Source organism: Variovorax sp. YR750, assembly GCF_900109805.1.
GTDB classification, from domain to species: Bacteria; Pseudomonadota; Gammaproteobacteria; order Burkholderiales; family Burkholderiaceae_C; genus Variovorax; species Variovorax gossypii.
Map to the genome: position 1 here is coordinate 170855 of NZ_FOBJ01000004.1, position 54721 is coordinate 225575.

At 68.3% G+C, this 54721-nt stretch carries 54 protein-coding genes (2 of these 54 cut by a window edge); 22 read left to right on the forward strand and 32 right to left on the reverse strand.

Annotated features, from left to right (window positions below; all coding sequences use genetic code 11):
- The 9 genes from BMY35_RS09915 to BMY35_RS09955 form a co-directional block, all read right to left on the reverse strand.
- Positions 1-439: the 5' end (the start) of an efflux RND transporter periplasmic adaptor subunit gene (locus tag BMY35_RS09915; protein ID WP_093197625.1), read on the reverse strand. Its footprint begins 797 nt before the window's first position; only the first 439 of its 1236 coding nucleotides appear in the window; its start codon is at positions 437-439; its stop codon lies beyond the left edge, outside the window.
- A gap of 4 nt (positions 440-443) precedes the next feature.
- Positions 444-1919 carry an efflux transporter outer membrane subunit gene (locus tag BMY35_RS09920; RefSeq protein ID WP_093197629.1) on the reverse strand — a complete coding sequence of 492 codons (1476 nt, stop codon included), beginning with the start codon at positions 1917-1919 and terminating at the stop codon, positions 444-446.
- A gap of 294 nt (positions 1920-2213) precedes the next feature.
- Positions 2214-3224 (reverse strand): aldo/keto reductase, encoded by a 1011-nt coding sequence (locus BMY35_RS09925; RefSeq protein ID WP_093197630.1) that lies wholly within the window; start codon positions 3222-3224, stop codon positions 2214-2216.
- A 107-nt stretch (positions 3225-3331) separates the two neighbouring features.
- Positions 3332-4894, reverse strand: coding sequence for an alkaline phosphatase D family protein (locus BMY35_RS09930; protein ID WP_093197633.1), 1563 nt, complete (start codon positions 4892-4894; stop codon positions 3332-3334).
- Positions 4891-5652, reverse strand: a complete 762-nt coding sequence (locus BMY35_RS09935) for a glycerophosphodiester phosphodiesterase family protein (protein ID WP_093197636.1) — start codon at positions 5650-5652, stop codon at positions 4891-4893. Before BMY35_RS09935 ends, BMY35_RS09930 begins: the two co-directional genes overlap by 4 nt.
- Before the next feature lie 20 nt (positions 5653-5672).
- The gene (locus BMY35_RS09940) at positions 5673-6593 is read right to left on the reverse strand and encodes an ABC transporter permease subunit (protein ID WP_093197638.1); all 921 of its coding nucleotides are present in this window, start codon (positions 6591-6593) and stop codon (positions 5673-5675) included.
- 24 nt (positions 6594-6617) lie between these two features.
- Complete coding sequence (locus BMY35_RS09945; protein ID WP_093197641.1) at positions 6618-7523, reverse strand: ABC transporter permease subunit; 906 nt, start codon at positions 7521-7523, stop codon at positions 6618-6620.
- 25 nt (positions 7524-7548) lie between these two features.
- Positions 7549-8877 (reverse strand): extracellular solute-binding protein, encoded by a 1329-nt coding sequence (locus BMY35_RS09950; protein ID WP_093197644.1) that lies wholly within the window; start codon positions 8875-8877, stop codon positions 7549-7551.
- Positions 8878-8927: 50 nt separating this feature from the next.
- Positions 8928-10286 carry an iron-containing alcohol dehydrogenase gene (locus BMY35_RS09955; protein WP_093197646.1) on the reverse strand — a complete coding sequence of 453 codons (1359 nt, stop codon included), beginning with the start codon at positions 10284-10286 and terminating at the stop codon, positions 8928-8930.
- A gap of 137 nt (positions 10287-10423) precedes the next feature.
- Here BMY35_RS09955 and BMY35_RS09960 point away from each other — a divergent pair, with 137 nt between their 5' ends.
- On the forward strand, positions 10424-11383 hold the full coding sequence (locus BMY35_RS09960) for a sugar-binding transcriptional regulator (RefSeq protein ID WP_093197649.1): 960 nt from the start codon (positions 10424-10426) through the stop codon (positions 11381-11383).
- Here BMY35_RS09960 and BMY35_RS09965 read toward each other — a convergent pair.
- A complete protein-coding gene (locus BMY35_RS09965) occupies positions 11359-12654 on the reverse strand; it encodes a YVTN family beta-propeller repeat protein (protein WP_093197651.1) in 1296 nt (431 codons plus the stop codon). The two genes, BMY35_RS09960 and BMY35_RS09965, sit on opposite strands and share 25 nt — an antisense overlap.
- 152 nt (positions 12655-12806) lie before the next feature.
- Here BMY35_RS09965 and BMY35_RS09970 point away from each other — a divergent pair, with 152 nt between their 5' ends.
- Both BMY35_RS09970 and BMY35_RS09975 read left to right on the forward strand, forming a co-directional pair.
- A complete protein-coding gene (locus tag BMY35_RS09970; protein ID WP_093197654.1) occupies positions 12807-13382 on the forward strand; it encodes a sigma-70 family RNA polymerase sigma factor in 576 nt (191 codons plus the stop codon).
- Positions 13369-14034 carry an anti-sigma factor family protein gene (locus BMY35_RS09975; RefSeq protein ID WP_093197656.1) on the forward strand — a complete coding sequence of 222 codons (666 nt, stop codon included), beginning with the start codon at positions 13369-13371 and terminating at the stop codon, positions 14032-14034. Before BMY35_RS09970 ends, BMY35_RS09975 begins: the two co-directional genes overlap by 14 nt.
- A gap of 8 nt (positions 14035-14042) precedes the next feature.
- Here the strand turns inward: BMY35_RS09975 and BMY35_RS09980 are convergent, their stop codons facing one another.
- From BMY35_RS09980 to BMY35_RS10010, 7 genes are all read right to left on the reverse strand, one after another.
- The gene (locus tag BMY35_RS09980) at positions 14043-15293 is read right to left on the reverse strand and encodes an MFS transporter (protein WP_093197659.1); all 1251 of its coding nucleotides are present in this window, start codon (positions 15291-15293) and stop codon (positions 14043-14045) included.
- Between the two features lie 133 nt (positions 15294-15426).
- Positions 15427-16119 (reverse strand): urea ABC transporter ATP-binding subunit UrtE, encoded by a 693-nt coding sequence (gene urtE / locus BMY35_RS09985; RefSeq protein WP_093197661.1) that lies wholly within the window; start codon positions 16117-16119, stop codon positions 15427-15429.
- 13 nt (positions 16120-16132) lie between these two features.
- On the reverse strand, positions 16133-17011 hold the full coding sequence (gene urtD, locus BMY35_RS09990; RefSeq protein WP_093197664.1) for an urea ABC transporter ATP-binding protein UrtD: 879 nt from the start codon (positions 17009-17011) through the stop codon (positions 16133-16135).
- Positions 17008-18228 carry an urea ABC transporter permease subunit UrtC gene (gene urtC, locus BMY35_RS09995; RefSeq protein ID WP_093197667.1) on the reverse strand — a complete coding sequence of 407 codons (1221 nt, stop codon included), beginning with the start codon at positions 18226-18228 and terminating at the stop codon, positions 17008-17010. Before urtC ends, urtD begins: the two co-directional genes overlap by 4 nt.
- Positions 18225-19772: an urea ABC transporter permease subunit UrtB gene (urtB, locus tag BMY35_RS10000; RefSeq protein WP_093197669.1), complete on the reverse strand. Its 1548-nt coding sequence runs from the start codon at positions 19770-19772 to the stop codon at positions 18225-18227. Before urtB ends, urtC begins: the two co-directional genes overlap by 4 nt.
- Before the next feature lie 183 nt (positions 19773-19955).
- A complete protein-coding gene (gene urtA / locus BMY35_RS10005; RefSeq protein ID WP_019657838.1) occupies positions 19956-21224 on the reverse strand; it encodes an urea ABC transporter substrate-binding protein in 1269 nt (422 codons plus the stop codon).
- Positions 21225-21341: 117 nt separating this feature from the next.
- On the reverse strand, positions 21342-21674 hold the full coding sequence (locus BMY35_RS10010) for a nucleotide pyrophosphohydrolase (protein WP_093197672.1): 333 nt from the start codon (positions 21672-21674) through the stop codon (positions 21342-21344).
- On the opposite strand from BMY35_RS10010, the gene BMY35_RS10015 reads away from it, so the two are divergent.
- Positions 21657-22355, forward strand: coding sequence for a nucleotidyltransferase domain-containing protein (locus BMY35_RS10015; RefSeq protein ID WP_256228290.1), 699 nt, complete (start codon positions 21657-21659; stop codon positions 22353-22355). The two genes, BMY35_RS10010 and BMY35_RS10015, sit on opposite strands and share 18 nt — an antisense overlap.
- Positions 22339-22767: a hypothetical protein gene (locus BMY35_RS10020; protein WP_093197677.1), complete on the forward strand. Its 429-nt coding sequence runs from the start codon at positions 22339-22341 to the stop codon at positions 22765-22767. The genes BMY35_RS10015 and BMY35_RS10020 overlap by 17 nt, the downstream gene beginning before the upstream one ends.
- Here the strand turns inward: BMY35_RS10020 and BMY35_RS10025 are convergent.
- From BMY35_RS10025 to ppk2, 3 genes are all read right to left on the reverse strand, one after another.
- Positions 22764-24221: an MFS transporter gene (locus BMY35_RS10025; protein WP_093197679.1), complete on the reverse strand. Its 1458-nt coding sequence runs from the start codon at positions 24219-24221 to the stop codon at positions 22764-22766. The two genes, BMY35_RS10020 and BMY35_RS10025, sit on opposite strands and share 4 nt — an antisense overlap.
- A 95-nt stretch (positions 24222-24316) precedes the next feature.
- The gene (locus tag BMY35_RS10030; RefSeq protein WP_093197682.1) at positions 24317-25360 is read right to left on the reverse strand and encodes an extracellular catalytic domain type 1 short-chain-length polyhydroxyalkanoate depolymerase; all 1044 of its coding nucleotides are present in this window, start codon (positions 25358-25360) and stop codon (positions 24317-24319) included.
- Between the two features lie 72 nt (positions 25361-25432).
- Entirely contained in the window at positions 25433-26362 is a 930-nt protein-coding gene (gene ppk2, locus BMY35_RS10035) for a polyphosphate kinase 2 (protein WP_093197685.1), read from the reverse strand.
- 153 nt (positions 26363-26515) lie between these two features.
- Between ppk2 and BMY35_RS10040 the strand changes: the two genes are divergently transcribed.
- The 8 genes from BMY35_RS10040 (at position 26516) to BMY35_RS10075 (ending at position 34576) form a co-directional block, all read left to right on the forward strand.
- Positions 26516-28147, forward strand: a complete 1632-nt coding sequence (locus BMY35_RS10040) for an inorganic phosphate transporter (protein ID WP_093197688.1) — start codon at positions 26516-26518, stop codon at positions 28145-28147.
- An 18-nt stretch (positions 28148-28165) separates the two neighbouring features.
- Positions 28166-29251, forward strand: coding sequence for a transporter (locus BMY35_RS10045; protein WP_093197690.1), 1086 nt, complete (start codon positions 28166-28168; stop codon positions 29249-29251).
- A 97-nt stretch (positions 29252-29348) separates the two neighbouring features.
- The gene (locus tag BMY35_RS10050; RefSeq protein ID WP_093197693.1) at positions 29349-30206 is read left to right on the forward strand and encodes a 3',5'-nucleoside bisphosphate phosphatase; all 858 of its coding nucleotides are present in this window, start codon (positions 29349-29351) and stop codon (positions 30204-30206) included.
- Positions 30203-31180 (forward strand): DMT family transporter, encoded by a 978-nt coding sequence (locus BMY35_RS10055; RefSeq protein ID WP_093197695.1) that lies wholly within the window; start codon positions 30203-30205, stop codon positions 31178-31180. The genes BMY35_RS10050 and BMY35_RS10055 overlap by 4 nt, the downstream gene beginning before the upstream one ends.
- A gap of 19 nt (positions 31181-31199) precedes the next feature.
- Positions 31200-31835, forward strand: a complete 636-nt coding sequence (locus BMY35_RS10060) for an L-threonylcarbamoyladenylate synthase (protein ID WP_093197698.1) — start codon at positions 31200-31202, stop codon at positions 31833-31835.
- Positions 31836-31876: 41 nt separating this feature from the next.
- Complete coding sequence (locus BMY35_RS10065) at positions 31877-32548, forward strand: site-2 protease family protein (protein ID WP_093197700.1); 672 nt, start codon at positions 31877-31879, stop codon at positions 32546-32548.
- Between the two features lie 16 nt (positions 32549-32564).
- The gene (locus BMY35_RS10070) at positions 32565-33899 is read left to right on the forward strand and encodes a tryptophan--tRNA ligase (RefSeq protein WP_093197703.1); all 1335 of its coding nucleotides are present in this window, start codon (positions 32565-32567) and stop codon (positions 33897-33899) included.
- Positions 33900-33973: 74 nt separating this feature from the next.
- Entirely contained in the window at positions 33974-34576 is a 603-nt protein-coding gene (locus tag BMY35_RS10075) for a LuxR C-terminal-related transcriptional regulator (protein WP_093058637.1), read from the forward strand.
- Positions 34577-34727: 151 nt separating this feature from the next.
- Here BMY35_RS10075 and BMY35_RS10080 read toward each other — a convergent pair whose 3' ends face one another.
- The gene (locus tag BMY35_RS10080; RefSeq protein WP_240652189.1) at positions 34728-36119 is read right to left on the reverse strand and encodes a surface-behavior sensor histidine kinase ShkS; all 1392 of its coding nucleotides are present in this window, start codon (positions 36117-36119) and stop codon (positions 34728-34730) included.
- Positions 36120-36242: 123 nt separating this feature from the next.
- On the opposite strand from BMY35_RS10080, the gene BMY35_RS10085 reads away from it, so the two are divergent.
- Both BMY35_RS10085 and BMY35_RS10090 read left to right on the forward strand, forming a co-directional pair.
- Entirely contained in the window at positions 36243-36644 is a 402-nt protein-coding gene (locus BMY35_RS10085) for a VOC family protein (RefSeq protein ID WP_093197708.1), read from the forward strand.
- Entirely contained in the window at positions 36638-37039 is a 402-nt protein-coding gene (locus BMY35_RS10090) for a phage holin family protein (RefSeq protein WP_093197710.1), read from the forward strand. Before BMY35_RS10085 ends, BMY35_RS10090 begins: the two co-directional genes overlap by 7 nt.
- 4 nt (positions 37040-37043) lie before the next feature.
- On the opposite strand, the gene BMY35_RS10095 is transcribed toward BMY35_RS10090, so the two are convergent.
- Positions 37044-38357: an FAD-dependent oxidoreductase gene (locus BMY35_RS10095; RefSeq protein WP_093198438.1), complete on the reverse strand. Its 1314-nt coding sequence runs from the start codon at positions 38355-38357 to the stop codon at positions 37044-37046.
- Between the two features lie 7 nt (positions 38358-38364).
- Positions 38365-39387: a Bug family tripartite tricarboxylate transporter substrate binding protein gene (locus BMY35_RS10100; protein ID WP_093197712.1), complete on the reverse strand. Its 1023-nt coding sequence runs from the start codon at positions 39385-39387 to the stop codon at positions 38365-38367.
- A gap of 133 nt (positions 39388-39520) precedes the next feature.
- Here BMY35_RS10100 and BMY35_RS10105 point away from each other — a divergent pair, with 133 nt between their 5' ends.
- The 4 genes from BMY35_RS10105 to BMY35_RS10120 all read left to right on the forward strand — a co-directional run bounded on the left by BMY35_RS10105 (position 39521) and on the right by BMY35_RS10120 (position 43350).
- The gene (locus tag BMY35_RS10105) at positions 39521-40420 is read left to right on the forward strand and encodes a LysR family transcriptional regulator (protein ID WP_177213601.1); all 900 of its coding nucleotides are present in this window, start codon (positions 39521-39523) and stop codon (positions 40418-40420) included.
- 101 nt (positions 40421-40521) lie between these two features.
- Positions 40522-41466, forward strand: a complete 945-nt coding sequence (locus BMY35_RS10110; protein WP_093197718.1) for an alkaline phosphatase D family protein — start codon at positions 40522-40524, stop codon at positions 41464-41466.
- Positions 41463-42161: a DUF1353 domain-containing protein gene (locus BMY35_RS10115; protein WP_093197720.1), complete on the forward strand. Its 699-nt coding sequence runs from the start codon at positions 41463-41465 to the stop codon at positions 42159-42161. Before BMY35_RS10110 ends, BMY35_RS10115 begins: the two co-directional genes overlap by 4 nt.
- Before the next feature lie 178 nt (positions 42162-42339).
- Positions 42340-43350, forward strand: coding sequence for a LacI family DNA-binding transcriptional regulator (locus tag BMY35_RS10120; RefSeq protein ID WP_093197723.1), 1011 nt, complete (start codon positions 42340-42342; stop codon positions 43348-43350).
- A 9-nt stretch (positions 43351-43359) separates the two neighbouring features.
- On the opposite strand, the gene BMY35_RS10125 is transcribed toward BMY35_RS10120, so the two are convergent.
- Positions 43360-44856 (reverse strand): MocR-like pyridoxine biosynthesis transcription factor PdxR, encoded by a 1497-nt coding sequence (locus BMY35_RS10125; protein WP_093197726.1) that lies wholly within the window; start codon positions 44854-44856, stop codon positions 43360-43362.
- Positions 44857-44954: 98 nt separating this feature from the next.
- Between BMY35_RS10125 and BMY35_RS10130 the strand changes: the two genes are divergently transcribed.
- Positions 44955-45866, forward strand: coding sequence for a DMT family transporter (locus BMY35_RS10130; RefSeq protein WP_093197728.1), 912 nt, complete (start codon positions 44955-44957; stop codon positions 45864-45866).
- 15 nt (positions 45867-45881) lie between these two features.
- Here BMY35_RS10130 and BMY35_RS10135 read toward each other — a convergent pair whose 3' ends face one another.
- Together BMY35_RS10135 and BMY35_RS10140 are read right to left on the reverse strand one after the other, a co-directional pair.
- Positions 45882-46280 (reverse strand): DUF7668 domain-containing protein, encoded by a 399-nt coding sequence (locus BMY35_RS10135; RefSeq protein WP_206169344.1) that lies wholly within the window; start codon positions 46278-46280, stop codon positions 45882-45884.
- 76 nt (positions 46281-46356) lie between these two features.
- Positions 46357-47079: a class I SAM-dependent methyltransferase gene (locus BMY35_RS10140; RefSeq protein WP_240652192.1), complete on the reverse strand. Its 723-nt coding sequence runs from the start codon at positions 47077-47079 to the stop codon at positions 46357-46359.
- Between BMY35_RS10140 and BMY35_RS10145 the strand changes: the two genes are divergently transcribed.
- Entirely contained in the window at positions 47059-48060 is a 1002-nt protein-coding gene (locus BMY35_RS10145; protein ID WP_093197731.1) for a phosphotransferase enzyme family protein, read from the forward strand. The genes BMY35_RS10140 and BMY35_RS10145 overlap by 21 nt on opposite strands.
- A gap of 10 nt (positions 48061-48070) precedes the next feature.
- Here the strand turns inward: BMY35_RS10145 and BMY35_RS10150 are convergent, their stop codons facing one another.
- From BMY35_RS10150 to BMY35_RS10175, 6 genes are all read right to left on the reverse strand, one after another.
- Positions 48071-49135, reverse strand: coding sequence for a porin (locus BMY35_RS10150; RefSeq protein ID WP_093198445.1), 1065 nt, complete (start codon positions 49133-49135; stop codon positions 48071-48073).
- A gap of 143 nt (positions 49136-49278) precedes the next feature.
- On the reverse strand, positions 49279-50247 hold the full coding sequence (locus BMY35_RS10155; protein ID WP_093197733.1) for a Bug family tripartite tricarboxylate transporter substrate binding protein: 969 nt from the start codon (positions 50245-50247) through the stop codon (positions 49279-49281).
- Between the two features lie 80 nt (positions 50248-50327).
- Positions 50328-51518, reverse strand: coding sequence for a DUF5624 domain-containing protein (locus BMY35_RS10160; RefSeq protein ID WP_093197736.1), 1191 nt, complete (start codon positions 51516-51518; stop codon positions 50328-50330).
- Positions 51515-52627 carry a hypothetical protein gene (locus tag BMY35_RS10165; RefSeq protein ID WP_218152981.1) on the reverse strand — a complete coding sequence of 371 codons (1113 nt, stop codon included), beginning with the start codon at positions 52625-52627 and terminating at the stop codon, positions 51515-51517. Before BMY35_RS10165 ends, BMY35_RS10160 begins: the two co-directional genes overlap by 4 nt.
- Before the next feature lie 16 nt (positions 52628-52643).
- Positions 52644-53522, reverse strand: coding sequence for an amidohydrolase family protein (locus tag BMY35_RS10170; RefSeq protein WP_093197741.1), 879 nt, complete (start codon positions 53520-53522; stop codon positions 52644-52646).
- Positions 53523-53580: 58 nt separating this feature from the next.
- Complete coding sequence (locus BMY35_RS10175; RefSeq protein WP_093197743.1) at positions 53581-54444, reverse strand: HpcH/HpaI aldolase family protein; 864 nt, start codon at positions 54442-54444, stop codon at positions 53581-53583.
- A gap of 74 nt (positions 54445-54518) precedes the next feature.
- Between BMY35_RS10175 and BMY35_RS10180 the strand changes: the two genes are divergently transcribed.
- Positions 54519-54721 carry the 5' portion of a LysR substrate-binding domain-containing protein gene (locus BMY35_RS10180; RefSeq protein WP_093197746.1) on the forward strand. 721 nt of this gene lie beyond the right edge of the window, so the window shows 203 of its 924 coding nt (coding positions 1-203); its start codon is at positions 54519-54521; its stop codon lies beyond the right edge, outside the window.

Sequence of the window (54721 nt, forward strand, 5' to 3'; positions counted from 1 at the left end):
AGGTGGTGTAACGCTTGAGGTCGGCGCGGGCGTTCGTCAGCGTGGCCTGGTCCTTTGCCTTGGTGGCCTGTGCCTGCGCGAGCTGGGCTTGCAGCGTGCGCGGGTCGAGCTGGGCGAGCAGCTGGCCGGCCTTCACGTCCTGCCCCTCGACGAAGCCGACCTTGTCGAGCTGGCCGTCGATGCGCGCCTTGACGGTGACGGTGGCCATCGAGGCGACGGTGCCGATGCCGGAGCGGTAGACCTGCACGGTCTGGGTGGCGACGCGTGCGGTGGTCACCTGAACGGGCGGCGTCTTCGGTGCGTCGGGCTTGGCGGCGTTGGCTGCGTGGTGGGTGAGCGCCCAGGCGCCGCCGCCGAGCACGAGCACGAGCGCGGAGGCCGCGAGCCAGGTGGATCGGCGTTGGTACAGGGGGTGCGTGGTGGTGTCTGGGGTCGTCATGGCATCAATTCCCGGTAGTCGTTGTGGCGGCGTTCCAGCCGCCGCCCGTGGCCGCGATCAGCGAAACGCTGGCGGCCAACTGGCGGCCGAGCACCTGCGCGGCCGTGCGCTGGTTGGTGAGCGAGAGCGTCTGCGCCGTCACCACGCTGAGGTAGGTGGCGGTGCCGGCGCGGTACTGGCTCAACGCCATGCGCTCGGCGAGCTGCGCGGCGCGCACGGCATCGGCCTGCAGCGCGGATTCGTTGTCGAGCACGCGCAGGGTGGCGAGGTTGTCTTCGACCTGCTGGAAGCCCGCGAGCACGGTCTGCTTGTATTGCGCGACGGAGGCGTCGTAGGCGGCCACGGCCTGGTCGGTGTGGGCCTTGCGCAGGCCGCCGTCGAACACGGTCTGCGCCAGCGCAGCGCCCAGCGACCACACGCGGCTGGGCGTGTTGAACAGCGTGCCCAGGGTGGCCGCGCTGAAGCCGCCGCTGGCGCTGAGCACGATCTGCGGGTAGTAGGCGGCCTTGGCCACGCCGATGTTGGCGTTGGCCGCCTGCACGCGGCGCTCGGCGCCGGCGATGTCGGGGCGGCGCTCCAGCAGCTCCGAAGGCAGGCCGGCGGGCGTGACCGGCAGCTGCAGGTGCAGCGCGGCGGCGGATGAAAGCGATTCGGCCGTGGGCGGCTGCGACGAAGTCTCGAGCGGCGGCAGCGAGAACGACGCGGGCGCCTGCCCCGTCAGCACCGCGATGGCGTGCTCCAGCTGGCTGCGCTGCGCGTCGAGATCGACGGCCTGGGCCTGCGCGGTCTTGAGCTGGCTCTCGGCCAGCGCCACGTCGGAGCGCAGCACGGTGCCGGCCGCGTACTGGTGCTGCGTGAGTTCTAGCGCCTTGGCGTAGGCGGCGGTAGTGCTGGCGTACAGCTCACGCTGCAGGTCGATCACGCGGATCTGCAGATAGTCCTGCGCCAGCGTGGTCTGGATGCTGAGCCGCGCGCCGGCGAGGTCGTCGGCGCTGGCCTGCTGGCTCGCGTTGCCGGCCTCGACAGAGCGGCGCACCGCGCCCCAGATGTCGGGCTCCCAGCTCGCGGCCAGCCCGAGGGTGTCGGTAGTGCCGAGCTTGACGGTGCCGGTGCTGTTCGACTGCGCGCGGGTGGCGCCGGCATTGAGGCCGACGGTCGGGAAGAAGCCGGCACGCGCCGCCGCGGTGATGGCCTGCGCCTCGCGGTACTGGGCCTCGGCGACGCGGATGTTCTGGTTGGCCGCGTTGGCTTGAACAATCAGTGAGCTGAGCGTGCTGTCGCCGTAGACCTCCCACCAGGGATGGTCGGCGTCGATGGTCTGCGGGGCGGCGGTCTTCCAGGGGCCGCCGGTTTCCTTGAAGGCGGCGGGCACGTCCACCTGCGGGCGGACGTAGTCGGGACCGACGGCGCAGCCCGCGAGTAGCGCGACGGCCAGCGCCAGGGCCGTGCGCGAAAGAAGAGATGCGTCTGGTAGGGCCATGATGAAGGCACTCTAGGCACCCCCATCAAACCCCTCGCTGTCGGTTAACTGACAGTTCTGACAGTTTCGGCTCTCCCCCAGGCTGCGCGCACCTCGTGTCGCTTCGCCCACCCCCTTCCGGGGGCAACACCTGCGGCCCGGCGAAGCCGGTTCCACGGTGTTCCTGGTTTTCCTCCCTCCCCCGCTGGGGGAGGGTCGGGGTGGGGGCACGACGGCGCCAACTTGAGCACGGCGCTTGTTCGAAGGCCTGCCCCCATCCCGGCCTTCCCCCAGCGGGGGAAGGAGAAGAGCCGTTCAGCGCGGAGCGTCGCCCTTGCGGTACTCGGCAGTCAGCTCGTCCAGCTTCTGCTTGAGCGCCGGATCGAGCTTGTATTCGGCGGCCGCGATGGTCGCCTCGAGCTGGTCGGGGCGGCTGGCGCCGAGCAGGGGCGCGGTGATGAGCGGGTTCGCCATCACCCAGGCCACCGCCAGCGTGGCCAGCGGCACGCCGGCCTCGTCCGCCAGCTTGTGCAGCTGCGTCACGGTGTTGAAGCTGCGCTCGTTCCAGTAGCGGTCCTGGTACATGCCGCCGGCGGTGCCGAGCGTGAAGCGGGTGTTCTCCTCGGGCTTGCCGCCGGGCTTGTACTTGCCGGTGAGCAGGCCGCCCGCGAGCGGGTTGTAGGGGATCACGCCCAGTCCTTCTTCCGCCGCCAGCGGCAGCAGCTCGCGCTCGATCTCGCGGAACAGCAGGCTGTAGCGCGGCTGCACCGACACGTAACGCGTGAGCCGCAGCAGGTCGGCCTTGCCCAGCGCACGGGCGAGGCGGTAGGCCAGGAAGTTCGACACGCCGATGTAGCGCGCGCGGCCCGACTTCACGATGGTGTCGAGCGCCTCCAGGCTTTCTTCCAGCGGCGTCTCGCGGTCGTCCATGTGCAGCTGGTACAGGTCGACGTGGTCGGTCTTCAGTCGCTTGAGCGAGGCGTCGATGGCGTCCAGCAGGTGCTTGCGCGAGGCGCCCTGGTCCCAGCTGTTGGGGCCGACCTTGTTGACCGCCTTGGTCGCCAGCACGAAGCGGCGGCGGCCCGAGGGGCCCTGCTTCTCGAGCCAGTTGCCGATGATTTCCTCGGTGCGGCCTGCCGTCTCGATGGTGCCGCCGAGCGGGTACACGTCGGCGGTGTCGAGAAAGTTGATGCCGCCTTCGGCCGCCTTGTCGAGGATCTGGTGCGACACGGCCTCGTCGGTCTGCAGGCCGAAGGTCATGGTGCCGAGGGCGAGGCGGGAGACGGTGAGGCCGGTGCGGCCCAGGCGGGTGGTGGGAAGGCTCATGGTGTTCGGTTCTCGCTCGGGAGGGAAGGAGATGGGATGGGGGATGGGGTGGAGGGGGCGGCGGCCATCATAGGCACGACCGCGCGACCCTGCAGGCGAGCGAGGTTTCAGGTGCCTTCGGCGTGCACGCCGGGTGCGCCGCGCTCGACCGAGAAGCGGGCCATGGTGCCGACCGGCGAATCGGCCGTCCTCTCGTCTTCCACCGCACGGAACTCGACCGCGGCGCCGCGCGCATCGAGCGTCATCAGCGCGTAGCCGCGCTTGTCGGCCCGGCCGTAGCGCAGCTGCGGGTTCTTCGCGAGCATGTTCGCCACGCTGGCGGCGCTCGGCCCTTCGGAAGTGATGGCGCCGCCGACGAACTCGGTCGCGACCAGCGGCCCCTGCCGCGCGTCGCCGCGCCGAAGGTCGGCCGCCCAGAAGGCGTGCACGTCGCCGCTGGCCACCAGCGCGTTGCCGCCGCGCGCCTTGTGCTCGGCCAGCGCGTCGAGCAGGCGCGCGCGAGCTGCGGCGTAGCCGTCCCAGCCGTCCATCCAGTAGCCGTGCTCGGGGCCGCGCTTGCGGTCGGCCTCGGCGAGCAGCGTGGGCTGGGCGACGACGGTCCAGCGCGCGGGGGGTGCGGCGAGTTCGCGCGCCAGCCATGCTTCCTGCTGCGCGCCGAAGAGGCTGCGCTCGGGCGCGAGCCGGTCGGCGCAGTCGGCCAGTGGCGAGGCGCTGCGCCCCGCGAGGCAGACATGGTGCGAGCGGTACTGGCGCCCGTCGGTCAGCAGCAGGTCGAGCATGCGGCCGAAGCGGTGGCGGCCGTAGATGAGGGCATCGGCGCCACGCGGACGCATGCTGGCGGGCACGGGCATGTGCTCGTACCAGGCCTGGTAGGCGGCCGAGCGGATCGCAAGAAACTGCGCGGGGTCTGCCGTGCGTGGCGACACGTCGTTCGTGTAGTCGTTGGCGACCTCGTGGTCGTCCCAGGTCACGAGCCAGGGGAAGGCGGCGTGCGCGGCCTGCAGCTGCGCATCGGCCTTGTAGAGCGCGTAGCGGTCGCGGAACTCGGCAAGCTGCGTTGGAATGCCGCCCTCGTGGCGCCGCACCTGATGCGAGTTGCGGGAGCTTTCGTAGATGTAGTCGCCCAGGTGCACCACGAAGTCGAGAGGCTGCGCGGCCATGTCGCGGTAGGCGGCGTAGTGGCCCTGCTCGTAGTGCTGGCAGGAAGCGAAGGCGAAGCGCAGCGGCTTCGCGGACTCGTCGGTATCGGCCGGCGCGGTGCGCGTGCGGCCGGCGGGGCTGCGCGCGCCGCCGGCGGTGAACCGGTACCAGTACCAGCGGCCCGGGGAAAGGCCCCCTACCTCGACGTGCACCGAGTGGGCGAATTCTGCGGTGGCCGTGGCGGAACCCTTCGCCACCACGCGCCTGAAGCCTTCGTCGTCGGCGACTTCCCAGCGCACATCGACCGGCGCGTCGCCCATGCCGCCGCCCTGCAGTGGCTCGGGCGCCAGCCGCGTCCAGAGCACGAAGCCGTCGGCTCGCGGCACGCCCGATGCCACGCCGAGCGTGAACGGGTCGCGCGATGTCGTCGTCGCCGGCTGCGCTTGCAGGCGCAGGAAAGGATGGCCCAGCGACGCGGCCGCCAGGCCGGTGCACAGCAAGCGCCTGCGCGAGACGGGAAAGCCGGTCATCCGCGTGCCGCCATGGCCAGGTCCGGCCTGTCGGTGGTGATCTGCCGGATGGGCATCGCGAGCCAGTGCGCGATCTCGTCGGGCTCGTTGACGACCCACGCGCCCAGGCGCTCGGTGCCCAGCGCCCCGAGGCACTGCGACCACGTGGCGGCCAGCAGCTTCTTCTCGACGGCGACGATGCACCCGGGCAGCGCCGCATAGCGCGCCAGCGCGCGGCCGATGCCGCCCAGCATCTCGGCCGAGCGATGGTCCAGCGAAGCCAGCACGCGCGCGCCCGGCCAGCACTCGCGCACCTGCGCCAGCACCTCGGGCACGAAGCAGGTCAGGATGCTGCGCTCCTGCACGCCGGCATCGTGCAGCGCCCGCACGATGCGTGCGACCGCGCCGGCGGGCAGCTCGCCGGCCGCATCGGTCTTGATCTCCACGTGCAGCTCCATGCGCGTCGGCGCGAACAGCCGCAGCACCTGGGTCAGCGAAGGCACGCATTCGCCCTCATCCGCGCCGGGCCCGGCGGGATCGCCCTGCCCTTCGCGCAGCCGCGTGGCCAGCACCTCGGCGGCCATGCGCTCGCGCACCGGGCCGGAGCCCTGGGTGGTTCGGTCGAGCAGCGGGTCGTGGATGACCATGGCCGTACCGTCGCGCGTTTCCTGCACGTCGAATTCGACCGCGTCGGCGCCCGATGCGATCAGGCGGCGAAAGCCGCTCAGGCTGTTCTCCGGCCAGAGGTTGCGAGCGCCACGGTGTCCCACGATGATCATTGCGGCATTGTCCTTCCGTTCTATTTGCTGCTGTCGACCAGCCCCTTCACGAACGAGCGCTGCAGTGCGATCACCACCAGGATCGGCGGCAGCATGGTGAGCAGCGCCGCGCTCATGGCCACGTTCCAGGCCGGCTGCGAATCGGAACGCGGGATCAGGTGCTTCAGGCCGATCACGGCGGTGGCCATGTCCTTCTCGGTGGTGAAGAGCAGTGGCCACAGGTACTGGTTCCATCCGTAGAGGAACAGGATGATGCCCAGCGCGGCGATGTTCGAGCGCGACAGCGGCAGCAGGATGGTCCAGAAGAAGTGCATTGGCGAGGCGCCGTCGATCCGCGCGGCCTCGCACAGTTCGTCGGGCACCGTCAGGAAGAACTGGCGGAACAGGAAGGTGGCCGAGGCCGATGCGATGAGCGGCAGTATCAGCCCCGGGTAGGTGTCGACCATGTTCCACTGCAGCTGGATGTCGATGCTGTGCCCTGTCACCGCGTTCCAAGCGTCAGACAGGTGCAGCGCCTCCATCAGCCATTGCACCGGCAGCGCCGCATTGGCCACCGACTCGTAGGTCGGCGAGATGCGCACCTCGATCGGCAGCATCAGCGACACGAAGATGAGCCAGAACGCCGTCATGCGGAATCGGAAGCGGAAGTACGTGATGGCGAAGGCCGACAGCAGCGACACCGCGATCTTGCCGAAGGTGATGCCCACCGCCACGATGAACGAGTTGAGGAACAGGCGGCCGAAGTTGGCCTGCGTCCACGCGGTGCGCAGGTTCTGCACGAACTGGTCGCCGGGCAGCCAGGGCAGCGGCACCTGCTGCACTTCGCCGATGGTGAGCGAGCCGGCCACGAAGGCAAGGTACAGGGGCACGCAGACGAAGGCCACGCCCACCAGCAGGATGGCGTGGCAGATGCCGTCGAGGATGGGGGCGCGTTCAACCATGTGCCGCGGCTTTCCGTTCGGGGTTCATATGTCGTAGCTCACGCGGCGCTCCACGTAGCGGAACTGCAGCAGCGTCATCAGCAGCGCGAAGATCATCAGGATGACCGACTGCGCCGCCGAGGAGCCGAGGTCGAGGTTGACGAAGCCGTCCGTGTAGACCTTGTAGACCAGCACGTTGGTGGCGCCCGCGGGACCGCCGCCGGTGACTGCGTCGACGATGGCGAAGATCTCGAAGAAGCCGTAGACGAAGTTCATCACAGCCAGGAAGAACATCGTGGGCATCAGCAGCGGCAGCCCGATGGTGAAGAAGCGCCGCAGCGGCCCCGCGCCGTCGACGGCCGCAGCCTCGAGCAGCGAGGACGGCACCGCGAGCAGCCCGGCCAGCAGGAAGATGTAGTCGTAGCAGACGTGCTTCCACGAGGCCGCGAGGATCACCAGAATCATCGCGTCGGAGCCCACGCGGTTCGGGTCCCATGCGAAGCCCAGCGCATGCAGCACGTGCGCGAGCGGCCCCACCGCCGGGTTGAACAGGAAGGCCCACAGGATGCCCGCGATGACCGGCGCGATGGCATACGGCAGCAGGATGATGGCCTTGTACACCCCGCGCCCGCGGATCACGCGGTCGCTGGCGAAGGCCAGCACCAGCGCGACGGCGATGGTCAGCAGGTTCTGCAGCACCGTGAACACCACTGTGACCTGTGCCGACTCGTGGTAGTTGGCGCTTCGCAGCAGCTGCACGAAGTTGTCGAAGCCGACGAAGTGCACCGTGTTGCCGAAGGGGTCGGACAGGAAGAAGGCCTGCCCCAGCGCGCGGAACGACGGGATGAAGAAGAAGAACAGCAGGATCGCGAGCTGCGGCAGGAGCAGCAGCACCGGCAAGCGCACGTCCTTGAAGTGCGCGCGTTTCAGTCCTGCTTCGGGTCCGGCCATGGAAGTGCCCCGCCTGCGTGCCTGCTCAGTAGCGGCCCTTGTTCAGTTTCTCGTACTGGCGCAGGATCTCGTTGCCGCGCTTCACGGCGTCGTCCATGCCCGCCTGCGGCGTCTTCTTGCCGGCCACCACGTTCTCGAACTCCTCGCGCTGCGCCATCATGGTCTGCGTGAAGTTGCCGAAGTGAAAGCCCGTGGAGTTGGCCGTGGGCGTGCCGCGCGTGAGCTGCAGGATCGCGATCTCGCGCGTGGGGTGCTGCTTGTAGTAGTCCTGCGACTTCGCCAGCTGGTAGGCCTTGTTGCTCAGCGGAACGTAGCCAGTGGACTTGTGCCACCAGACCTGCGTCTCGGGCTTGGCAAGGTAGTCCAGGAAGGCGGCCACGGCGTCGTATTCCGCCGGCTTCTGCCCCTTCATGACCCACAGCGACGCGCCGCCGATGGTGCTGTTCTTCGGCTGCTTGCCCTCCTCCCACGGCAGGTAGGTGGCGCTCCAGTCGATCTTGGCCTCGCGCTCGATGCCGCTGTGCGCCGCCGTGGAGGCGAAGAAGGTGGAGCACTTGCCAGAGGTGAAGAGCTGCTCGGGGCTCAGGCCCTGGCCGGCGATCTGCATCACGCCGTCGTCGATCCACTTCTTGATGCGCCCGACCTGCGAGACGACCGAGGTCTTGTTGTAGACGAACTCGGTGTCCAGCCCCTGGTATCCGTTGGCCTTGGTGGCGTACGGCAGGTCGTTGATGGCGCTGTAGTTCTCCAGCAGGCTCCAGTGGTAGTCGCCCGCGAGCACCGAGCCGCAGGCGGAGATGCCCTTCTGCTTGATGGTGTAGAGCTGCTTCTCCAGTTCCTGCCAGGTCTCGGCCGGCCTGGCGAAGCCGGCCTTCTCGAAGTGCGTCTTGTTGTACCAGAGGATCGGCGACGAGGAGTTGAAGGGCATGGTCATGAGCTTGCCCTTGTAGCTGTAGAAGCCCGCCACGGGTTTCACGAAGTCGGCCCAGTCGACCTTGTAGCCGCGCTGGTCGAGCAGGTCCTGCACCGGCATGGTGGCGTCGGACAGCAGCATGGTCATGAAGCCGCGCTCGTAGATCTGCACCAGCTGGGGCGCGCGCTTGGCGCGGTAGGCGGCGATGGTGCCGTTGATGACCTCGTCGTAGTTGCCCTTGTTGACGGCCACCACCACGTACTTCTGCTGCGATGCGTTGAAGTTCTTCACGAGCTCGTCGACGCGCTCGCCGAGCGTGCCCCCCATGGCATGCCACCACTGGATCTGCACGGGTTCGGCGGCTGCGGGAGCGTTCACGCCGAGCCAGAGCATCGAGGACATGGCGAGCGTGGCGAGGGTGCTGCGTCGTTGGAAGTTCATCGCGGTCTCCTTGGAGTCGAGGGATCGGTCGGTGGTGCGGGTTTCGGGATTCAGGATTCGGCGGCCCAGAAGCCGCCGGGGGCAAAGAGGTCGGCGATCGCGCGGTCGAGCCAGCCGAGGTCGTCGAGCAGGTCGAGCACGGTGTAGCGGCGACGGATCAGGCGCGCGCGGCGATGGTCGGCGGCGAAGCTCGCGCCGACGATGCCGAGATCGCGCGGATGCGCCGCGCCGCCGACCGCGCGCAGGCGCTGCTGCATGTCGCGCGCGCCGACGAGCTGCCGTGCGAGCGAATCGCGCAGCGCGGGCCATACGCCGGCAAAGCGCGCGACGCGGGCGCGGCGGCTACCGGCGGCGCGCTTGGCGTTCATTTCCTCGCGGGCGGCTGCACGGAACTCCTCGCGTCCGAAGGCGGCGTCGATCTCGCGTGCGAGCGCAGCGTCGTCGTGGCCTTCCGGCACTTCGGCGACCGCGGCGGCCAGCGCGGCATCGCCCTGCTCGCGCAGCCATTCGTACATCGCGAGCATCGCCACGCAGCCCACGCCGACGCACGCACCGTGCGCGGCGGGTTCGCCGTCGACGCGCAGGTCTTCCATTTCCCACAGGTGCGAGAACTGGTGGTCGCTGCCGCTCGCGGGCCGTGAATTGCCGTGTGCCTGCATCGCGAAGCCGCTGACCAGCAGGCCCGACAGCAGGTCGCCCAGGGCCTTGGGTTCCTGTATCGCAAGACGCTCGGGCGCCCCCAGCCATTCGTGCAGGTGGGCCTGCACCATGTCGAAGGGGCGCCGGTTCAGCGGCTCGACGCCGAGCGCATCGGCCAGCAGCCAGTCGGCGCCGGCCACAGTCTTGCCGGCGAGATCGCCGTAGCCCCACGCCGTCATGCGCGCGGGGGCTGTGCCGAGCACGTCCAGGTCGGCGAGCACGGCCACCGGGGGGGCGCAGGCCAGCGTGCGCTTGAAGCCTTCCTCGTCGAGCAGGGCCGCGCCCGATGCGGCGTAGCCGTCCATCGACGCGGCAGTGGCCATGCACACATAGGGCTTTCCGGCCATCGAGGCGGCGTGCTTGACCAGGTCGCTGATCACGCCCGAGCCCACAGCCAGCGGCGTGAGTTCATGCGCGGCGAGCTTGCGCGCGATGGCTTCCGAAGACGACACGCGCGGCTTGAGGCGCGGGCGCGCGGGCAGCACCAGCGGCGAGGCGAGCGCGATGCCGCGCGCCTCCAGCAGCGCCTGCACGGCGGCGCCGGCGACGTCCCAGGTGGTTTCGTCGACCACCAGCATCCAGCGAGCGCCGGGGGCAACGCGCCGCAGGAGGTCGGGCATCGCGCGTGCCGCGGCGCGCTCGACGACGACCTCTTTCGTGACGGCGGCATCGCGCAAGGCAGCTCTCAACGGGGATGTGGTTTCGCTCATGTCTCCGGGGAATTCAGGCGCCGACGTGTGGCGGATGAACAAGTGTATATTTTGAAATTCATTTGTTTCAAGCGGGTGACTTCCCCAATACCGGCATCGGCGCGGGCAGAATCCGGACACGACAACGGAGCATTCGGATGGCTGACGAAGATCAGGTGGTGGTGCGCGTGGCCTGGCTCTACTACATGGAGGGCCTCACGCAGGACGCCATCGCGACGAAGCTCGGGCTCACGCGGCTGCGCGTGAACCGGCTGCTGGGCGAGGCGCGCGAAAGCGGGCTGGTCAGCATCAAGATCAATTCGCGCCACGAAAGCTGCCTGCGGCTGGAGGAAGAGCTGCGCACGGTCTGCGGGCTGCGCGAGGCGGTCATCATTCCCACGCCGGGCAGCGCCGATCTCATTCCGGCGCTGCTCGGCCGCACCACCGGCGAATACCTCTCCAGGCACCTAGAGACGCATCGCGTGCGCGGCATCGGCGTGGGCTGGGGCGCGACCCTGCGCGAGACGATCCGCCACGTCACGCCGGGCGAGTGGCCGAACCTGCACGTCAACTCGATGATGGGCGGCTTGACGCGCGGCCTCGAGATCAACACATTCGAGACGGCCAGCGCGCTGGCCAGCCGGCTGGGCGCGCAGTGCAGCTACCTGGCCGCGCCGCTGTACGCGGGCAGCGCGAAGTCACGCGACACCATCGTGTCGCAGGACGTGTTCAAGGATGCCTTCGGCCAGATCGCGGCCAACGACGTGGCGCTGCTGAGCGTGGGCGACCTGAGCACCCGCTCGCTGCTGGTGCGCTACGGACTGCCCAAGGACGTGCCGGTGGCCGAGCTGCGGCAGGCCAAGGCGGTGGGCGACATCGTCGGCCAGTTTCTCGACCGCCACGGCAAGCCGGTGAAGCACGCGCTGAACCAGCGTGTGGTGGCGCCCTCGACGCAGGAGCTCGCGAAGATCCCGACGGTGATCGTGGCTTCGGGCGGCGAAAACAAGGCGCCGATCATCGCGGCGGTGCTGTGGGCGAAGCTGGTGTCGGTGCTGATCTGCGACGAGCAGGCAGCACGCGCCGCGCTGAAGCTCTACGAGGCGCTCGGCGAGCGCTGAGCGGGCGTTGTCGGCGCCGCCGCGCGCGGCGGCGCCACCACCGTCACGCGTGCCGTCATGTACGGATGCACCGAGCAGGCGTACTCGTACACGCCGGGCTTGTCGAAGCTGCGGGCGAAGCTCTTGCCCGGCAGCAGCAGGTCGATGCCTGCGGAGCCGTCCTTGAAGACCAGTCCGTGCGGCGCGCCGTCGTCGTTCTGCCAGCTCACGCGCTCGCCCGCCTTCACGGTGATCTGCGCGGGCTCGAAGGCGAAGTTGCGGATGGTCACGTGCGTCGATGCGCCGGCATGCGCGCCTTCGGACAGGGCCACGCGCTGCACGGCGATCTTGCGCGGCGCGTTGCCGACCGCCACCGTGTGCATCGCACCACCGCCCAGGTCGACCACGCTCACGTCGTTGGAGCCCTCGTTGCTGACCCACAGTTTCTTGCCGTCGGCCGACAGGTCGAGCCAGTGCGGCTGCTTGCCCACGCCGATGCTGCGCACCGCAGCGCGTGTGACCGGGTCGAACAGCATGACCTCGCCCGGCCCCTGCACCACCACCGCGCCGTTCGCCATGCCCGCGAAGTGCTGCGCGATGTGCGGCGACACGCCGGTGGGAACCGGCGCGCCCCACTGGTTGGTGGCCGGATCGAGCACCTGCACCGCCGGCACGCCGGCCAGCGTGAGGTACAGCGCCTTGCCGTCGTGGCCGAACTCCAGGTCGCGCGGCGGCTTGTCGAGCGGGATCTGGGTGACCACGGCGCGCGTCGCCATGTCGATGACCACCAGCGCGAAATGCCCCGGCTCCTGCGAAGCGACGTACGCCTGCCGGCCGTCGGGCCGGATGGCGATGGTGTGCGGCTTGGGCACCGGCACGGTGGCGCTCACGCCATGCGCCGAGGTGTCGACGAAGGCCACGCGGTCGTCGCCGTTGACGGCCACCAGCAGCCACTTGCCATCCGCCGTCATGGCCAGGCCCTGCGGGCCCTTGCCGACGTCGACGGAGCGCGTGACGCGGTCGCTCGCGGCGTCGATCTCGCTTACGACCGCGGCGCTGGAGCCGCTCACGAACACGGTGCGGCCGTCGGGCGTGAGGACGATGCCGTCGGGCCCCGCCGCCACCGGCAGCGTGGCCACGACGCGCTCGGAAGCCGTGTCGATCACGCTGACCGTGCTGTCCTTGAAGTTGCCGACATAGGCCTTGGGGCCCGCGGCGAGCGCGGCGCCGGCCGAGGCCGCCAGCGCCGCGAGAACGGCGAGGATGCGTGCGAAGCGGGGCATGGCGATCATGGTGAAAACCTCCTGTGGAAGAAGCGAAAGAAGCAGAATCCGTGGAGGGCATGACGCATGGCGTGCCCTGCTTATTCCAGCGGTGCCGCAAAAAAGCGAAAAAGGCTGGAATAAATCGTCGGGCCGCCACGTCATGCAGGAAGAAGGAGCCCTTGAGCCTGTCGACCGACCGCACACGCCAGTTCGAAGCCGCCGCGCTGCCGCATCTCGATGCGGCATGGAATCTTGCGCGCTGGCTGCTGCGCGACGACCAGCTGGCCGACGACGCGGTGCAGGAGGCTTATCTGCGCGCGTTCCGCTTCTTCGACGGGCTGCGCGGCGAGAGCGCGCGGCCGTGGCTGCTGGGCATCGTGCGCAACGCCTGCTACGACTGGATGCGGCAGAACCGGCAGCTGGCCGACCAGGTGGAGTTCGACGAGCTGCGCGACAGCGAGGCGGTTTCAGCCCCCTCCCCGCCCGAAGCCGGCGATCCGGCTCGGCAGTGGGAACAGCGCGTGCAGGGCGAGCGCGTCAACGCCGCCATCGACGCGCTGCCGCCCGTTTACCGCGAGGTGATCGTGCTGCGCGAGCTGGAGGAGATGCGCTACGAGGACATCGCGCGCATCGCGGGCGTGCCGCTGGGCACCGTCATGTCGCGGCTGTCGCGCGCGCGGGCGATGCTGCGCGAGAGCCTGCGCGACGAACGTCCCGGCGACGCGGGAGGAAGGACACGCCATGTCAATGTCTGACGAGGAACTGGGAACGCTGATCAGGCGCCATGCCACACGCCATTCGCCGCCCGAGGGACTGGCCGAACGCATCGGGCGCGCGGTGCGTGCCGAAGCGGTCGTTGCGCCGGCGTCTGCGCCGGTGCGCCGCCGCAGCGGCGTGTGGCAGGGACTGGCATGGTTCGGCACCGGCGCCGCGACGGCCTGGGGCCTGGCGCTCATGCTGCTGGTAACGCCGATACCGCCAGCAGATGCGCTCGCCGAAGGCGTCACCGCGAACCACGTGCGTTCGCTGATGGCCTCTCATCTGGCCGACGTGGCCTCTTCCGACCATCACACGGTGAAGCCCTGGTTCGCCGGCAAGCTGGACTTTTCACCGCCCGTGATCGACTTGGCCCCGGAAGGTTTTCCGCTGGCGGGCGGGCGGCTCGACTACCTCGACGGCCGCACGGTGGCGGCGATGGTCTATCGCTCGGGCCCGCACGTCATCAACCTGTTCGTGTGGCCGGCCCAGGATGCCAAGCCGCAGCCGACGGTGCTCTCCGCGCGGCAGGGCTACCAGCTGGTGCATTGGGCCCAGGGCGGCATGCAGGCCTGGGCGGTGTCTGACCTCAATGCGGCCGAGTTGCAGAACTTCGCGGCGCTACTGCGCGAACGCACCGCGCCGAAGTAGCACCGGCCTCAGTACGCGACGACGGCCGGCCGGCGCGCGGCGGCACGTGCGCTCGCCACCGCCCAGCCGAAGATGCCCAGGCCCGCCAGCGCCAGCAGCGCGCCGACCCAGCCGGTGGAAGTCCAGCCCAAGCCTGCCGCGATCGCCACGCCGCCGAGCCACGCACCGAGCGCATTGGCCATGTTGAAAGCCGAGTGGTTGAGCGCGGCGGCGAGCGTCTGCGCGTCGCCCGACACATCCATCAGGCGGATCTGCAGCGCCGGGCCGATGGCCACGGTGGTACCGATGAGGAACACGTTGATCGCAGCCGTGATCACGTTGTGCGCCGCGAAGGTGAACATCGCGAGCACCAGCGCCGCGTAGACCATCAGGCCGCCGATGGTGCGCATCACCGACTTGTCGGCCAGCCGCGCGCCCACGAGGTTGCCCACGACCATGCCAAGGCCGAAGAGCGCGAGCACGAAGGGCACGCCGCCCAGCGACAGGCCCGCCACCTCGATCAGCGTGGGCTTGATGTAGCTGAACACCGAGAACATGCCGCCGAAGCCGATGGCCGCGATGCCGAGCGTGAACCACACCTGCTTGCGCTTGAGCGCGCCGAGCTCGCGCCACGGGCTGGCACCTGCGGCCGGCGCCATGTCGGGAATGTCGCGACGCAGCAGCACGATGGCCACCAGCGCGATGACGCCGACGAAGACGAAGGCGGCGCGCCAGCCGAAGATCTGCCCCAGCCACGCCGCGATGGGCACGCCGACCAGCGTGGCGCCGGTGAGCCCCAGCATCACGAGCCCCACGGCGCGCGCGCGGCGCCCCGGAGGCGCAAGCGTGGCGGCCACCAGCGCGGCCACGCCGAAGTAAGTGCCGTGCGGCAGGCCGGCTGCAAAGCGCAGCAGGTTCAGCAGCAGGTAGTTGGGAGCGATGGCGCTGGCGAAGTTGCCGGCCGCGAACACGGCCATGAGCGCGATCAGCAGCGCGCGGCGGCGCCAGCCGGCGGCGAGCACCGCGAGCACGGGGGCGCCGATCACCACGCCGAGCGCATAGGCGCTGATGACATGGCCGGCCTGCGGGATGCTCACGCCGATGTCCTTCGCCACCTCGGGCAGCAGGCCCATGATGACGAACTCGCCGGTGCCGATGGCGAAGCCGCCGACGCCGAGCGCGAGCACCGCGCGCAGGAAGTTGGCGGGTGCGCCCGAAGGCAGGGTGAAGGAAGAAATATCGGTGACCGCGCTGTCCTGCGCGGGTGGGGAGGCGTTCAAGGCCAGGCTCCTGGGAGGGGGTGCCCGGCGGCAGCGGGCAAGGCGCGATTTTAGGGTAAACCCTGAAATCGCGCCGATACGCAATTGCCGAAGACCTTGTACTGGCAGGGCCGGGAAGCCCCTGGCAGTGGGCTCAGATCGCCACCAGCTGCCTCACGCCCTGCGCTTCCATGTCCTTGCCGAGGCCGCGCGCGATGACCTCGCCGCGCTCCATCACGAGGTAGTCGTCGGCCAGCTCCTGGGCGAAGTCGTAGTACTGCTCGCACAGCACGATGGCCATGTCGCCCCGGTCGGCCAGCATGCGGATGACGCGGCCGATGTCCTTGATGATGCTGGGCTGGATGCCCTCGGTGGGCTCGTCGAGGATCAGCAGGCGCGGCTTGGGCGCCAGCGCCCGTGCGATGGCGAGCTGCTGCTGCTGGCCGCCAGAAAGGTCGCCGCCCCTCCTGTTCATCATCTGCCTGAGCACCGGGAACAGCTCGTACAGCTCCGCCGGAATGGGCGTGCCGCCGCTCTTGTAGGCCAGGCCCATGCGCAGGTTCTCCTCGACCGTGAGCCGCGCGAAGATCTCGCGGCCCTGCGGCACGAAGCCGATGCCCGCCCTCGCCCGCTCGTAAGGCGTGGCCTTGTGGATCGGTTTGCCTTCGAGCTCGATGCTGCCGCTCTTGATCGGCACCAGGCCCATGAGCGACTTCAGCAACGTGGTCTTGCCCACGCCGTTGCGGCCCAGCAGCACCGTGACCTTGCCGAGCTTCGCCTCGAAGCTCACGTCGCGCAGGATGTGGGAGCCGCCGTAGTACTGATGGATGTTCTTGACTGTCAGCATGGTTCGTTCTTCCTCAGCGGCCCAGGTAGACCTCGATCACGCGCTCGTCGGCCTGCACCTCGTCGAGCGTGCCCTGCGCCAGCACGGAGCCGTCGCACAGCACGGTGACGATCTCGGAGATGGTGCGGATGAAGCTCATGTCGTGCTCCACCACCATCAGCGAGTGCTTGCCCTTGAGCGAGAGGAACAGCTCCGCGGTGCGCGCGGTCTCCTCGTCGGTCATGCCGGCCACGGGCTCGTCGAGCAGCAGCAGCTTCGGGTCCTGCATCAGCAGCATGCCGATCTCGAGCCACTGCTTCTGGCCATGGCTAAGGTTGCCCGCGAGGCGCGACACGCTGTCGGCCAGGTGGATGGTCTCCAGCACCTCGGCCAGGCGGTCGCTCTGCGCCGAATCGAGCCTGAAGAGCATCGACGAGCGCACGCCCTTGTCGGTCTTCAACGCGAGCTCGAGGTTCTCGAACACGGTCAGGTGCTCGAACACCGTCGGCTTCTGGAACTTGCGGCCGATGCCCAGCTGCGCGATCTCGGCCTCGCGGTGGCGCAGCAGGTCGATGGTGCTGCCGAAGAACACGGTTCCCTCGTCGGGCCGGGTCTTGCCGGTAATGATGTCCATCATCGTGGTCTTGCCCGCACCGTTGGGGCCGATGATGCAGCGCAGCTCGCCCGGCGCGATGTCGAGCGACAGCTTGTTGATGGCCTTGAAGCCGTCGAAGCTCACGCTCACGCCTTCGAGGTAGAGGATGCGGCCGTGCGTGACGTCGACCTCACCCGGCGTGACATGGCGCCCGAAGTCGGCGGCGCGACCGCCCGACTCGGTGCTCCCGCTCACGTAGTGGATGCCGCTGGCCCGTGCGGCGCGCTCGGCGCCCGCTTCCATCAGGTCGGGCGTCATGCGCGTGCTCCCTTCGCTTCCACAGGCAGCGAGGCCATGGCATCGGGCTCGACGCCCTGCTCTGCAGCGACGGCGCGGCGCGCGTCCTGTACGGGTTCGGGTGGCGTGGTCTTCTTTTTCTCCCTCGACAACCACTTGCGCACCAGCCCGACGATGCCGTTCGGAAGGAACAGCGTGACAGCAATGAACAAGGCCCCCAGGAAGTACAGCCAGTACTCCGGATAGGCCACGGTGAGCCAGCTCTTGGCGCCGTTGACGATGAAGGCGCCGATGATCGGCCCGATCAGCGTGGCGCGCCCGCCCACCGCCGCCCAGATGGCGATCTCGATGGAGTTGGCCGCGCTCATCTCGCCCGGGTTGATGATGCCGACCTGCGGCACGTACAGTGCGCCGGCCACGCCGCACATGACGGCGGAGATCACCCAGATCGTGAGCTTGTAGGGCAACGGGTTGTAGCCCGAGAACATCACGCGCGTCTCGGCGTCGCGGATGGCCTGCAGCACGCGGCCGAACTTGCTGCCGATGAGCCACTTCGCGAACAGGAAGAAGCCCAGCAGCGTGGCGCCGGTAAGCGCGAACAGCGTCATGCGCATTTCCTGCGTGGCGATCGGGATGCCCAGGATGCGCTTGAAGTCGGTGAAGCCGTTGTTGCCGCCGAAACCCGTCTCGTTGCGGAAGAACAGCAGCATGGCCGCGAAGGTCATGGCCTGCGTGATGATCGAGAAATACACGCCCTTGATGCGCGAGCGGAAGGCGAAGAAGCCGAACACGAAGGCGATGAGGCCCGGCACCGCGACCACGAGGACGAGCGTGGCGATGAAGCTGTCGCTGAAGGTCCAGTGCCAGGGCAGCGTCTTCCAGTCGAGGAACACCATGAAGTCGGGCAGGTCGCTCTTGTAGTTGCCGTCGCGGCCGATCTGGCGCATGAGGTACATGCCCATCATGTAGCCGCCCAGCGCGAAGAAGAGGCCATGGCCCAGCGAGAGGATGCCTGTGTAGCCCCAGATCAGGTCCATGGCCAGCGCGCAGATGGCGTAGCACATGATCTTGCCGACCAGCGCCACCGCGTAGTCGCTCATGTGCAGCGGGCTGTCCACCGGCACCCACATGTTGAGCACGGGCGCCACGGCGCACACCACGATCAGCGCGACGAAGAAGGCCGTCCAGCCCTTGCCGCTCAGCAGCGGCCCCTTGGTTGGCAACGTTACCTTGCTCATGCTTCCGCGCTCCGGCCCTTCATGGCGAAGATGCCCTGAGGTCTCTTTTGAATGAAGATGATGATGAAGACAAGCACAGCGATCTTCGCGAGCACCGCGCCCGCCCAGCCTTCGATGAACTTGTTGAGAATGCCCAGCCCCAGCGCCGCGTACACGGTGCCCGCGAGCTGGCCCACGCCGCCCATCACGACCACCATGAAGCTGTCGACGATGTAGCTCTGGCCCAGGTCGGGGCCGACGTTGCCGATCTGGCTCAGCGCGCAGCCGGCCAGGCCCGCGATGCCCGAACCGAGCGCAAAGGCGTAGGTGTCGATGCGTGCAGTGTTCACGCCCATGCACGAGGCGATCGGCCGGTTCTGCGTGACGCCGCGCACGAACAGGCCCAGCCGCGTGCGGCCGATGAGCCAGCCCATGGCGACCAGCACCAGTGCCGCGAAGACGATGATGCAGATGCGGTTCCACGGCAGCGTGACGTTGCTCAGCATGGTGAAGCCGCCGCTCATCCAGCCGGGGTTTTCCACGCCGACGTTCTGCGCGCCGAAGATGGAGCGCACCAGCTGCTGCAGCATCAGGCTGATGCCCCAGGTGGCCAGCAGCGTCTCGAGCGGGCGGCCGTAGAGGAAGCGGATCACGCCGCGCTCCAGCACAGCGCCCACGAGCGCCGATGCCATGAACGACACCGGAATGGCGGCCACCAGGTACCAGCCGAACGCCGCCTCGGGCATGTACTTCTGGAAGATGCCCTGCATCACGTAGGTGGCGTAGGCGCCGATCATCATCAGTTCGCCGTGCGCCATGTTGATCACGCCCATCAGCCCGTAGGTGATGGCCAGGCCCAGCGCGGCCAGCAGCAGCACAGAGCCCAGGCTGATGCCGCTGAACACGGCGTTGATGCGGTCGCCCCAGACCAGCGCGCCGTCGATGCTGGCAATGGACGCGACGATGGCGGCCTTGACGTCCGCCTCGGTCTCGTCGGCCAGGCGCTGATTGAGCAGCAGCTTGGTGTCGGGGTTGCGGTTGTTGCCCAGTTCCTTCGCCGCGGTGAGGCGCTTCACCTTGTCGGCGCTGCCGAGCATGCTGGCGGCGCGCACCAGCTCGAGCTGGGCCTTGATCTTCGGGTTGGTCTCGGCGGCCAGCGCCTTCTCGACCATGGGCACGCGCGACTCGTCGGGCTCCTTGAAGAGCGCCTGCGCGGCCTCGGCGCGCACGGCGTCGTCCTTGCTCGTGAGCTTGAGCGCAGCCTGCGCGGCATCGAGCGCGCCGCGCATGAGGTTGTTGTTGACGACGTCCTCGGCGGTGTCGGGCACCTTCAGCTCGGCGCCGCTCACCGGGTCGTAGCCCTTGTCGTCCTTCATCACGAAGACCTTGTCCTCGGTGTACTTCACCGCGTCGTCGGACATGGCCTGGATGAAGGCGGAAGTCTTCTCGTCGGCCGTGAGCACGGCCTTGTTGAGCGCGGCGATGCGGGCTTCGGAATCGCCGGAGGCGATGGCCCGGGCTTCGTCGGCGGTCAGCGCGTGGGCGGCCGATGCCATCAGCAGCATGGCGGCCAGTGCGCAGTGAAGGGTTCGTCGAAGCATCATGAGACTGGAAGTTGGATTGGCCCCCTCCCCTTCCGGGGGAGGGTTGGGGTGGGGGCACTCGGCGCCTGAACAAGCGCAGTGCTCGGATCGACCGCCGTCAGCCCCCACCCCTGCCCTCCCCCAGCGGGGGAGGGAGAAACACACTTACATTGATTTGCCAGCTGGGTAATCCGGCTTCTTGTCGTTGCCTTCGATGTACGGGCTCCACGGCTTGGCCTTGACCGGGCCCGGCGTCTTCCACACCACGTTGAACTGGCCGTCGGCCTTGATCTCGCCGATGAACACGCTCTTGTGCAGGTGGTGGTTCTTCTCGTCCATCTTCGAGACGATGCCCGAGGGAGCCGTGAAGGTCTGGCCGGCCATGGCGGCGATCACCTTGTCGGTGTCCGTGCTCTTGGCCTTCTCTACCGCCTGCTTCCACATGTGGATGCCGATCCAGGTGGCTTCCATCGGGTCGTTGGTGAGCGGCTTGTCCTTGTGGCCGGCGATGTTCTTGGCCTTGGCGTACTCGCTCCACTGCTTGATGAACGCCGTGTTGGTCGGGTTCTTGATCGACATGAAGTAGTTCCATGCGGCCAGGTGGCCAACCAGCGGCTTGGTGTCCACGCCGCGCAGCTCTTCTTCGCCCACCGAGAAGGCGACCACGGGCACGTCCTTGGCCTTCAGGCCGGCGTTGCCGAGTTCCTTGTAGAAGGGCACGTTGGAGTCGCCGTTGATGGTCGACACCACCGCGGTCTTGCCGCCGGCAGAGAACTTCTTGATGTCGGCGACGATGGTCTGATAGTCGCTGTGGCCGAAGGGGGTGTACTTCTCGTCGATGTCCGATTCCTTCACGCCCTTGCTCTTCAGGTAGGCGCGCAGGATCTTGTTGGTGGTGCGGGGATAGACGTAGTCGGTGCCCAGCAGCACCCAGCGCTTGGCGCCGCCGCCTTCCTTGCTCATCAGGTAGTCGACGGCCGGAATGGCCTGCTGGTTGGGCGCGGCGCCCGTGTAAAACACGTTCTTCGAGAGCTCTTCACCCTCGTACTGCACGGGATAGAACAGCAGGCCGTTCATTTCCTCGACCACCGGCAGCACCGACTTGCGCGACACCGAAGTCCAGCAGCCGAAGATCACCGAGACCTTGTCCTGGCCGAGCAGCTGCTTGGTCTTCTCTGCGAACAGGGGCCAGTTGGAGGCCGGGTCGACCACCACGGGCTCGAGCTGCTTGCCCAGCACGCCGCCCTTCTTGTTGATGTCGTCGATGGCCATCAGCACCGTGTCTTTCAGCACGGTCTCGGAAATGGCCATCGTGCCCGACAGCGAGTGCAGCACGCCGACCTTGATGGTGTCGGCGGCGAATGCGGGCGCAGCAGAAATGCTGGCCAGCGCGACGGCGGCGGTGAGCGCCTTGAGTGTGAAACGACGTTGCATGTGGACTCCTGCTCCGGGGTTGGTTGAACCTTTTCGACAGCGCTTGGCTGGCGTGGGAGGGAGTCTGCGGAACGCACCACAAAGGGGAAATACGCCGGGTGGCGTACACGGATGTACTCAGCCGGGTGGCAGGACAGGCGGTGCAGGGTACTTGCGGGCGTTGACGAGCATCTTGCTTCTCGCCGCCGCGATCACGTCGATGCCGAGCTTGTCGGCAAGCTGCAGCAGGTAGAGGAAGACATCGGCGATCTCGGTGCCGATCTCGGCGCGCTTGTCGGCAGGAAGGTCGCGGCTCTGGGCTTCGGTGAGCCACTGGAAGTGTTCGAGCAGCTCGGCCGCCTCGACCGAGAGGGCTGAGGCGAGGTTCTTGGGGGAGTGGAACTGCTCCCAGTCGCGGGCTTGTGCGAAGTCGCGCAGGGCTTGAGTGAGCGCTTGAAGATCGTTGGTCATGTTCATGATCGAGTGCGAATCAGAAAACCCATTTTGGGCATTAAAATTCCCAAAATGGGTAAAACTCCAGCGCCTCTGCCGAGAACGGACAAGTCCACCGGGCTTGCGGACGCCTTGTTCACGACAACCCAGCAGCGCGTGCTGGGCTATCTCTTCGGCCAGCCGGACCGAAGTTTTTTCTCCAGCGAATTGATCAAGCTTACTGCCGCCGGTTCGGGCGCCGTGCAGCGCGAGCTCAAGTGCCTGACCGACAGCGGGCTGCTCACAACCTCGCGCGTAGGCAATCAGAAACACTACCAAGCCAACGCAGACTCACCGATCTACGAGGAGCTGTGCAGCATCGTGCGCAAGACTTTCGGACTCGCGGGCCCCTTGCGCGAAGCGCTGGAACCCATGGCCGACAAGATCGACGCTGCATTCGTCTTCGGCTCGGTGGCCAAGAAGAGCGACACGGCCACAAGCGACATCGACCTGCTTCTGATCAGTGACGAGCTTGCGTATTCGGACCTGTTTCTGGCCCTCGACGCGGTATCGGCACGCCTCGGCCGTACAGTGAACCCGACCATGCTCACGAGGAAAGAACTGATGCGAAAGCACAAGGACGGCGAATCATTCGTCACGCGCGTCATGGCACAGCCCAAGCTTTGGGTGGTTGGCGACGCGCATGTCCTCCCCACTTGAAAACCTGTGCGGTCCGTCGAAGCCGCTGACGGCCGAGGCACCCGATGCCCGCGAATTCGCGGGCCTGCTGCGCTCCGGGCAAGCGCGTCTGGAAGATGCCCAAGTCGCACAACTCTCCCTGGAGAGCCGCTTCGATCTCGCCTACAACGCAGCGCATGCCATGTGCCTTGCCGCGCTGAGATGGCATGGCTATCGCTCGAGCAATCGCTTCATCGTCTTCCAGGTGTTGCCGCACACCCTGTCGCTGGGGCCGGAGGTATGGCGTGTGCTCGCCAAGGGCCATGAGATACGAAATCTCGGCGAATACGAAGGCGACATGAACATCGACGAACGCATCGTCCGCGACCTGATCGCCGCCTGCCAGCGAGTGGCCGAGAAGCTGTCCGCCCTTCCCCTGCCGTCAAGCAACTAGGTGTGCCGTGCGCCCCTGCGGTACAAGGCCGCGACGAGCAGCGCCGACACCGTCAGGTACAGCAGCGCCGCCCCGAACGCGCTCGCGTATCCCGCCGCATCGGGCGCGTGGCCCAGCCGCCCATAGAAGAGGATGCCGATCAGCGCCACGCCCAGCGCGTTGCTCGCCTGCTGCACCATCGACATCACGCCCGAAGCCACGCCTGCATGCTGCGGCGGCAGGCCCGCCAGCACGGTGGATACCAGCGGCGCCATCACCATGCCGAGCCCGGCGCCCTGCACGAACAGCAGCGGCACCATCCACGCCACGACGTGCGAATGCCCGGCCCATCCGGCGACGTTGACGAACTGCAGTGCATGCCCCGCCGCCAGCACCAGCGCGCCGAGCGCGATGGGCGGCTTGCCGCCGAAGCGCCGCGTGATGCGCGCGCCCGCGATGGATGTCCCGAAGAAGCCGACCGCCAGCGAGGTGAAGACGATGCCCGAGCTGAGGGCCTCGAGCCCCAGGCCCTGCTGCAGATACAGCGCGAGCACGAAGTACAGCGAGGCGTTCCCCGCGTAGAAGGCCAGCGTGGTGAACAGGCCCGTGACGAAGCGGCCGTTGGCCAGCAGCACCGGCGCCACCAGCGGCGCACCGCCGCGCGCGGCGAGCCTGCGCTGCTGATATGCAAAGGCGGCGAGCAGCGGCAGCGCCGCGGCAAGGCACGCCCAGCTCCACAGCGGCCAGCCCTGCTCGCGGCCTTCCACCAGGGGAAGCACCACGGCCACCGAGCTCAGGGCCACCAGCAGCATGCCGGCCGGATCGAGGCTGCTCCTGCCGTTGTTCGCGAGAGGCGGGATGACCCGAGGCGCGAGCACGAACGCCAGCAGGCCGATCGGCACGTTGATGAGGAAGCAGCTGCGCCACCCCTGCCCCGCCAGGTCGGCATGGATCAGCAGCCCGCCCACGAGCTGGCCCAGCGTGGCGGCGAGCCCCAGCGCGAGACCGTAGGCCGCGAAGGCTCGCGCGCGGTCTTCGCCGGTGTAGGCCAGGCCGATCATCGCCAGCACCTGCGGTTGCAGCAGCGCGCCGGCCAGCCCCTGCAGCACGCGCGCGGCCACCAGCAGTTCGGCGGTCGGCGCGAAGCCGCAGGCGGCGGAAGCCAGCGCGAAGAGCAGCAGGCCGAGCATGAACATCCGCCTGCGCCCGAAGATGTCGCCGAGCCGCCCGCCGGTGACGAGGCCCGCCGCCATGGCCAGGCCGTAGCCGGCCACCACCAGCTGCAGGGTGCCGGCGCTCGCCTGCAGTTCGCGCTGCATCGACGGCAGTGCGACGTTGACGATGAAGAAGTCCATCACCACCAGGAAGGTGCCGCTGAGCATGACCCACAGGCCCAGCCGGCCGGGTCGAACCGCGCCCTGGCCGGTCGTGGAAGAAAGGGGGGCTGCGGAGGCAGCTGTGTTCGACTGCGTCATGATGAGCCCGAGTGTTCGGGCCGGGCGACATGGCGGCAATGACCTCGGAGGTCATCGCCCGGCTCGGGCAGCGGGTGTCCGGGGTGCGCCCCGGCTCAGATCTTCACGACGTTCTTGAACTGCGCGGCAGCGAAGGCCCAGCTCATGCGCGTGGCATCGGGCCCTTCGGGATCGCTGAACAGCTGATGCGGCGCGCCGCCGCTCCATGAGTGTCCCAGCCCCGCGATCTCGCACAGGGTGACGAGCGTGCGGCCCTTGCGCTTGAAGTCGGTCACGCGCATCGCGCGACGCCTGCCCCGCTGCATGTCGCGCGGCAGCCCGGGCCGCGCGCCCAGCGCCGTGGCCCACACCGCCGCGCTGCTGACGGCATTGCTCGGCGCGACCACCGCGTCGGCGTCGCCGTGCAGCACCAGCATCGGCGGCAAGGTGGTGAAGACTGCAGCGGCGCCCATCGCCTTGCCGACTGCCGTGGTGGGCATCGGCGGCACGTGCTCGCCGCGCATCGCGCCGAGGGCCGTGACCGACGACTTCGCCGCGCCGGGCGCCACGCCGGAATGCATGACGACGGCGCGGAAGCGGTTCGGGTAGCGCGTGGCCAGCAGCGCCGCCATGCCCGCGCCGGCCGAGAGACCGGCCAGCGCCATGCGGTCGCGGTCGATGGGATAGAGCAGGCAGGCCTGGTCGATGGCGGCCATCAGCGTCGCGGCCTCGGCATCGGCCTTGCCTGAACGGCGCTCGTACCAGTTCCAGCAGCCTTGGGGATGGGCGAGCCGGTCCTGCTCGGGGTAAAGCACCAGGAAGCGCTTGCGCACGGCCAGCGCGTTCATGCGGGTGCTCGCGGCGAAGTCGCGCCCGGTCTGGCCGCAGCCGTGGAGCATGACCATGAGCGGCAGCCGCTCGCCCGGCTGGAGCTCCAGCCCGGCCGGCCGGAACAGGTGATAGCCGCGCGCCCCGCCGGGGCCCACGGCCATGCCGCTGAGCCAGTCGCCCCTGCCGGGCGGGGGCTTGAGCCGCTGTGCCGTGGCGCGCCGGACCTGCCCCGCGATGCGCTTGCTGTTGTTCAGCGTTGCCTTGGTGAGCGCGCGCAGGTTTCGCTCGTAGGCGCGGGCGAAGACGGAGGCTGTGGAACGGCTGGCCATGGCGCGCAGTGTGACCGCAAAGCGCCGGCCGGCCTACTCCCGGCCCCGGGGCAGCCCCGGGCCGGGCGCGCTTCAGTAGATTTCCGGGACGATCATGCTGGCCGGAACCGGCTGGCGCAGGTAGTCGGCATGGCGCACGCGCTCGGGCAGCTCGACCGGCGGGTGCGGCACCTCGTTGTAGGGCAGCTGGCCCAGCAGGTGGCTGATGCAGTTCAGCCGCGCCTTCTTCTTGTCGACCGCCTGCACCACCCACCACGGAGCCTCGGGGATGTGGGTGCGCTCGAGCATGGTTTCCTTCGCCTTGGTGTATTCCTCCCAGCGGCGGCGGCTCTCGAGGTCCATAGGGCTCAGCTTCCACTGCTTGAGCGGGTCGTGGATGCGGCCGAGGAAGCGCATGTGCTGCTCGTCGTCGGTGATGGAGAACCAGTACTTGATGAGCTTGATCCCCGAGCGCACGAGCATCTTCTCGAACTCGGGCACGGTGCGGAAGAACTCCTCGTACTCGTCGTCGGTGCAGAAGCCCATCACGCGCTCGACGCCGGCGCGGTTGTACCAGCTGCGGTCGAACAGCACCATTTCGCCGGCCGCCGGCAGGTGCGCCACATAGCGCTGGAAGTACCACTGCGTGCGTTCGCGGTCGTTGGGCGCCGGCAGCGCGGCCACGCGGGCCACGCGCGGATTCAGGCGCTGGGTGATGCGCTTGATGACGCCGCCCTTGCCCGCCGCATCGCGGCCTTCGAACAGGATGACGACCTTCTGCTTGCTGTGCTGCACCCAGTCCTGCAGCTTGACCAGCTCGCCCTGAAGACGGAACAGCTCCTTGAAATAGGCCTGGCGGGCCGCCTTGTCGGTGGACGACTGGGTGGTTGCGGAGGCGGGGTCGAGGCCGTCGAGGTTGCGGTCCTCGATTTCCAGCTCGAGCTCTTCGTCGTAGCTGTCGATCAAGTCGCGGGCGATGCGTTGCATCAGGTCTTCGTGGTCGGGAAGTGCGCTCGTCAGCATGGTGGGCAGCAGAAGAAAGGATTGAGAAGGGAGACGAAAAAGCATGCTGCTCGCCCTATATGACGACTACGTGACGGTTTTGACGCCATTGACATGTAGTTGTCACACGCCGCGAACACCATCTGAAGCCATTCCAACACCCCAGAATCGCCCATGAACACGCTTGCAGCCCCGCATGCCGAGTTACCGTCGGCGCCTGCCGCGCAACGGCCGAAGCTCGACGCCAAACCCGGTCCGCTCACGCTGATCACCTTCGTGGGGCTGCTGGCCGCCGGCCTGCTCTTCACGGCCTGGAGCCTGGTGGGCGACGTCACGGCCTCCGGGGCGCCGGTCACCACCTGGGTGCCCTACATACTTCTGGGCGTGGCGCTGCTGATCGCGCTGGGCTTCGAGTTCGTCAACGGCTTCCACGACACGGCCAACGCCGTGGCCACCGTCATCTACACCCATTCGCTGCCGCCCAACTTCGCGGTGGTGTGGTCGGGCGTCTTCAACTTCCTGGGCGTGATGGTTTCCAGCGGCGCAGTGGCCTTCGGCATCATCGCTCTGCTGCCGGTGGAGCTGATCCTGCAGGTCGGCTCCGGCGCCGGCTTCGCGATGGTGTTCGCGCTGCTGATCGCCGCCATCATCTGGAACCTGGGCACCTGGTGGCTGGGGCTGCCGGCATCGTCGTCGCACACGCTGATCGGCTCGATCATCGGCGTGGGCGTGGCCAACGCGCTGATGCACGGCCGCGACGGCACCAGCGGCGTCGACTGGGCGCAGGCCACCAAGGTGGGCTATTCGCTGCTGCTGTCGCCGATGGTCGGCTTCGGCTGCGCCGCCCTGCTGCTGTTGGCGCTTCGCGCCTTCGTGAAGAACCGCGCACTCTATGAAGAACCCAAGGGCAGCGAGCCGCCGCCGTGGTGGATCCGCGGCCTGCTGATCCTCACCTGCACGGGCGTCTCGTTCGCGCACGGCTCCAACGACGGGCAGAAGGGCATGGGTCTGATCATGCTGATCCTCGTGGGCACGGTGCCGATGGCCTATGCGCTGAACCGCGCGATGCCGGCCAACGAAACCGTCAAGTTCGTGGCCGTGGCCGAGATGGCGCAGAACGCGCTGAACCGCAGCGTGCCGACTTCGCTGCCGGCCATGGAGCCGGCGGCCGCGCGCGACACGCTCTCCACCTATGTGCGCACCCGCGAGTTCGCTCCTTCCGTGGTGCCTGCGCTGGCCGCGACCGCCGGCAGCATCGGCCAGCAGGTGCGCCAACACGGCTCGCTGGCCGGCGTTCCGGCCGATGCCGTCGCCAACGTGCGAAACGACATGTACCTGGCCTCCGAGGCCATCCGCCACCTCGACAAGAGCGGCGCAGCGAAGTTCGACGAAGAGACGAAGCTGCGCGTGAACACCTTCCGCCAGGAGCTGGACAGCGCCACGCGCTTCATTCCGCTGTGGGTCAAGGTGGCGGTGGCCATCGCGCTGGGCCTGGGCACGATGATCGGCTGGAAGCGCATCGTGGTCACCGTGGGCGAGAAGATCGGCAAGACGCACCTGAGCTATGCGCAGGGCGCCTCGGCCGAAGTGGTGGCCATGGTCACCATCGGCGCGGCCGACATGTACGGGCTGCCGGTGTCGACCACGCATGTGCTTTCGTCAGGCGTGGCGGGCACCATGACGGCCAGCGGCTCGGGCCTGCAGCTGTCCACGCTGCGCAATCTCGCGCTGGCCTGGGTGCTGACGCTGCCGGTGGCGATGCTGCTGTCGGGCTCGCTCTACTGGCTGTTCACCCGCATCTTCTGATTTCGCTTATCTACCATCTTGTCGGCATTCCATGATCTCGCTGCCCAGTCCTACGGGGGCGACGAAGCCGGGCTGATCTGCGGCTACCTTTTCGACGCCCGGGCGCCGGAGCCTGCGCGAGCGATCGACTCGGCGCAGGCGGCGGCGTGGCTGGCCGAGCAGCGAGATACCCCGACCGGCCCTGCAAGCCGCGAAGACCTCCACGACTGCGAAGGCGACGAGCAGGAGAACCCAGCCTACGTCTGGCTGCACTTCAACCTGAGCCATGCGCACGCCGAGCGCTGGCTGGTGCGGCACGCGAATCTGTCGGACACCTTCTACGAGACGCTGCACGAGGGCCTGCCCTCCACGCGCATCGAGCGCGACGACGACTCGCTGATCGCCGTCATCAACGACGTGCACTTCGAGTTCAGCTTCGAGCCTTCCGACATCTCCACGCTGTGGATCAGCGTGGGCCCGCGCCTCGTGGTCACGGCGCGCACCAAGCCGCTGCGCTCGGTGGACGCGCTGCGCACGGCCGTGAAGGCCGGCGACGCGCCGCGTTCCAGCACGGAACTGCTCGAACACCTGCTGCGCGCACAGGCCGACGTGCTGGTGAAGATCGTGCGCGGCGTCACTTCGCGCATCGACCGCATCGAAGACGAACTGCTGGCCGGCCGCCTCGACCACAAGCGCGCGCGCCTGGGCGTGCTGCGCCGGCTGCTGGTGCGGCTGCAGCGGCTGCTGGCGCCCGAGCCGGCGGCGCTGTTCCGGCTGCTGCAGGGGCCTCCGGGATGGATGGCCGAGCCCGACGCGCAGGCGCTGCGCGGCTCGACCGAGGAGTTCTCGGTGGTGCTGCGCGACATGCAGGCGCTGCAGGAGCGCATCAAGCTGCTGCAGGAAGAGATCGCCGCCAACGTCAACGAGGACAACAACCGCAGCCTTTTCGTGCTGACGGTGGTGACCGTGCTGGCGCTGCCGATCAACATCCTGGCCGGCCTGTTCGGCATGAACGTGGGTGGCATTCCGCTCGCGGAGCACAAGCACGGCTTCTGGATCGTGGTGGGCATCGTGATCAGCTTCACCGCGGTGGCGGCCTGGGCGGCTTTTCGCAAGAAGCGCTGAGGCGCATGCAGCGGTGCAGTAATGCTATTTATTTAATAGCATCTTGCATAGCATCCACGCGCCCGCAACGATGTTCCAGACCCCATAGAATGCGAGGGTGTCCTCCATTCTCAATGCCGATCTTCACTGCCACTCCGTGGTTTCCGACGGCACGCTGACGCCCGAAGAACTGGCCACGCGCGCGGCCGCCAACGGCGTCGAGCTCTGGGCCCTCACCGATCACGACGAAATCGGCGGCCAGCACCGCGCCGCAGCGGCGGCCCGTGCCAACGGCATGCGCTATCTCACCGGCACCGAGATCTCGGTGACCTTCGCCGGCGAAACCGTGCACATCGTCGGCCTGGGCTTCGACCCCGACGACGCGGCCATTTCGCAAGGCCTCTACGACACGCGCGGCGGCCGCGGCAAGCGGGCGCAGGAAATGTCCGAAGGACTGGCAAAGGTCGGCATCCACGGCGCCTACGAAGGCGCGCTCAAGTTCGTCGGCAACCCCGAACTCATCTCCCGCACGCACTTCGCGCGCTTTCTCGTCGAGCAGGGTCACTGCCGCGACACGCCAGAGGTGTTCCGCAAGTTCCTCACCGAGGGCAAGCCCGGCTACGTTCCGCACCGCTGGGCCACGCTGAAGGACGCCGTGCACTGGATCACCGCCGCCAAGGGCATGGCCGTGATCGCGCACCCGGGCCGCTACAAGTTCTCGGCCAACGAGGAGTACGCGCTGTTCCTCGAGTTCAAGGCGCATGGCGGCCAGGCGATCGAGGTCGTCACAGGCAGCCACACGCCGGCCGAGTTCGTCGAGTACGCCGACAAGGCGCTCGAGTTCGATTTCGCCGCTTCGCGCGGCAGCGATTTCCACAGCCCCGACGAGAGCCACTGCGATCTCGGCAAGCTGCCGCCGTTGCCCGGCGCGCTCACTCCCGTGTGGGAACTGCTCGGCGACCGCATCCAGCAGTGAGCCAGAACCCCGGGACCGGCACCGACAGCGCGGCGGCAGCTGCGCTGGCGAACGCACGCGCAGCGCAACAGCGCAGCGTCAGCAAGGAGTCGGAGCGCATCCTCGCCGGCATCGGCTTGGTGATCCTGGCGGTGGCCTGCTTCGCGACGCTCGACACCGCCACCAAGTACTCCACCCTCGGCGTGCCCATCCTGATGGGCGTGTGGTTCCGCTACGCCTTCCAGGCCGTGGCAACCACGCTGGTGCTGCTGCCGCTGCGCGGCACGGAGCTGCTTCGCACGCGGCATCCGCGCTACCAGGCGCTGCGCGGGGCGCTGCTGCTGGCGTCGAGCATCTTCGCCTTCCTGAGCCTGCGCTACATGCCGCTGGCCGAGTTCACGTCGATCGTGCTGATCGCGCCGCTGGTCATCACACTGCTGGCGGCCACCACGCTCAAGGAGCACGTGTCGCCGCTGCGCTGGTCGCTGGTGGCGGGCGGCTTCCTCGGCACGCTGGTCATCCTGCGGCCGGGCGGCGGTGCGTTCAGCTGGGCCATCTTCCTGCCGCTCGGGCTGGTACTGAGCAACGCCTGGTTCCAGGTGCTCACGAGCAAGCTGGCGCAGACCGAGAACCCGCTGACCATGCACTTCTACACCGGCTGGGTGGGTACGCTGCTCGTCTCGCTGGGAGTGCCCTTCGTGTGGACCTCGCTGCCCTCGTGGGAATGGTGGGCGCTGCTGTGCCTCATGGGCTTCATGGGCACGGTGGGGCACTTCATGCTGATCCTGGCCTACCAGCGCGCGCCGGCTTCCACGCTTACCCCGTATCTCTATGCCCAGATCGCGTTCGCCATGCTCGGCGGCTGGATCGTCTTTTCCCATGTGCCCGACAGCTTCTCGCTGATCGGCATGGCGATGATCGCGGTCTGCGGCGCGGCCGGCGCATGGCTCACGGTGCGCGAGCGCCGGGTGCCCATCGAGCCCGCCGAATCCTGACCAGGAGCCTTTCTTCATCATGGCCCAGTACTTCGAAGTCCATCCAGAGAACCCGCAGCAGCGCCTGCTGAAGCAGGCCGTCACGCTGCTGGAGCGCGGCGACATCGTGGCCGTGCCCACCGACTCCAGCTACGCGCTGGCCTGCCACCTCGACGACAAGGACGCGGTCGACCAGCTTCGCCGCATCCGCCAGGTCGACGAGAAGCACCATCTCACGCTGCTGTGCCGCGACCTGAGCGAACTGGCCAACTACGCGCGCGTCGACAACAAGCAGTACCGCCTGCTGAAGGCGGCCACGCCCGGCCCCTACACCTTCCTGCTCGAGGCCACCAAGGAAGTGCCGCGCCGCGTGAGCCATCCGCAGCGCAAGACCATCGGCCTGCGCGTGCCCGACCACAAGGTGCTGCTGGAGCTGCTGTCGCTGCACGGCGCGCCCCTCCTGGCCACCACGCTGATCGCTCCGGGCGAGACCGAGGCGCTGAACGACGCGCAGACCATCCGCGAGCGCTTCGAGAAGCAGATCGCCGCGGTCATCGATGCCGGCGCCTGCCCTTCGCAGCCCACCACCGTGGTCGACCTCACGCCCATGGGCTCGGGCGACGACCCCGTCGTGGTGCGCCAGGGACGCGGCGCGCTGGCCGTGCTGGGTCTCTGAAATCGGGGCTGAGAACCACTCCTGTCTGACACAATCGCCCAGTGGATATTTCAAGTCAGATTCAAACCGTCCTGATCCTGGCGCTGCCGGTGCTGTTCGCCATCACGGTGCCCGCCGTGGTTCGAGGCCGTGTGGCAAGCCACTTCGGCGATCAGACGGCCGCCATGATGGGTCGACTAACGCTGAACCCGATCAAGCACATCGATCCCATTGGCACGCTGCTGATCCCATTGGTGCTGTACTTCGCTACCTCTGGAGCGCTGCTGTTTGGCTATGCCAAGCCGATCCCGTTCGATCCGCGCAACCTGCGTAATCCGAAGCGAGATCTGCTCTGGGTGTCACTATCAGCGCCGGCCGCCAACTTCGCGATGGCACTGGCATGGGCCATCCTTTTCGTCCTGCTGCGTGCCACTGGCATCGATGAGCCTTTTTTCGTACAGATGGCGCAAGGCGGCGTGCTGGTCAACCTCGTCATGTGGGCCTTCAACCTGTTCCCCTTGCCACCGCTCGATGGCGGTCGCATCCTTGTGGGTCTGCTGCCGAATGGACCGGTGCCAAACTTTCTTGCACGCATCGAGCCCTATGGCTTCTTCATCGTGATGGCACTGGTGCTGGCCGGAGTTCTCGGCAAGCTTTGGCTGCAGCCGCTGATGGCGGCGGGCTACTCCATCATCAACACGATCCTTATTCCGCTCGTAGCTTTGCTGCGCTAAGTTTCCCCTTCGTTCCATGGCTTCGTCTTCCCAAGCTCCCCTGCGCGTCCTGACCGGCATCACGCCGTCGGGCACGCCGCACCTCGGCAACTACGTCGGCTCGATCCGCCATTCGGTGCGGCAAAGCGTCGCGCCCGGTGTGCAGAGCTTCTTCTTCCTCGCCGACTACCACGCGCTCATCAAGGTGCAGGAGCCGGCGCTGATCCAGCGCTCCACCCTCGAGATCGCCGCCAGCTGGCTGGCCTGCGGCCTCGACCCCGAGAAAGTCACCTTCTACCGCCAGTCGGACATCGTCGAGATCCCCGAGCTGACCTGGTTCCTCACCTGCGTCACCGGCAAGGGCGTGCTCAACCGCGCGCACGCCTACAAGGCGCAGCTCGACAAGAACGTGGCCAAGGGCGAGGACCCCGATGCCGACGTGACGGCGGGCCTCTTCATGTACCCGGTGCTCATGGGCGCCGACATCCTGATGTTCAACGCCCACAAGGTGCCCGTGGGGCGCGACCAGGTGCAGCACATCGAGATGGCGCGCGACATGGCGCAGCGCTTCAACCACCTCTACGGCGATCACTTCACGCTGCCCGAGGCCGAGATCGACGACGCCGTGGCCACCCTGCCCGGCCTCGACGGCCGCAAGATGAGCAAGAGCTACGGCAACACGATCCCGCTGTTCGCGCCGCGCGCGCAGTTGCACAAGCAGATCTCCAGCATCGTGACCGACTCCCGCGCACCCGGCGAACCCAAGGACACCGAGGGCTCGGCGCTCTTCCAGATCTACCAGGCCTTCGCCAGCGCCGAGGAAACCGAGTCGCTGCGCAAGGCGTACGCCGACGGCATCGGCTGGGGCGACGCCAAGCAGATGCTGTTCGAGCGCATCGACCTCGAAGTGGCGCCGCTGCGCGAGCGCTACGAGGCGCTCATGAACGACCCGGCGCAGATCGAGCGCACCCTGCTCGCCGGCGCCGAGAAGGCGCAGGCCCTGTCGAAGCCCTTCATGGCCAGCCTGCGCCACGCGGTCGGCCTGCGCAACCTCGCGGCCGGCAAGGACAAGGGCCAGGCCAAGGCGGCCAAGGTCGCCAAGCCCAGTTTCAAGCAGTACCGCGAGAAGGCGGACGGACTTTTCTATTTCAAGCTGTTGGATGCGCGCGGCGAAACCCTGCTGCAAAGCCGTGGATTCGCGTCGCCGCAGGAAGCGGGCCGTACCATCGCAATCCTGCAGGCACAACGCGGCGAAGCATTGGCCGCGCTGGCCGGCCAGCTGGAACCCATCGGTACAGAAAAAATACGCGCCGTCGAAGAGGCGCTGGAGGCACTGACGGAAACGACACCCGGCACAACCAGCGGGAGTTGATCCGGCAACGCCCATCGGCTTATCGGCCGATGAGCATGACGAGAGAAGACGGTGCGATCACAAAGGAAGAAAACATGAGCATTTATGTCATCGACGACCACCCCTTGATGCGCGACGCGATCGTGATGGTCTTGCGGCGCTTGCGCCCGGCCGAGAACATCGTCGAGCTCGAACGCCTCGACAAGCTCGCAAGCTCCGTGCAGCAGCGTGGCGCGCCCACGCTCTTCTGCCTGGACCTGAAGCTGCCGGACACCAACGGCGTCTCGGGCGTGATCGCGGTCAAGCAGGTCTATCCGAACGTGCCGATCGCCGTGTATTCCGCGGCCCCCTCCGCCGACATGGAAGACGCCTGCATCGAGGCTGGCGCCGACACCTACATCGAGAAGTCGGCCAGCTCCAACGAACTGGCGGCGGCCCTGCGCGGCCTGCTGATGGCCGGCTCGGAAGACGAAGCCGACGAGATGCCCGCCGCCAACAGCGGCAAGCTCTCGAAGCGCCAGACGCAGCTGATCGCCATGCTCGACAAGGGCATGAGCAACCGCGACATCGCCACCGACCTGGAGATCAGCGAGCACACGGTGAAGGTTCACCTGTGGCGTCTGTTCCGCAGGCTGGGGGTGAAGAGCCGTACGCAGGCGCTGCACTACGCGCGCACGAACGGCTTGCTATCTGGCTGACCCCCAGGCTTCGCGCACTTCGTGTCGCTGCGCCAACCCCCTTGCAGGGGGCAACACCTGAGGACCGGCAAAGCCGGTTCCTCGGTGTTCCCGAAATAAAAAAACCGCGCCTTGGCGCGGTTTTTTCTTGGGGGCGGAGTTGAGTGTGTCTTCAGCCGCCGGAGGCCGTCACCCGCGCCTGCGCAACCGCCTCGTCGGCGTCATGCAGCGCCACCCTGAACACGCTGCCGCTGCCCAGCCGCGAGCGCACGCTCACCGGGTGACCCAGCACGTGCGACAGCCGCGCGACGATGGCGAGGCCCAGGCCGAAGCCGTCGGAGGTGCCGGCGTGGTCGGCCACCTTGTAGAACTCCAGGAACACGTCGCGCAGATGCTCGGGCGCGATGCCGATGCCGGTGTCCCACACCTCCACGCGCAGGCCGTCCCGCGTCTGCCGTGCAGCCAGCAGCACGCCGCCTTCGGTCGTGTACTTGATCGCGTTGGCCAGCAGGTTGCCGATCATGCGGCGCACGCGGATCGGGTCGGTCAGGAACGAGCCCTCGCACATGTGCACGCGGAAATCCAGGCCGCGGCTCTCTGCCACGGGGCGGTATTGCAGCTCCAGGTCGTGCAGCAGCTCGGGCACGTCGACCCGCTCGACGTGCAGGCGCACCTGGCCCGAGTCGATGCGCGCCAGGTCGAACATCGAGTCGAACAGCGCGTTCACCGCGTGCGTGGCGCGCACGATCTTCGGCGCGAGCTCGAGCACCAGCTCGGGCTCGTTGCGCAGCCAGTCGGCATACAACGAAAGTGCCAGCACCGGCTGGCGCATGTCATGCGCGGCGCTGGCCAGGAAGCGGTTCTTCATGGCCACGGCCGACACCGCCGCCTGCCGCTGCTGGGTCAGCGACTTGATCAGGATGTGGTTGTGGAACAGCAGCTCCAGGCTGTTGCGCGCCGTCTCGTGGATGTGCCGCCCGGCCCTCAGCAGCAGGAACCAGTGAAGGATCGGCAGTATGGGCATCAGGTAGCCGTACTGGAACTGCGGATGCTGCAGCGTGATCGACACCAGCCGTATCAGCACCGCCCCCAGCATCGTGATGAACAGCGTGTTGACGTAGCGCTTGAGCAGGGGCGGATGCAGCGCCAGCCCGTTGAGCGGAAAGGTGCCCACGCCGGCCACGATGAGCCAGCTCATGAACTGGTTGACCTGCGGCGTACGTTCGAAGAACAGCAGCACCGACAGCCCCCACACCACCGCGCTGGTGCTCCAGACGAAGCCATAGCGCTCGGTGAACTGCTGCTGCGCGGCCGCGCTGCGCCCGGCGTAGCGCACCGCGTAGACCCGCGCGCCCCAGGCCCGGCAGGCGGTGGCGATCAGGCCGGCCAGGAGCCAGATGAGCAGTTCCCAACGGGGGACGTAGGCCCAGTTCAGGCCGACCATGGCCGGCATCAGCGCCGCGGAGACGAAGTACGAGCCCTTCGCCGAGCGCATCAGGCTGCGGATGAGCTCGCCGCGTACCCACGATTCGGCTTCATCGGCCGAAGCCGGGGCGGGGGTCATGCTGGCGATCGACGCATTGGCCATAAGCCGGCGATCTTAACGGCCAGTCCGCCAGTGTTTCTTGGGGTAACAATCGAGAATCAGGTCAACAATTGGGCTGTTAACCAGGAAGAATTAACTCGCATGTTGTCCCACGTCTACATCGGTGTGAACGACTTCGAGCGCGCCTTCTCCTTCTATTCGGCGCTCATGGGCGAACTGGGCCTGAAGCTGAGGTTCCGCGACGACGGCAAGCCATGGGCCGGCTGGCAAGGCCCCGACGCGCCCCGCCCGCTCTTCCTGGTGGGTACCCCGTACGACGAGCAGGCAGCCTCGCCCGGCAACGGCCAGATGGTGGCGCTGATGGCCGCCGACCGCGCCACGGTGGACCGGGTCCACGCCATCGCGCTGGCACAGGGCGGCACCTGCGAAGGCCCGCCGGGCCTCAGGCCGCACTACCACGCCGACTACTATGGAGCCTACTTCCGTGATCCCGACGGCAACAAGCTCTGCGTCTGCTGCCACAAACCACCCGATCCATGCTGAACAACCTGACTCCCTTCCTCGTCCACTGGGCCATCACCGGCATCTCGCTGTGGGTCGCAAGCCATCTCTTTCGCGGACTGAAGTTCGACAGCACCGGCGCGCTGATCGTCTCGGCGCTGTTGCTGGGCCTGGCCAACGCGATCGTCAAGCCCTTGCTGATCGTGCTCACGCTGCCGCTGACGCTGGTGACCTTCGGGCTCTTCCTGCTGGTCATCAACGCGCTGATGATCCTGCTGGTGGCCGCGCTGGTGAAGGGCTTCAGGGTGTCGGGCTTCTGGACCGCGCTGTTCGCGAGCATCTTCATCTCGCTGCTGAGCATCCTCATCGGCTCGCTCGTCACCGGCGGCGACCCCGCCGAGAAGGTGCAGATGCCGCAGAGCGGCAACTGGCTCTGAGCGCCTAGGCGAGCACCGCACCGCCGCGCAGCAGCGCCTCGCGCAATGCCGGCACCGGAACCGCCCGCACCTGGGCGCCCATGCCCTCGCCAGCCGCCTTCGCTGCCATCGCCGCGGCAATGCCGGCCGCGTGCCCCACCGCCATCGAGATCGTCATGACCCGGATGGCCGCCAGCGCCTCATGGCTGGCCGAGATGCCGCGCCCCACGCCCAGCGCGTTGTCGAGAGCGCCCGGGATCAGGCTGCGGTACGGGATCTGGTAGGCATGGTCGTCGTCCATCGGCACGTAGTGCAGCGAGCCGCCCTGCGCCGGATGGATGTCGATCGGGTAGGCCCCGGCCGCGATGGCGTCGGCGAACTGCACCGGCTCCAGCAGCTCGGCGGCCGTCAGCACATGGTCGCCCTCCACGCGCCGCGTCTCGCGCACGCCCACCTGCGTGCCGAAGGCGCGAAGCCGACCGTTGCCGCAGCCGGGCACCGAGGCGGCGATGAAAGCCGCGGCCTTCCATGCCTGCCGCCGGCCCTCGATCTCCGCACCGCCGAGCGCCATCGGGTCGGTGGCGTCGATGGCCAGCCGGCTGATGTTGAACCAGGCGTCGTCCGAATGCGGAACGCGGCTGGAGTGCAACGCGGCCCGCGCGAGACCGCCCTGCGCATAGCCCCTGGCGGCCAGTTCGGCGAGCTCCGCCTTCGAGAGCGCGCCGAAGCGCTCGAAATCGATGGGGCCGAAGCGGAACATCATCGTGGCCGGCTGCAGCGCCTCGCCGCCGCCGAGCTCGAGAAAGCGCGCGCCCGCCTGCTCGAGCGCGTCCATGTCGCCGGAGGCATCGACCAGCACGGCCGGGCGCAGGGCGAGCACGCCGCCCTTGGTCAGCACGCGCAGGCCGGCGACGCGTCGCCCCTCGCACTGCACGTCGAGCAGGCTGGCATGCAGCAGCGGTTGCACGCCGGCCTCCGCCACCATGTCGTCGAGCACCAGCTTGAGCACCTCGGGCTCGTATTCGACGCGGTCCATGTGATGCCCGGTGGACATCACGAATCGGTCGTGCTCGCGCGCGCCGCCGTAGCGCCGCAGCCGCTCGACCACCTCGTCGGCAAGCCCCGCCACCACCTTGCGGCCGTTGCCGGTCTGCCAGCTGTTGAACTGCGCCACCGCGCCCGCCGTGGCGTTGCCACCCAGGAAGCCGTAGCGTTCGACCAGCACCACCGAGGCGCCCTGCCGTGCCGCCGCCACCGCCGCCATGGTGCCCGCGACGCCTCCGCCGCACACCACCACGTCGGCCTCGACGACGCGGCTCGTTCCGATGTCCTTGTTCATGTGCATGCTAGTTCTCGACCTGGATGCCGCGGCTCTTCACCACCTGCCCCCAGCGGCCGCCTTCGGCCTTCAGGTACTGGGCCGTGGCCTCGCGGCCGCGGATGAATGTCTCGAGGCTCAGCGCCTCGAAGCGCTTCTTCACCGTCTCCGACTGCAGCGCGCCTGCCAGCAGCTTCTCGAGCCGCGCCAACCCCTCGGCAGGAATGCTGCCCTTGGGCGCCACCAGCGTGGCCCAGCCCTCCACTTCCAGGCTCTGCAGCTTCAGGCTGCGCAGGGTCGGCACGTTCGCCAGCTCGGCCACCGGCTGCGCCGAAGACACAGCCAGCGCACGCAGCCGGCCCGAGCGGATGTGCACGATCACGCTCGGCAGGTTCAGGAAGCCCATCGACACCAGTCCCGAGATCAGGTCGGGCATCAGCGCGCTCTCGCCCTTGTAGGGCACGCTCACGAGCGAGGTGCCGGTCTCCTGCGCGAACAGCTCGGCCGTCAGGTGCGCCAGCGTGCCGGTGCCGCTGTTGCCCGCGCTGAGCTTGCCGGGCTGGGCCTTGGCCTGCGCCACCAGGTCAGCCACGGTCTTCGCCTTCGATTCGGCCGGCACAACCAGCACCAGCGGCTGCTGCGAGACCATGCCGATGGCGTCGAAATCGCGCGCCACGTCGTAGGTCAGCTTCGGGTTGAGCGACGGGTTGATCACCATGCTGTTGCTGCCCATCAGCAGCGTGTGGCCGTCGCGGCTCTGCAGCGCCGCCATCACGCCGATGGCGCTGCCCGCGCCGGGCTTGTTCTCGACGATCACCGGCTGGCCGAGCTGCGGTGCCAGCACCTCGGCCAGCACGCGCGCCGAGCCGTCGGCGCCGCCGCCGGGCGCGAAGGGCACGATGATGCGCACCGGTTTCGTGGGCCAGGCCTCGGCGGCATCCGCGCGGTGGCCGAAGGCGACGGCGAGCGCCGCGATCGAGAGAGTGGAAATCGCATGCCTGCGCGTGATGCCGCGCGCGGCGATGGCGGTGATGCCGGTGACTGTGGCCATGTCTCGTTGCCTCTTTGCTTGTTCTGAAGAATGAGGCCGATCCTAGGAAGCCCCCGCCCGCCCGGCAAATACCAACATGTCGCAAGCCCATAACATCGCGTTATCGAACAATGGCATCGGGCCGAGGCAAGTCATGAACCTCCGACAGATCGAAGTCTTCCGCGCCGTCATGCTGGCGGGCTCCGTCACCGACGCTGCGCGCTCGCTGCACGTGTCGCAGCCGGGCATCAGCCGCATGCTCTCGCACATCGAGCTGCAACTGGGGTTGCGCCTCTTCGAGCGGCGCAAAGGCAGGCTGCTGGCGACGCCCGAGGCGCAGGCGCTGTTCGCCGAGGTCGAGCAGGTGTACCGGGGCGTGGCGCGCATCGACGACTGCGCGCAGGCGCTGAAGGGCGGCAGGATGCTCACGCTGCGCGTGCTGTGCAGCCCCGGCACCGGGCTCGACATGGTGCCGCGCGCCCTCACCGCGCTGGGCGAGGAATTTCCCGACGCGCGCCTCTATTTCGAAGTGCTGCTCGCGAAGGAGATGGTCAAGCGCCTGGTGGCGCACGAGGCCGACGTGGCCATCTCCACGCTGGCCATCGACGATCCGCTGCTCAGCGCCCGCCCCATCGGCCGGTGGACGCTGGCCGGCGTGTTCCCGCGCGGCCACGCACTGGAGGCGCGGCGCACGCTGGCGCCGGCCGACATCCTGAAGGAGCGCATGATCTCCTTCAGCCCCGACACCCCGCAGGGCCGGATCATTGCCGACTGGTGCGTGCAGCAGCGCTGCCAGCCCGACGCGCGCATCGAGGTGCGGGCCGGCCAGAGCGCCTGCGCCATGGCGGCGGCAGGCGCGGGCGTGGCCATCGTCGACGACCTCACGGCGCGCGGCTGCATGACCGACCGGCTGAGCTTCAGGCCGATACGCAACGCGCCCTCGTTCGACATCTTCGCGGTGACCAACGACAACTTCGCGGCCTCGCTGCTGGCCGGCCGGTTCGTCGCGCACGCCGAGGCCGCGCTGCGCCAGCTGAAGAAAGAGCGCGCCTGAACGGGCAGCGCCATCCCATATTCTGCGGAGGGACAGCGCGCGACGGCTGCCTATGATCCGCCTCACCCGGCAGACAGAGACCGGTGAACGAGGAGCCCCCAATGAAGATCGCCTTCACGTCGTGCATGAACTACAAGTCCGGCCCCGACGGCTACCAGCACGTCTGGAACCGCATCGCGCAGGAGCAGCCCGACTACCTGTTCCTCCTGGGCGACCAGATCTACATGGACTTCTTTCCCAAGCTGAACGAACCGGCCGGATGGACTCCCGCCAAGTTCGCCGATGTGATGCAGGGCAAGTACGAAACGCAATGGAGCGTGCCGAACTTCAAGGCCCTGCGGGACGCGCTGCGCCAGAGGCAGGGCAACGGCGGCGGCGTGTACGGCACCTGGGACGACCACGACTTCGCATGGAACAACGCGCACGGCTCGGAGGTCAGCGCGCCGGTGAAGCAGGAGACCCGCCGGCTCTTCACCAAGTACATGCAGATCGAGCAGCTGCAGAACCCGGCGCATCTCGATCCCGCCACCGACGGCATCTACTACTCGGTGCCGCTGATGCACCAGCAGCAGCGCATCGGCCGGGCGATCTTCCTCGACACCCGCTGGTACAGCGCCGAGCCCGGCGACGCCAGTCCGCTGCTCGGGCGCAAGCAACTCGACTACCTCAAGCAGGAGCTGGCCAATGAGCAAGGCTACGTGGTGATCTGCGCCGGCACCCCGATCCGCGCGACCGGCAACGGCTGGATGCGCTACCGCGACGACTACGCGAAGTTCCGCGAGATCATCTACGGGCGCAACATCATCTTCCTGACCGGCGACATCCACGAGAACGCGTTCCTGCCGCCGGCCGGCGGAACGAAGATGTTCGAGGTCGTCTCCTCGGGCGCCTTCGTCACCAAGTACTACCTCACCGGCGAGCGCGAGAACTTCGGCATCCTCGACTACTCGCCGGCCAGCACCGACATCAAGCTTTTCGACAAGCACGGGCTGGAGCTGCACAACGTCATCGACAACGCGACCTTCATGCACCAGGAGATCCGATGAAAGCATCCGGCACCTTCTTCCGGACCCTCGCGGCCGCCGCCTTCTGCATGGCGTCGGCGTTCGCGCAGGCCCAGTTCGTCGGCGACCTGGTGCTGGAACCTGCGGGATGCACGCAGACCGGCAAGTGCAAGGTCAAGAACAAGCTCCGCTTCACCGACAGCAACAAGCTCGTCTGGGAAACCTACGACGGAGAGCCCACCGACGGCGCCACCATTCCGCCGATATTCCAGCCGATCGTCGGAAAGCCCTTCGAGGAGTCCTTCCTCAAAGCGGCCATCATCCACGACCACTACTGCGTGCGCCAGGTGCGTCCGTGGCGCAAGACGCACCGCGTCTTCTACGAAGGACTGATCGACCAGGGCGTGCCGCAGGCCAAGGCCAAGCTGATGTACTACGCCGTCTATCTCGGCGGTCCCAAGTGGGTCAAGCTGATGCCGGGCGAAAGCTGCAAAGGCAACTGCATCAAGAGCTTCAAGACGAGCGACGGCCAGCCGGTGATGCGCTCCCGCGAGGCCGACTATGCGACGGTGACGAACGAGGCCGAGCTCGCAGCGCTCGAGCAGGAGCTGCAGGCCAACCCCGACGGCATCAGCCTGGAAGACCTCGAGAAGCGCGCACAGGCAAAGCGCCCCGACGACTTCTACTACCGCAACGGCGACCAGGTGCGCATGAAGAACCTGCTGGCCACCGAGTGACCGGCGGGCACTGCCTGCCCCGGACGGGAGCTCCCGGCGTATTCTCGGCAGCCATGGGTTTGCGACGATGCTGCGTCGCATATCCTTGATCCTTGGACTGCTTTCCCGAGAAAGAAGCCCCTTGCCCCCGACCAAAGCCTCCGCCGCCCCCGCTCCGCCCCTCACCCGCCCCGCGACCATGGCCGACGTGGCCGCGCGCGTCGGCGTGTCGAAGATGACGGTGTCGCGCGCGCTCAACCGGGGCGGCAGCAGCGACCGCGTGACCTCCGAGGCGCTGCGCCAGCGCATCCTGCAGGCCTGCGAGGAAATGGGCTACGTCATCGACCAGACGGCGCGCACCTTCTCCAGCAAGCGCTCGGGCTTCGTCGCGGTGCTGATCCCCTCCCTTAACAACTCCAACTTCTCCGAGACCGCCCAGGGCATCACCGCCGCCGTGGAAGCGCGCGGCCTGCAGCTGCTGCTGGGCTACACCGACTACCGCGTGGAGACCGAGGAGCGCCTGCTGCGCGCCATGCTCGCGCGCCGGCCCGAAGGCGTGATCCTCACCGGCGGCTCGCACACGCCGGCCGCTCGCGCGATGCTGCAGGCCGCGGGCGTGCCGGTGGTCGAGACCTGGGACCTGCCCGTCACGCCCATCGAGCACACGGTCGGCTTCTCGAACGCGGAAGCCGCGGGCGCGATGGTGCGGCACCTGCACGACAAGGGCTACCGGCGCATCGCCTTCATCGGCGGCACCTCCAACCGCGACACGCGCGGCGCCGACCGCCAGCGCGGCTACGCGGAGGCGATCCGCGAACTGGGCCTGCCCGACGGCCGCGTGATCAGTTTCGGCCAGCCGCCCATCTCCATGGAACAGGGCGGAGAGGCCGTGGCGCAGCTGATCCGCCAGTGGCCCGACGTGGACGCGGTGCTCTGCGTGTCCGACCTCTCGGCCTTCGGCGCGCTGATGGAATGCCAGCGCCGCGGCTGGGAAGTGCCGGGCCGCATCGCGATCGCGGGCTTCGGCGACTTCGAGGTGGCGCGCGCCTGCCATCCGCGCATCACCACCGTGGCAGTCGATTGCGTGGGCATCGGCAAGGCTGCGGGCGAACTGCTGCTGCGCGTGATCGACGGTGCGCGCGAGGGGCTCCGGCCGCCCGCCGAGACGGTGCTGATCCCGTTCCACATCGAGCAGCGCGAGAGTTCGTAGGCCCCTGCTTCAGGAGGGCCGGTTCGCAGCCGCGCGCCACACCTGGTCGATGACACGCCCCATGTGCCGCACGAGCCCGTCGGCCCGCTCCGGAGGCATTCCCGCGTAGCCGAGCACGAAGCCGTTGTAGAGCGTGCCGGCCGTGCCCGGCAGGCAGAACGGACTCAGCGGACGCAGCCCCAGCCCCTGCACCCGCGCCGCCTGGCTCACGTCCACGTCTGCGACCGGCGCTTCGAGCCGCGCCGACAGATGCATGCCGCCCGCGCCGCCGGAGACGGTGACGACGCCGCCCAGGTGCCGCTGCAGCGCCTCCTGCAATGCCTCGCGCCGCCGGGCATAGAGTTGCCGCATCCGGCGCAGGTGCAGCGTGAACTGGCCGCTTTCGATGAAGTCGGCCAGCGCGGCCTGGTCCGCGACCCGGCCGCGCATGCCGGTGGCGCCGATCGCGCCCAGCAGGGCCGGGACCACCGGCGCGGGCACCACCGTGAAGCCCAGGCGCAGCGCCGGGAACATCGTCTTGCTGAAGGTGCCGACGTAGATCGCCGGTGCATGCGCGTCCAGCCCCTGCACGGCCGAGAGCGGAACCTTCTCGCTGCGGAATTCGCTGTCGTAGTCGTCCTCGACCAGCCATGCGCCGGCCTCGCGCGCCTGCCGTATCAGCGTCAGCCGCCGCTCCAGGCTCATCATGGCGCCGAGCGGGTACTGGTGCGAAGGCGTGATGTAGATCAGCTTCGGAGGCGTTGCGCTCCAGTCTTCGGCGCTGGGCGCCAGGCCCTCGGCATCGACCGCGATGGGCACCAGCCGCAGGTCGGCCGCCTGCAGGGCCGCGCGGGCGCCCGGGTAGCCGGGGTTCTCGATCCATGCCGTGTCGCCCGCGTCGGCCAGCGTGCGGGCGCAGAGCTCGAGGCCGCCCTGCGATCCGTTGGTGATGAAAACCTGCTCCGCCTCGCAGCGCACGCCGCGCGACACGCGCAGGTATTGCGCGATCGCCTGCCGCAGCGGCAGGTGGCCCTGCACGGGGGCGTAGTTCAGCTGCCGTGCGTCGATGGCGCGCCAGGCCCGCTCCATGCAGCGACGCCATGCGGCGAGCGGAAACTCGTCCAGCGCCGGCACGCCGGGCCACAGGGGCAGCGCGCGGTCGGCCTCGTCCGGCCCGCCGTGCGGAATGGCGGCTCGCCGTGCCAGCGGCGGCGCCTCGGGCGCCTGCGCCGAGTCGCGCCCGACGGCCGCGTCACGCGCCAGTCCGAGGCTCGCGACGACGGTGCCATGGCGCGTGCCGACGAGGAAGCCTTCTGCGCCCAGGTGCTCGTAGGCATAGAGCACGGAGTTGCGGGCCATGCCGAGCTCGGCCGACAGGGTTCGCGTGGACGGAAGCCGCGCGCCCTCGGCGATCTTTCCGCCGAGGATCGCCCAGCGAAGGCAGGCGTACAGCCGGTGCTGCCGGGTCGCGGGGCCCTGCGGCCCCTCTTCGCGCGCGAATGCGGCGAGCAAGGCGCCGTAGTCCATGTTGTGGTGGCTCCATCGATGTGGGCTGATCTGGGTCTACAAATGATGCCACGGCAAGCCTAAGGTCCGGGGTCGAACCCATCCGCTTCCACCTACGAATGAGCACTTCCGCCACGGCCTTCGCATCGACACCGTCATCGCGCGCCGCGCCCTGGCTGCTGGGCCTGGTGGCGGTGGTCTGGGGCATCAACTGGCCGGTCGGCAAGGCCATGCTCGCCCACCTTCCACCGGTGTGGACCGTGGCGCTGCGAACCGGCGTGGGCGCCCTCGCCGTCCTGCTGCTGTGCCTGCTGACGCGGCGGCTGGTGCTGCCCCGGCGCGCGGACCTGCCGGTCATCCTGAGCGTCGGCGTGCTGCACATGACCGCGTTCTCCGTGCTGTGCAGCATCGGCCTGCAGCACGTGACGGCCGGCCGCTCGGTGGTGCTGGCCTACACCACGCCGCTATGGGTGGTGCCGGGCGCATGGCTGTTGCTGGGCGAGGCTCCCACGCGCTGGCGGCTGCTGGGCGCGGGCATCGGCCTGGCGGGGCTGGTGCTGATCTTCAATCCGCTGAGCTTCGATTGGCACGACCGCCGCGCGGTCGCCGGCAATGCCGCCGTGCTGCTGGCCGCTCTGTGCTGGGCGGGCAGCATCCTCTACGTGCGCGCGCACAGATGGGTCACGCCGCCCTTCGAACTCGTTTTCTGGCATGCGCTGCTCGCCAGCTGCCTGCTGCTGCCGATGGCCTTCGCGCTCGAAGGCGTTCCGCGCATCGAGTGGAGCCCGGCACTTGTCTCGCAGCTGCTCTACGGCGGCGTGTTCGGCATCGCGCTGGCTTCATGGGCCATGACCACGATCAACCGCGCGCTGCCCGCGACGACCACTTCGCTGGGGCTGCTGGGCGTGCCGGTGATCGGCATCGTCTGCTCCGCCGTGTCGCTGGGGGAGCGCATCGGCATGGCGCTGGTGGGAGCGCTCGCGCTCATCCTCGGCGGCATCGCGCTCGGAATGGTGCGCGGCAGGGACTGAACGCGCCGCGCGCTCTCAGGGCACGTACACCATATAGACCTCGAACGCGAAGCCGCCTTCGGCTTCAGACACGTGAAGGTGCAGCACCAGGTCGCTGCGACCCTCGGAAACCGTCCAGAGATCGACCAGCGCGTTCCATCGCCTGCCGAGCCAGATGCAGACCGACGAATCCCACGTGTCGTCGGGCAGGTCGACCAGCGTCTCGCCGTAGTCGCGGATGTAGTCCTCGATCTGCCGGGCATCCTGCGCCGGTATGGGCCGCACTCCCGCGATGGGAGTGCCGATGCGATAGTCGCCGAGCACGAAGGCGTGGACGATCTCCCGAATGGTCGAGCGCCAGGCCGAAGGTATGGGTTGCTGGGCGTCCCCATCCTTGAGCACCGGCACGTCGGCATGTCCGTCATCAAAAGTCATCGGTTCAGGCTCCGGAAAAATCGCGGCCATTCTGCGCTGCCGTGATGACGCGCGGCGAACAGGCCGACCGCCCGCTTCATCTCTTGCGGGCCACGATGCAGGGACGGTTTTCCGTGCCCTTCGTCGCGTGGTCTTCGACGGCAAGAATCTCGAAGCCCGCGGCCTCCATGTGCTGCTTCAGCTCCGCTTCGCGGAAAGCGCTTGCATAGGGCGCCGCGCCGATCGCGCGCATCGCGGGCAGCAGGAGCCGGATCAGCGGGTTCATGTCGCCGACGCAAGGCGTCTTCGAGATGAACAGGCCTTGCGCCGCAAGCAGGCCGTGAATGCTGCGCAGCGTGCCGGGCAGGTCGCGCACGAGGTGGAGATAGTTGAACCCCATGACGATGTCGAACCGCGCGGCTTCCTGCGCGAGCGCTTCCGCCGTTGCGATGCGGAAGGCAAGCGCGGGCACGGGGCTGGCCGCGAGCTTCTCGTTGGCGATCGCGATCATGCCGGCGGAGATGTCCGTCGCGAGGTAGCTCCCCGCATCGGCCGCGAGCCGCAGCGCTGTCGTGCCCGTTCCGCATCCCAGCTCGAGCACCCTCGAATCCGGCCGCAGCAGTGCGCGGGTGCGCTCCAGCGTGCGCTCGTAGCCGGCCGGATCCCCGATCGCGCTCTTCGCGTACCTGCGTGAAGTCCGGTCCCAGAACCTGGCGTCGCTCGCTGCGTTCATGATGAAAAGATCATCGCACTCGCCCCCGGGCGGCATAATCGCGCCCCTTTTGTCCTGGGGGTTTCGATGGAACTGGAGATCGCGCAATCCACGCCAACCGCCGCCGGCATCGCGAAGTTCGTGCAGGCCCACTATGGCCTGGGCGAGGTGATCGAGAGCGAATTCCTGCGGCGCAGCTTCAACCAGGTCTACAGGCTCGGCTTTGCCGATGGGCGCCGCGTGGTGGCGCGGCTCTCGGCCGAACGGCCGCGGGGCGATCCCAACGTGATGTTCGAGGCGGCCGCGCTGGAGCACCTGGCCCGCGCCGGATGCCGCGTATCGCGCTGCCTGCCGGCCGCGAACGGCGAGATCGCGGTGCAGGTACCCCTGCCGGAAGGTTCGCGAGCGCTGATGTTGTTCGAGCACCTCGACGGCGAGTTCACCGGCGACTCGGCCGAAGACATCCGGGCTTTCGCGCAAGGCCTGGCCACCCTGCACGTCGCAGGCGAGACCTACGAAGGCCCCGGCAGTGCCTACTCCCTCGACCTCGACTACCTCCTTCTGCGACCGCTGCAGGGCCTGCTGCGTGCCCCGACCATGACCGCCGAGCTGCGCCCGCAATTCGAGCAACTGGGCGAGCGCCTGCATGCCGACATCTCGGCCCTGGGCGCGCTGAGGCAGGTGCTGTGCCACGGTGATGCCCACGGCAGCAACAACTTCATCGTGCGAAATGCCCAGGAGCAGTGCGAGGCCGTGTTCTTCGATTTCGATGAAACAGGCCCTGGCTACCTTGCCTACGAACTTGCTGTCTATCCGTGGCTTCTGCATCCACGTACGACCGACGGCGTGCTGAGCGACAAGGCAAAGACTCAGTGGAAGCACTTCATCTCGGCCTATCGCGAGGCAAGACCCGTCGCCGACAACGATCTGGCCGCCGTCCCGCGTTTCATGGCGGTCCGGCAGTTCTGGATGCTGGGGGAGAACGCCGGACGCGTTCCTGTGTGGGGCTCGCAGGCAATGCCTACCAGCGTCCTCCGTCGGCAGCTGGCCATGCTGCGCGCCTGGGAGAAGCTGGAACTGCCTCAGTGACCGGCGCCCCTCAGAAGTTGTGCGAGATGCCGAACTGCAGGCCCCTAGACCCCGCCCCCGGTACGCCGGCCGGCGACGAATCGCTGACGACATAGGCCGCGTTGCCCCGGTTGCGGATGTACGAGTAGGTGCCGTACAGCGCGGTGCGCTTGCTCAGGTAGTGCACGTAGCCGACGGCGTACTGCGTCGCATCGTCGCCGTCGAGTCCCGGCCCCGAGCGGTTGGAGCGCGCCACCGAAGCCTTGATCACGCCCGGCCCCACCGGCACGCTCACGCCCAGCAGCGCGTTCACCTGTTTGTCGGTGTCGGCCTTCTGGCGGTAGTAGTTGGCGTAGAGCTTCGCTACGCCGAAATCGTAGGTGCCGCCGATGCTGGCCACGCGGTAGTCGGTGGTGCCGACCGGCGTGACGCCGTAGGCCGCCGCCACGTCGATGGTGCCGTTGGTCCAGCCTAAGCGCGCGCCGCGGTAGCGTGAGCCTTCCTGGTCTTCGGGCAACGCGTACATCGCCTGGCCGTAGAAGCCGCCCAGGCCCTTGGGCAGGAAATAGCCCACCGAATTGTTGGCCCGCGCCAGCGTGCGCGCGCCGCCGAGGCCGAAGGGCCAGCCCTCGACGATGTTGGCCGAGCCGCCGACGCCCACGGTGCCGAAGGGCGAGAACTGCGAGATGTTCCAGAAGGTGGGCGTGTAGTCGCGCCCCAGTCGCAGTTCGCCGAAGCTGTTGTGCGACAGGCTCAGGGTGGAGCGCCGGTGGAAGCCGGTGCCCTGGATCTCGCCGGTGTCGGGCAGCAGCGCCATTTCCAGCCAGAAGCTCGCGGCCAGTCCGCCGCCCAGGTCTTCGGTGCCGCGAAAACCGAGGCGGCTCGGGAAGATGTTGCCGCCCTGGTCGAGCGACTTGACCGAGGCGCCGCCGCTCTTGGACCAGGTGACGTTCATGTCCAGCGTGCCGAATATCTGCACGCTGGATTGCGCCGTGGCACTCGCGCCGGCCGCGAGGCAGATCGCGCCGGTGAAGGCATGCGGCAGCAAGCCGCGGCGGGCGATGGTGGTTGGGGGCTTGGTGGTCCTGATCCTCATGCTTGTCTCCTGGTTGTAGAAATCGTTGTAGTTCTGGCGCGTGCGCCGGCGCACGGCGCTTGCGCCGCAAGCACCGTGGCGTGGGAATTCCGGAAAAGAAAGAAGGCGGCGCGGTGCGTGGCCGCGCCCCGGGGCATCGCCCGTCAGTCGATGCGGATGTTCTTGGCCTTGATCAGCCGGCTCATGGCCTGCGCTTCGCGGTCGATGACAGCGGCCGCCTCGGCGGGCGTGCTGCCGATGGGATCGAGGCCGGCGTCGCTGAGGAGCCTGCCCATCTCCGGCGAATGCGTGATGGCGACGATCTCCTTGTTGAGCCTGTCGACGATGGCCTGCGGCGTCCTGGCCGGCACCCAGAAGCCCAGCCAGGTGAACACCTCGACGCCCGGATAGCTCTCCGAGAGCGTGGGCACGTTGGGCAGTGCCGCGCTGCGCTTGCTGCCCGTGTACGCCAGCGCCTTCACGCGGCCCGACTTGATGTTGGGCAGCGCCGAGACGGGCGGCTCGAAGCCCAGCTGCACCTGCCCGGCCATGAGGTCCGGCGCGGCGCTCTGCTTGTACGGCACGTGCAGCAGCTCGATGCCCGCGGCCTCCTGGAACAGCTCGAATCCCAGGTGCGAGGTGGTGCCCGAGCCATAGGAGGCGAACGAGATCCTGCCCGGCTCCTTCTTCGCCAGCGCGACCAGCTCGGGAATGTTCTTCACCGGCACTGCCGCATTGGCCAGGATGAACGATCCGCCCTTGAGCGCCTGCGTGACGGGCACCAGGTCGTTCTTCGCGTCGTAGGGCATCTTCGAGAGCAGGAACGGCGTCATGGTGAACGGGTTGCTCGTCGAGAACAGGATCGTGTAGCCGTCGGGCGCGGCCTTGGCGACCGCGTCGGTGCCGATGGAAGCCAGCGCGCCCGGCCTGTTCTCGACCACCACCGGCGTCTGCAGCGCGCGGCTAAGGCGGTCCGCATAGGCGCGGGCGAAGATGTCCGAGCCCACTCCCACGGGCGTGGGCGTGATGATCTTGATGGGCCGTGACGGCCAGGGCGAGCCCTGCCCCCAGGCAGGTGCGAACGCGCTGGCCGAGACCAGCACGGCGAGCAGCGAGCGAGCGATTCTTTTCATGGTTTGTCTCCTGTATCTCTTCTGTCTCTCTTTTGTCTCTCTTCCAGACCTCCTGCCCGTGTCGCGGGCGAGGCTCACGCTCAGGGCAGCGGCGGATAGTCCGTGCCGTCCAGGCCCGGCACCGGCACCCGCGTGGGGTCGTTGCCGTGCGCCTGCAGTTGCTCGACGGCGTAGTCGGTGACGCAGCCCGACAGCAGCTGGCGCGGGTCCTCGAGCACCACGCGCAGCCGCGTGTTCAGCGCGCGCCAGTCGTCCGGGCCGGCGATGGCCGGCATCTCGGCCACCGCGCGCGTGTCCGCGTCGAGCACCGGGCGGGCAGTGGAGGAAGGCTCGTAGCGCGGATAGCCGTCGTACATCAACGTGCCGAGTTCGCTCACGGCGCGCGTGTGGGCCCACAGCTGGCGCATCGAGGTCTCGAACGCGCGCATGGCCGCCATGTCGGCTGCCGAACCGGCCGGGAACTCGGCGGCGTGGGGCGCGATGAAGAGCCGGTCGAGCGAGAGCGTGTGGCGCGAGGCGCCGAGGATCATGGCGGCCACCGAATTGGTGGTCCATGTCACGCCGGCGGTGGGCCTGCCCTGGCGCCCGATCACCAGCGCCATGGCGCGCGACCAGTCGATGGCATGGCGGTCGAGCCAGCCGATCACGCGGTGGCTGATATCCATGCCGACCAGGAAGAAGGTGGCGATCATCACCGCGTTCATCGGCACCGTGGCGCCGACGGCGGAGCCGCTGCCTTCGAGGTAGTGCTCGCGCATGTCCCAGGGCGTGAAGAGCTCGGGCCGCTCCAGCACGCGTTCGAGGTAACGCTCGGTCAGCACGCACGAGTAGCGGACCAGTTCGGCGATCTTCTGCTCGCGCCCCCGGTAGGCCGGCACCGCGATCCGGTCGCGCCACAGCGCCACCGAGTTGGCCTCGCGCGCCACGCTCGTGGCGGCGACCAGCCGTTCGGCTTCCCTGCGCCAGAGCGGCCCGTCGGGATCGACCAGCCGCATCTTGAGGATCGACGCCACCGCCGGCCCATGGTGCGAGATGCCGGCCAGCTCCTTGAAGCCGCGCGTGGAGAGACGAAAGCCCTCGACCTCGGGATCACGGCCGTTGCCGGGGAACAGCACGATGTCCGCGCTGGTGGCCACGATGAGCGGATCGCCTGCCGTCGCGGCACCCGTGAGCGCGGCCAGGTTCGCGCCGATGCCGTGCGGCCCGCCGGTGTAGGTTTCGAAGAGCCGCAGCAGCTCGGGGCTCTGGTGTGAGGCAGCGGGATGGTTCATGCCGGCTCCTTGTCCGCGGGGAAGTCGAGGCGGTAGACGCGGCTCGGCGTGCGGAACCGCACCTCGCCGCTGAGGCTGTTGGTCACGACCAGGTAGCGCCGGCCCTCCGCCTCGAAGAAGGATGCATCGGTGCCACCGGAAGTCGGGAACTCGGCGACCGGCTCCATGCGGCCCTTCGTCATGCGCAGGACGGTCGACTGCAGCCGGGGGATCGGTGCCTCGCGCGTTCCATGCAGGAAGTTGACCTGCACCAGCCGGCCGCCGTCCGGCGTCGCGATCCAGTCGAACTCGCGGCCGCCCGGTCCGCTGAGCACCTGGTGCTGCACGAAACGGCCGTCGCTCCAGCGGTAGAGCACGGTGTCGTCGTGCAGGCATGCGAACGCGAGCCAGGTGGAGCCCTCGGTCTCGAAGAAGCGGAAGGCCCGCCCGCTCTTGCCTTCCAGCTCCTGGAAGGGCTCGAAGCTGCTGCCGTTCCAGCGCAGCAGCTGCGACGGCACGGCGTGGTCTGCATAGGCCAGCAGCTTCTGCCCGTCGACCTCGAAGAAGGCCCAGTTGTAGCCCCAGCCCGAGCGCACCGTCTGCAGCTTCTCGAAGCGCTCGCCGTTCCATTCGTAGATGCACGATTCGGCGCCCGGCGCGAGCGGCGTATCGCCATGGGTCACTCCCTGCGCGAGCGCAAGGAAGTGGCGCGGGCCGATCTCGAAATGAATCCACTGCTTGGCGGCCGATGTGGGGATGCGCTGGAAGACGTCGAAGCGCCCGTCCACCAGTTCGAAGATCGTCGAATGCGTGTCCAGCGCGTACGGGCCCGAGCCGGTGCGCAGGCTGGCGGTGGCGAGGAAGGCGCGCTCGCCGATGCGGAAGAACTCGGCGTCCTCGCCGCCCGGCACGGGCAGCCGAGCGTGCTCGACGAAGCTTTCGCCCTCCCAGCGGTAGACGAGCGCTTCCACGTCGCTGTTGCCCAGCGTCATCTGCGCGGGCTGCCCCGCGACGTCTTCGGCGAGCTGCGGCACCACGAGGTAGCGCGTGCCGCCGTGTTCGAAGACTTCCGCGGCGCGCGCGCCGGAGGTGTCCAGTTCCTGGATGCAGTCCATGGTGGTGTCCGCCATCTTCATGCCTTCCGTTTCAGAAGCCGAACAGCCGAGCGGGGTTGTCGGCAAGCACCTTGCGGCGCGCGACCGGGTCCGGGATCCAGTCGCCCAGCAGGTTCAGCAGTTCGCCGGTGTCGCGCCCGCCTTCCGGGATGTGCGGCCAGTCGCTGCCCCAGATCACGCGGTCGGGCACGGTCTCGACGATCGCCTGCGCGAGGGGCTTCAGCCGCGCGTAGTTGCCGTCCTTCGCGAGGCGGTACGGCCCCGAGAGCTTGAACCAGCCGCGCCCGTCGGCCACGGCTCGCAGCAGGCGGTCGAAGTCGGCGCGCGTGAGGCCGTCGCTCTCCAGCATGTAGCCCATGTGGTCGATCACGAAGTCCGACTCGAGGTCGGGCAGCACCGGGATGAGGTCGCGCACGACCCAGCCCGGCGTATAGAACTGCACATGCCAGCCCAACGGCCGGATGCGGCGGATGCTGCGCTCGATGTAGGCATGCAGTTGCGAAGTGGGCAGCTTCTGGCGCAGGAACAGGTCGAGCCTGAGCGCGCGCACGCGGCGTGCATGCATCTCGCGCAGGGTCTCGTCGGACACGTCGTCTTCCACCATCGCGACGCCGCGCGCACGGTCTCCCGCCGCGTCGAGCGCATCGAGCATGCAGCGGTTGTCGGTGCCGTAGAAGCTGGGCTGGACGATCGCGAAGCGTTCGACGCCGAGCACCTCGAGCGCGCTGTGCAGCTGCGCGAGGTTGCCGTCGGGCAGCGTGTAGTGCGGGTGATCGACGCGGGGATAGTGCTCGGCGGGTCCGAAGACGTGCACATGCGCATCGCAGGCGCCGGCGGGAACCTCGAAGGCCGGGCGGGTCAGGGTCTGCGCGTCGCGCATCGGCTTGGAGGTCAGGATCTCGTGGTTCATGTTCGGAACGAAGGCGGGAGAAGGAGAAAACGAAGAAGTCGGGGAAGGAGGCGTCCGCTCAGGCAGCCTGTGGCTCGGACGTCCGCACGGCAACCGCCGCGTGGCCCGCCAGCGCGCCGCGCACGCGCTCCTGCATCGAAGCAAGGAGCACATCGGTGTCGATCCCCGTCATGAGGAAAGGCGCGGCGCCGCGCGCCAGCAGCTCGGCGTTCAGCGCGGCATCGGCGATGCCGCCGATCGACAGCGGCTTGCCGGCGCGCGTGCAGGCCGCGAGCGCGTCGTTCAGCGCCTGCTGCACCAGCGGATGGCGGTAGTCACCGGGCACGCCGAGTTCCGCGCTCAGGTCGTTGGTGCCGATGCTCACCAGGTCCACGCCCGGCACCCGTGCGATGGCCTCCGCGTTGCGAATGCCGAGCGGACTCTCGATCAGCACGTTGACGACCACCGTGTCGTTGGCGAGCCGGTAGGTCTCGGCCGCCGGAAGCCGGCGATAGCCGAACTGCGGCAGCGCCGCGATGGCTGACCGGTGGCCGTGCGGCGGAAAGCGGCAGGCGGCCGCCAGGTCGGCGGCCTGCTCCGCCGTTTCGACGCGCGGGAAGATGAGGCCGGACGCGCCCGCGTCGAGCAGCCGGCCGATGGCGCCGTACTCGCGCTCCGGCACGCGCACCAGCGCCATCAGGCCGAGGTCGTGCGCGGCGGCGCAGATCGCGCCCGCCGCGTCCAGCGAAATGGTGCTGTGCTCCAGGTCGACCCAGATCGCGTGGTGCCCGCTGGCCTTGGCCAGCCGGGCGATGTCGGGCGTGCGCGAGATGCGGATGCCGAAGGCCGTCATCGGCTCTCCGCGAGCCAGCCCCATCATCAGCGGGTGCCCCTGGAAAGGCCGGGTTGCAGGGTGCTCCTGCGGCTTGTCTCTGCTTGTCATGAGGGCATCGTAGGCAAGCTGTCTTATATTTGGAAATACCGTTTGTCTTCGGTTTTCAATACTCTTTGAATATCATGGAACTGCGCCATCTCCGCTACTTCGTCGCGGTCGCCGAGGAGCTCAACTTCACGCGCGCCGCGCAGCGCCTGCACATCGCGCAGCCGCCGCTGAGCATCCAGATCCAGGCGCTGGAGGAAGAGCTCAAGGTGCGGCTGCTGGAGCGCGACAAGCGGCGCGTGTTCCTCACGCAGGCGGGCCGGCATTTCCTGGAACGCGC

What these genes read in the sequence shown, in the direction of transcription:
- BMY35_RS09920 (WP_093197629.1), bottom strand. Translation starts at nt 1,919, where the DNA reads ATGGCCCTACCAGACGCATCTCTTCTTTCGCGCACGGCCCTGGCGCTG.
- BMY35_RS09925 (WP_093197630.1), bottom strand. Translation starts at nt 3,224, where the DNA reads ATGAGCCTTCCCACCACCCGCCTGGGCCGCACCGGCCTCACCGTCTCC.
- BMY35_RS09930 (WP_093197633.1), bottom strand. Translation starts at nt 4,894, where the DNA reads ATGACCGGCTTTCCCGTCTCGCGCAGGCGCTTGCTGTGCACCGGCCTG.
- BMY35_RS09935 (WP_093197636.1), bottom strand. Translation starts at nt 5,652, where the DNA reads ATGATCATCGTGGGACACCGTGGCGCTCGCAACCTCTGGCCGGAGAAC.
- BMY35_RS09940 (WP_093197638.1), bottom strand. Translation starts at nt 6,593, where the DNA reads ATGGTTGAACGCGCCCCCATCCTCGACGGCATCTGCCACGCCATCCTG.
- BMY35_RS09945 (WP_093197641.1), bottom strand. Translation starts at nt 7,523, where the DNA reads ATGGCCGGACCCGAAGCAGGACTGAAACGCGCGCACTTCAAGGACGTG.
- BMY35_RS09950 (WP_093197644.1), bottom strand. Translation starts at nt 8,877, where the DNA reads ATGAACTTCCAACGACGCAGCACCCTCGCCACGCTCGCCATGTCCTCG.
- BMY35_RS09955 (WP_093197646.1), bottom strand. Translation starts at nt 10,286, where the DNA reads ATGAGCGAAACCACATCCCCGTTGAGAGCTGCCTTGCGCGATGCCGCC.
- BMY35_RS09960 (WP_093197649.1), top strand. Translation starts at nt 10,424, where the DNA reads ATGGCTGACGAAGATCAGGTGGTGGTGCGCGTGGCCTGGCTCTACTAC.
- BMY35_RS09965 (WP_093197651.1), bottom strand. Translation starts at nt 12,654, where the DNA reads ATGATCGCCATGCCCCGCTTCGCACGCATCCTCGCCGTTCTCGCGGCG.
- BMY35_RS09975 (WP_093197656.1), top strand. Translation starts at nt 13,369, where the DNA reads ATGTCAATGTCTGACGAGGAACTGGGAACGCTGATCAGGCGCCATGCC.
- urtE (WP_093197661.1), bottom strand. Translation starts at nt 16,119, where the DNA reads ATGCTGACAGTCAAGAACATCCATCAGTACTACGGCGGCTCCCACATC.
- urtD (WP_093197664.1), bottom strand. Translation starts at nt 17,011, where the DNA reads ATGACGCCCGACCTGATGGAAGCGGGCGCCGAGCGCGCCGCACGGGCC.
- urtC (WP_093197667.1), bottom strand. Translation starts at nt 18,228, where the DNA reads ATGAGCAAGGTAACGTTGCCAACCAAGGGGCCGCTGCTGAGCGGCAAG.
- urtB (WP_093197669.1), bottom strand. Translation starts at nt 19,772, where the DNA reads ATGCTGCTGATGGCATCGGCCGCCCACGCGCTGACCGCCGACGAAGCC.
- urtA (WP_019657838.1), bottom strand. Translation starts at nt 21,224, where the DNA reads ATGCAACGTCGTTTCACACTCAAGGCGCTCACCGCCGCCGTCGCGCTG.
- BMY35_RS10010 (WP_093197672.1), bottom strand. Translation starts at nt 21,674, where the DNA reads ATGACCAACGATCTTCAAGCGCTCACTCAAGCCCTGCGCGACTTCGCA.
- BMY35_RS10020 (WP_093197677.1), top strand. Translation starts at nt 22,339, where the DNA reads ATGTCCTCCCCACTTGAAAACCTGTGCGGTCCGTCGAAGCCGCTGACG.
- BMY35_RS10025 (WP_093197679.1), bottom strand. Translation starts at nt 24,221, where the DNA reads ATGACGCAGTCGAACACAGCTGCCTCCGCAGCCCCCCTTTCTTCCACG.
- BMY35_RS10030 (WP_093197682.1), bottom strand. Translation starts at nt 25,360, where the DNA reads ATGGCCAGCCGTTCCACAGCCTCCGTCTTCGCCCGCGCCTACGAGCGA.
- ppk2 (WP_093197685.1), bottom strand. Translation starts at nt 26,362, where the DNA reads ATGCTGACGAGCGCACTTCCCGACCACGAAGACCTGATGCAACGCATC.
- BMY35_RS10040 (WP_093197688.1), top strand. Translation starts at nt 26,516, where the DNA reads ATGAACACGCTTGCAGCCCCGCATGCCGAGTTACCGTCGGCGCCTGCC.
- BMY35_RS10060 (WP_093197698.1), top strand. Translation starts at nt 31,200, where the DNA reads ATGGCCCAGTACTTCGAAGTCCATCCAGAGAACCCGCAGCAGCGCCTG.
- BMY35_RS10070 (WP_093197703.1), top strand. Translation starts at nt 32,565, where the DNA reads ATGGCTTCGTCTTCCCAAGCTCCCCTGCGCGTCCTGACCGGCATCACG.
- BMY35_RS10075 (WP_093058637.1), top strand. Translation starts at nt 33,974, where the DNA reads ATGAGCATTTATGTCATCGACGACCACCCCTTGATGCGCGACGCGATC.
- BMY35_RS10080 (WP_240652189.1), bottom strand. Translation starts at nt 36,119, where the DNA reads ATGACCCCCGCCCCGGCTTCGGCCGATGAAGCCGAATCGTGGGTACGC.
- BMY35_RS10085 (WP_093197708.1), top strand. Translation starts at nt 36,243, where the DNA reads ATGTTGTCCCACGTCTACATCGGTGTGAACGACTTCGAGCGCGCCTTC.
- BMY35_RS10090 (WP_093197710.1), top strand. Translation starts at nt 36,638, where the DNA reads ATGCTGAACAACCTGACTCCCTTCCTCGTCCACTGGGCCATCACCGGC.
- BMY35_RS10095 (WP_093198438.1), bottom strand. Translation starts at nt 38,357, where the DNA reads ATGAACAAGGACATCGGAACGAGCCGCGTCGTCGAGGCCGACGTGGTG.
- BMY35_RS10100 (WP_093197712.1), bottom strand. Translation starts at nt 39,387, where the DNA reads ATGGCCACAGTCACCGGCATCACCGCCATCGCCGCGCGCGGCATCACG.
- BMY35_RS10105 (WP_177213601.1), top strand. Translation starts at nt 39,521, where the DNA reads ATGAACCTCCGACAGATCGAAGTCTTCCGCGCCGTCATGCTGGCGGGC.
- BMY35_RS10110 (WP_093197718.1), top strand. Translation starts at nt 40,522, where the DNA reads ATGAAGATCGCCTTCACGTCGTGCATGAACTACAAGTCCGGCCCCGAC.
- BMY35_RS10115 (WP_093197720.1), top strand. Translation starts at nt 41,463, where the DNA reads ATGAAAGCATCCGGCACCTTCTTCCGGACCCTCGCGGCCGCCGCCTTC.
- BMY35_RS10120 (WP_093197723.1), top strand. Translation starts at nt 42,340, where the DNA reads ATGGCCGACGTGGCCGCGCGCGTCGGCGTGTCGAAGATGACGGTGTCG.
- BMY35_RS10125 (WP_093197726.1), bottom strand. Translation starts at nt 44,856, where the DNA reads ATGGACTACGGCGCCTTGCTCGCCGCATTCGCGCGCGAAGAGGGGCCG.
- BMY35_RS10130 (WP_093197728.1), top strand. Translation starts at nt 44,955, where the DNA reads ATGAGCACTTCCGCCACGGCCTTCGCATCGACACCGTCATCGCGCGCC.
- BMY35_RS10135 (WP_206169344.1), bottom strand. Translation starts at nt 46,280, where the DNA reads ATGACTTTTGATGACGGACATGCCGACGTGCCGGTGCTCAAGGATGGG.
- BMY35_RS10145 (WP_093197731.1), top strand. Translation starts at nt 47,059, where the DNA reads ATGGAACTGGAGATCGCGCAATCCACGCCAACCGCCGCCGGCATCGCG.
- BMY35_RS10150 (WP_093198445.1), bottom strand. Translation starts at nt 49,135, where the DNA reads ATGAGGATCAGGACCACCAAGCCCCCAACCACCATCGCCCGCCGCGGC.
- BMY35_RS10155 (WP_093197733.1), bottom strand. Translation starts at nt 50,247, where the DNA reads ATGAAAAGAATCGCTCGCTCGCTGCTCGCCGTGCTGGTCTCGGCCAGC.
- BMY35_RS10160 (WP_093197736.1), bottom strand. Translation starts at nt 51,518, where the DNA reads ATGAACCATCCCGCTGCCTCACACCAGAGCCCCGAGCTGCTGCGGCTC.
- BMY35_RS10165 (WP_218152981.1), bottom strand. Translation starts at nt 52,627, where the DNA reads ATGGCGGACACCACCATGGACTGCATCCAGGAACTGGACACCTCCGGC.
- BMY35_RS10170 (WP_093197741.1), bottom strand. Translation starts at nt 53,522, where the DNA reads ATGAACCACGAGATCCTGACCTCCAAGCCGATGCGCGACGCGCAGACC.
- BMY35_RS10175 (WP_093197743.1), bottom strand. Translation starts at nt 54,444, where the DNA reads ATGACAAGCAGAGACAAGCCGCAGGAGCACCCTGCAACCCGGCCTTTC.